43 protein-coding genes and 2 pseudogenes (1 of these 45 running past the window's edge) are annotated in these 44708 nt (G+C 69.3%); 29 read left to right on the top strand and 16 right to left on the bottom strand.

From position 1 onward, the window contains the following. Positions 1-97: 97 nt before the first annotated feature. The 16 genes and pseudogenes from PIR02_20300 to PIR02_20225 all read left to right on the top strand — a co-directional run bounded on the left by PIR02_20300 (position 98) and on the right by PIR02_20225 (position 14758). Positions 98-865 (top strand): annotated as a pseudogene (locus PIR02_20300) (L-threonylcarbamoyladenylate synthase). Next, entirely contained in the window at positions 862-2040 is a 1179-nt protein-coding gene (locus PIR02_20295; protein WZH37059.1) for an MraY family glycosyltransferase, read from the top strand. Before PIR02_20300 ends, PIR02_20295 begins: the two are co-directional and overlap by 4 nt. Continuing rightward, positions 2037-2523: pseudogene (locus tag PIR02_20290) on the top strand (hypothetical protein). The gene PIR02_20295 and the pseudogene PIR02_20290 overlap by 4 nt, the downstream one beginning before the upstream one ends. Positions 2524-2688: 165 nt before the next feature. Continuing rightward, on the top strand, positions 2689-3561 hold the full coding sequence (atpB, locus tag PIR02_20285) for a F0F1 ATP synthase subunit A (protein WZH37058.1): 873 nt from the start codon (positions 2689-2691) through the stop codon (positions 3559-3561). 44 nt (positions 3562-3605) lie between these two features. Continuing rightward, entirely contained in the window at positions 3606-3839 is a 234-nt protein-coding gene (gene atpE, locus PIR02_20280; protein WZH37057.1) for a F0F1 ATP synthase subunit C, read from the top strand. 34 nt (positions 3840-3873) lie between these two features. Beyond that, positions 3874-4434 (top strand): F0F1 ATP synthase subunit B, encoded by a 561-nt coding sequence (locus PIR02_20275; protein ID WZH37056.1) that lies wholly within the window; start codon positions 3874-3876, stop codon positions 4432-4434. Continuing rightward, on the top strand, positions 4434-5222 hold the full coding sequence (locus tag PIR02_20270) for a F0F1 ATP synthase subunit delta (protein ID WZH37055.1): 789 nt from the start codon (positions 4434-4436) through the stop codon (positions 5220-5222). Before PIR02_20275 ends, PIR02_20270 begins: the two co-directional genes overlap by 1 nt. Positions 5223-5283: 61 nt before the next feature. After that, positions 5284-6915: a F0F1 ATP synthase subunit alpha gene (gene atpA, locus PIR02_20265; protein WZH37054.1), complete on the top strand. Its 1632-nt coding sequence runs from the start codon at positions 5284-5286 to the stop codon at positions 6913-6915. Between the two features lie 25 nt (positions 6916-6940). Then, a complete protein-coding gene (locus PIR02_20260; protein ID WZH37053.1) occupies positions 6941-7840 on the top strand; it encodes a F0F1 ATP synthase subunit gamma in 900 nt (299 codons plus the stop codon). A 22-nt stretch (positions 7841-7862) separates the two neighbouring features. Further along, positions 7863-9311, top strand: coding sequence for a F0F1 ATP synthase subunit beta (gene atpD, locus PIR02_20255; protein ID WZH37052.1), 1449 nt, complete (start codon positions 7863-7865; stop codon positions 9309-9311). Position 9312: 1 nt separating this feature from the next. Further along, positions 9313-9573, top strand: coding sequence for a F0F1 ATP synthase subunit epsilon (locus PIR02_20250; protein ID WZH37051.1), 261 nt, complete (start codon positions 9313-9315; stop codon positions 9571-9573). A 73-nt stretch (positions 9574-9646) separates the two neighbouring features. Further along, on the top strand, positions 9647-10396 hold the full coding sequence (gene yaaA / locus PIR02_20245) for a peroxide stress protein YaaA (GenBank protein ID WZH37050.1): 750 nt from the start codon (positions 9647-9649) through the stop codon (positions 10394-10396). A gap of 111 nt (positions 10397-10507) precedes the next feature. Next, entirely contained in the window at positions 10508-11242 is a 735-nt protein-coding gene (locus PIR02_20240) for a DUF5684 domain-containing protein (GenBank protein ID WZH37049.1), read from the top strand. Positions 11243-11306: 64 nt separating this feature from the next. Next, positions 11307-12287 (top strand): aldo/keto reductase, encoded by a 981-nt coding sequence (locus PIR02_20235; GenBank protein ID WZH37048.1) that lies wholly within the window; start codon positions 11307-11309, stop codon positions 12285-12287. Between the two features lie 118 nt (positions 12288-12405). Further along, positions 12406-13179: a protein phosphatase 2C domain-containing protein gene (locus PIR02_20230; GenBank protein WZH37047.1), complete on the top strand. Its 774-nt coding sequence runs from the start codon at positions 12406-12408 to the stop codon at positions 13177-13179. 46 nt (positions 13180-13225) lie between these two features. Beyond that, positions 13226-14758, top strand: coding sequence for an APC family permease (locus PIR02_20225; protein ID WZH37046.1), 1533 nt, complete (start codon positions 13226-13228; stop codon positions 14756-14758). A gap of 40 nt (positions 14759-14798) precedes the next feature. Here the strand turns inward: PIR02_20225 and PIR02_20220 are convergent, their stop codons facing one another. Then, on the bottom strand, positions 14799-15782 hold the full coding sequence (locus PIR02_20220) for an asparaginase (protein WZH37045.1): 984 nt from the start codon (positions 15780-15782) through the stop codon (positions 14799-14801). A 103-nt stretch (positions 15783-15885) separates the two neighbouring features. Here PIR02_20220 and PIR02_20215 point away from each other — a divergent pair, with 103 nt between their 5' ends. Together PIR02_20215 and PIR02_20210 are read left to right on the top strand one after the other, a co-directional pair. Beyond that, positions 15886-16356 (top strand): OsmC family protein, encoded by a 471-nt coding sequence (locus PIR02_20215; GenBank protein ID WZH37044.1) that lies wholly within the window; start codon positions 15886-15888, stop codon positions 16354-16356. Positions 16357-16403: 47 nt separating this feature from the next. After that, on the top strand, positions 16404-16883 hold the full coding sequence (locus PIR02_20210) for a hypothetical protein (GenBank protein WZH37043.1): 480 nt from the start codon (positions 16404-16406) through the stop codon (positions 16881-16883). Positions 16884-17021: 138 nt separating this feature from the next. Here PIR02_20210 and glpK read toward each other — a convergent pair whose 3' ends face one another. The 3 genes from glpK to PIR02_20195 form a co-directional block, all read right to left on the bottom strand. Then, positions 17022-18533, bottom strand: coding sequence for a glycerol kinase GlpK (glpK, locus tag PIR02_20205; protein WZH37042.1), 1512 nt, complete (start codon positions 18531-18533; stop codon positions 17022-17024). 105 nt (positions 18534-18638) lie between these two features. Further along, a complete protein-coding gene (locus tag PIR02_20200) occupies positions 18639-19394 on the bottom strand; it encodes an aquaporin family protein (GenBank protein WZH37041.1) in 756 nt (251 codons plus the stop codon). 123 nt (positions 19395-19517) lie between these two features. Further along, the gene (locus PIR02_20195; protein ID WZH37040.1) at positions 19518-21236 is read right to left on the bottom strand and encodes a glycerol-3-phosphate dehydrogenase/oxidase; all 1719 of its coding nucleotides are present in this window, start codon (positions 21234-21236) and stop codon (positions 19518-19520) included. Between the two features lie 108 nt (positions 21237-21344). Here PIR02_20195 and PIR02_20190 point away from each other — a divergent pair, with 108 nt between their 5' ends. Next, positions 21345-22310 (top strand): sugar-binding domain-containing protein, encoded by a 966-nt coding sequence (locus PIR02_20190; GenBank protein ID WZH37039.1) that lies wholly within the window; start codon positions 21345-21347, stop codon positions 22308-22310. 6 nt (positions 22311-22316) lie between these two features. On the opposite strand, the gene dhaM is transcribed toward PIR02_20190, so the two are convergent. From dhaM to PIR02_20170, 4 genes are all read right to left on the bottom strand, one after another. Continuing rightward, positions 22317-23045: a dihydroxyacetone kinase phosphoryl donor subunit DhaM gene (gene dhaM / locus PIR02_20185; protein WZH37038.1), complete on the bottom strand. Its 729-nt coding sequence runs from the start codon at positions 23043-23045 to the stop codon at positions 22317-22319. Further along, complete coding sequence (gene dhaL / locus PIR02_20180) at positions 23042-23677, bottom strand: dihydroxyacetone kinase subunit DhaL (protein WZH37037.1); 636 nt, start codon at positions 23675-23677, stop codon at positions 23042-23044. The genes dhaM and dhaL overlap by 4 nt, the downstream gene beginning before the upstream one ends. After that, entirely contained in the window at positions 23674-24669 is a 996-nt protein-coding gene (gene dhaK / locus PIR02_20175) for a dihydroxyacetone kinase subunit DhaK (GenBank protein WZH37036.1), read from the bottom strand. Before dhaK ends, dhaL begins: the two co-directional genes overlap by 4 nt. An 87-nt stretch (positions 24670-24756) precedes the next feature. Next, entirely contained in the window at positions 24757-25458 is a 702-nt protein-coding gene (locus PIR02_20170) for a lysophospholipid acyltransferase family protein (protein WZH39055.1), read from the bottom strand. Between the two features lie 189 nt (positions 25459-25647). Here PIR02_20170 and PIR02_20165 point away from each other — a divergent pair, with 189 nt between their 5' ends. Genes PIR02_20165 through PIR02_20155 form a run of 3 tightly spaced genes read left to right on the top strand, consistent with a single transcriptional unit; the run spans position 25648 to position 28559 of the window. After that, the gene (locus tag PIR02_20165) at positions 25648-26643 is read left to right on the top strand and encodes an FKBP-type peptidyl-prolyl cis-trans isomerase (protein WZH37035.1); all 996 of its coding nucleotides are present in this window, start codon (positions 25648-25650) and stop codon (positions 26641-26643) included. A 9-nt stretch (positions 26644-26652) separates the two neighbouring features. Continuing rightward, positions 26653-27735: a 1-deoxy-D-xylulose-5-phosphate reductoisomerase gene (gene dxr / locus PIR02_20160; GenBank protein ID WZH37034.1), complete on the top strand. Its 1083-nt coding sequence runs from the start codon at positions 26653-26655 to the stop codon at positions 27733-27735. 41 nt (positions 27736-27776) lie between these two features. Then, entirely contained in the window at positions 27777-28559 is a 783-nt protein-coding gene (locus PIR02_20155) for a MerR family transcriptional regulator (protein ID WZH37033.1), read from the top strand. 24 nt (positions 28560-28583) lie between these two features. Here PIR02_20155 and PIR02_20150 read toward each other — a convergent pair whose 3' ends face one another. Continuing rightward, a complete protein-coding gene (locus PIR02_20150; protein WZH37032.1) occupies positions 28584-30242 on the bottom strand; it encodes a UDP-N-acetylmuramoyl-L-alanyl-D-glutamate--2,6-diaminopimelate ligase in 1659 nt (552 codons plus the stop codon). 87 nt (positions 30243-30329) lie between these two features. Here PIR02_20150 and PIR02_20145 point away from each other — a divergent pair, with 87 nt between their 5' ends. Beyond that, positions 30330-31646 (top strand): site-2 protease family protein, encoded by a 1317-nt coding sequence (locus PIR02_20145; protein ID WZH37031.1) that lies wholly within the window; start codon positions 30330-30332, stop codon positions 31644-31646. Between the two features lie 10 nt (positions 31647-31656). Here PIR02_20145 and PIR02_20140 read toward each other — a convergent pair whose 3' ends face one another. The 4 genes from PIR02_20140 to PIR02_20125 form a co-directional block, all read right to left on the bottom strand. Further along, positions 31657-32565: an alpha/beta hydrolase gene (locus PIR02_20140; GenBank protein WZH37030.1), complete on the bottom strand. Its 909-nt coding sequence runs from the start codon at positions 32563-32565 to the stop codon at positions 31657-31659. Then, positions 32555-33766, bottom strand: a complete 1212-nt coding sequence (locus tag PIR02_20135) for a glycosyltransferase (GenBank protein WZH37029.1) — start codon at positions 33764-33766, stop codon at positions 32555-32557. The genes PIR02_20140 and PIR02_20135 overlap by 11 nt, the downstream gene beginning before the upstream one ends. Further along, positions 33763-34650, bottom strand: a complete 888-nt coding sequence (locus PIR02_20130) for a DMT family transporter (protein WZH37028.1) — start codon at positions 34648-34650, stop codon at positions 33763-33765. The genes PIR02_20135 and PIR02_20130 overlap by 4 nt, the downstream gene beginning before the upstream one ends. Before the next feature lie 368 nt (positions 34651-35018). Continuing rightward, the gene (locus tag PIR02_20125; GenBank protein ID WZH37027.1) at positions 35019-37016 is read right to left on the bottom strand and encodes a chorismate-binding protein; all 1998 of its coding nucleotides are present in this window, start codon (positions 37014-37016) and stop codon (positions 35019-35021) included. Between the two features lie 206 nt (positions 37017-37222). Between PIR02_20125 and ispG the strand changes: the two genes are divergently transcribed. Both ispG and PIR02_20115 read left to right on the top strand, forming a co-directional pair. Beyond that, complete coding sequence (gene ispG, locus PIR02_20120; GenBank protein ID WZH37026.1) at positions 37223-38374, top strand: flavodoxin-dependent (E)-4-hydroxy-3-methylbut-2-enyl-diphosphate synthase; 1152 nt, start codon at positions 37223-37225, stop codon at positions 38372-38374. A gap of 71 nt (positions 38375-38445) precedes the next feature. Continuing rightward, complete coding sequence (locus tag PIR02_20115) at positions 38446-39630, top strand: benzoate/H(+) symporter BenE family transporter (protein WZH37025.1); 1185 nt, start codon at positions 38446-38448, stop codon at positions 39628-39630. A 10-nt stretch (positions 39631-39640) separates the two neighbouring features. Here the strand turns inward: PIR02_20115 and pcp are convergent, their stop codons facing one another. Together pcp and PIR02_20105 are read right to left on the bottom strand one after the other, a co-directional pair. Beyond that, positions 39641-40273, bottom strand: coding sequence for a pyroglutamyl-peptidase I (gene pcp / locus PIR02_20110; GenBank protein WZH37024.1), 633 nt, complete (start codon positions 40271-40273; stop codon positions 39641-39643). A 28-nt stretch (positions 40274-40301) separates the two neighbouring features. Further along, a complete protein-coding gene (locus PIR02_20105) occupies positions 40302-40898 on the bottom strand; it encodes an NAD(P)H-dependent oxidoreductase (protein WZH37023.1) in 597 nt (198 codons plus the stop codon). 186 nt (positions 40899-41084) lie between these two features. Between PIR02_20105 and PIR02_20100 the strand changes: the two genes are divergently transcribed. Continuing rightward, a complete protein-coding gene (locus tag PIR02_20100) occupies positions 41085-41675 on the top strand; it encodes a TetR/AcrR family transcriptional regulator (GenBank protein ID WZH37022.1) in 591 nt (196 codons plus the stop codon). A 13-nt stretch (positions 41676-41688) separates the two neighbouring features. On the opposite strand, the gene PIR02_20095 is transcribed toward PIR02_20100, so the two are convergent. After that, complete coding sequence (locus tag PIR02_20095; GenBank protein ID WZH37021.1) at positions 41689-41871, bottom strand: hypothetical protein; 183 nt, start codon at positions 41869-41871, stop codon at positions 41689-41691. A 144-nt stretch (positions 41872-42015) separates the two neighbouring features. Here PIR02_20095 and PIR02_20090 point away from each other — a divergent pair, with 144 nt between their 5' ends. The 3 genes in view from PIR02_20090 to PIR02_20080 are tightly spaced (at most 34 nt apart) and all read left to right on the top strand, a layout consistent with a single transcriptional unit that may run on beyond the window. Then, positions 42016-42546: a sigma-70 family RNA polymerase sigma factor gene (locus PIR02_20090; GenBank protein ID WZH37020.1), complete on the top strand. Its 531-nt coding sequence runs from the start codon at positions 42016-42018 to the stop codon at positions 42544-42546. Beyond that, entirely contained in the window at positions 42543-43733 is a 1191-nt protein-coding gene (locus tag PIR02_20085) for a hypothetical protein (protein ID WZH37019.1), read from the top strand. The genes PIR02_20090 and PIR02_20085 overlap by 4 nt, the downstream gene beginning before the upstream one ends. Positions 43734-43767: 34 nt before the next feature. Continuing rightward, positions 43768-44708 carry the 5' portion of a proline--tRNA ligase gene (locus PIR02_20080; GenBank protein WZH39054.1) on the top strand. Its footprint extends 856 nt past the window's final position, so 941 of the gene's 1797 nt are visible here — the first part of the coding sequence; its start codon is at positions 43768-43770; its stop codon lies off the right edge, out of view.

The raw sequence follows: 44708 nt of genomic DNA, 5'->3' as shown, positions 1-44708 counted from the left end.
CCGCCACGCACCGCGATCTCACCGGACGGGATCGCGCGACCACGGCCGTGCGTCCCTGACACGACGCCAGCGGCGCGCCAGTAGACTGGCGCGCGATATGTCACCCGTCTACGACTGCCGAGACGAGTCGCAGCTGCTGTCTGGAATGCGCCACGCGCGACAGGCCATCGGCCGCGGCGAACTCGTCGTGCTCCCCACCGACACGGTCTACGGAATCGCCGCGGACGCGTTCAACGCGCGCGCGGTCGCCGGTCTCCTCGAGGCGAAGGGACGAGGCCGCCAGCAGCCGCCTCCCGTCCTCGTGCCCGGCGTGGGAACGCTCCGCGCGCTCGTGGCCGAGATCCCTCCCGCGGTCGACGACCTCGTCCGCGAGTTCTGGCCGGGAGGGCTCACGATCGTTCTGCCCGCGCAGCCGTCGCTGTCGTGGGACCTGGGTGACACGCACGGCACCGTGGCCGTGCGCATGCCCGCTCACCATCTGACCCTCGAACTGCTCGAGGAGACCGGGCCTCTGGCGGTATCCAGCGCCAATCGCACCGGCATGGCCGCGGCTGTGGCGATAGGACGACGCCCGCGACATGCTCGGCGACAGCGTCGCCGCCTACCTCGACTCCGGCCCCAGCGAGACCGGGATCGCGTCGACCATCGTCGATGCCACCACCCTCGTCGGCGGCGCCGAGCCGCGCGTGCGCGTGCTCCGCGAGGGTGCCGTCTCGCGCGAGCGGCTCCGCGAGGTGCTCGCGACCTCCTCGAACCCGACCCCGAACTCGACACGCCCACGGCGGTGGGTGGCGCGGCTCCCGCGGTCGACGCCTCGACGGACGGCACGGCGAGCGGCACGGATGCCGAGGCGCCGGGTCCGTGACCCAGTACCTCCTCACCATCCTGTTCACGGCGGCGGTCACCCTCGCGCTGTCGTGGGTGGTGTGGAAGCTCGCCCTGCGCTTCAAGCTGTATCCCGGCATCCGGGACCGCGACGTCCACAAGACGCCGACACCGCGGTTGGGGGGCGTCGCGATGTTCCTCGGCGTCGTCGCCGCGTTCGCGCTGTCCAGTCGGAACCCGTACTTCTCGATCTTCTGGACCGACCCGGTGCCCGTGCTGTGGCTGCTCGGCGCGGTTCTCCTCATCGTGCTGGTGGGTGTCGCCGACGATCTGTGGGACCTCGACTGGATGATCAAGCTCGGTGCCCAGTTCATCGCCGCGGGCATCATCGCGTGGTTCGGGCAACTGCAGATCCTCTCGCTCCCGATCGGGGCGCTCACCGTCGGGTCGAGCTGGGTGAGCTTCCTGCTCACGGTCTTCGCGCTCGTGGTCGTGATGAACGCCGTGAACTTCATCGACGGACTGAACGGCCTGGTCGCGGGTGTCTGCCTCATCGCGAACGGCGTGTTCTTCGCCTACTCGTACCTCCTCGTGCGCGACACGGGGGCGAGCACCTACTTCAACCTCGCCTCGTTCATCGCCGCCGTCCTGGTGGGGGCGTGCCTCGGGTTCCTCCCCATGAACTGGACGCCGGCCAAGCTCTTCATGGGAGACGCGGGCGCGCTGATGCTCGGACTGCTCATGGCAAGCTCGGCGATCGCGATCACCGGCCAGCTCGATCCGGCGGTCCTCGACCCCGAGAAGATCGAGGCGGTCGCAGTTGCTGGGTGCGTTCATCCCGATCCTGCTGCGGTCGTGATCGTGTTGCTCCCCCTGCTCGACTTCGGCTTGGCCGTGATCCGACGTCAGTGGGCGGGGCGTTCCCCCTTCTCGCCCGATCGCAAGCACCTGCACCACCGCATGCTCGACATGGGGCACACCGACACCGGTGCCGTCCTGATCTTCTACAGCTGGACCGCCGTGGTGAGTCTGGCGTTCCTGCTGATGTACATCGGTACTCAGCAGAGTTGGCCGGGCGACTACCTCTTCGGCATCCTCTTCGGCATCGTCGGCGTGATCGCCTGCGCGGTGCTCACCTTCCTGCCCTCACCGCACCGCCTGCGACGGCTGTCGTCGCGACGCGCGCGTCCCACCCCACCGGAGTCCTCCTCATGACCAGCACCACACCCGCCCGCCGACGCCCGTCCAGCACGCCGGTCCTGCGCACCGCCCTGGTGTGGGGAGGGATCGTCACCGCGGTCTTGCTCGTCGTGGGGGCGGTCGTCGGCTTCGCGGTCGGAGGAGCGGGCGGCCTCGGGAGCGCCCTCGCGGGGGGTCGCTGTCAGCGCCGTCTTCCTCGCCGTCACCGCGACGAGCATCCTCGTGGCCAACCGGTGGTTCGGCGACCCCCTCTACGTCCCCATCTTCTTCGGCATCGTCCTCGGGGGATGGTTGCTCAAGCTCGTCCTCTTCATCGTGGCCATCGTCGTGCTGCGCGAGCAGGGGTGGGTGGACCCGAAGATCTTCTACGTCGCCCTCGTGGTGAGCGTGGTGGCCTCTCTCGTGGTGGATGTCGTGGTGCTGCTGCGCATGCGCATTCCCAGCGCGAGCGACGTCACCCTGCCCACCGACCCCGATGAGGGCGACCGTCGTTCCTGACCCGGGGGCGGTCCGGTCGTATCGTTCCGCCGCACGTCTTGCAAGCCGGATACCCCGGTGCCGAGAGGATCGGCCCGCACTCGCCGCATGGATCCGCTGGGAGTTTGATAGGGTGGGGTAAGTACCCGCCCGCACCAGGGTTATCCCTCCAGGTCTGCATTCTGGGTGCTCTCACCGACCATCGTCGCAACGGTTCACACCGATGCCCCGAAGCTGGAGCCAGCGCTGACTACTCAAGCTGCGACCCTGATCACGAACCTCGCGTCTGCGGGTCCGGAGTTCCACCCGCCGTCCATCGGCGAGTTCTTCCCCGACGCGGTGCTCTTCGAGGGCACGATCTTCGCGATCACCCGCATCAACCTGATCCAGATGCTGGCGACCGTCGTCCTCGTGACGCTGCTGGTTCTCGGGACCCGCCGTATGACCGTCGTCCCCGGCCGCTTCCAGAGCATCGTCGAGATGGGCCTGGACTTCGTCCGGGTGAACATCGCCGAAGACATCCTCGGCCGCAAGGACGGGCGTCGGTTCCTCCCCATCCTCACCACGATCTTCTTCATGGTGCTGTTCATGAACATCACGGGCGTCATCCCGTTCCTGAACATCGCCGGAACCAGCGTCATCGCGGTGCCGATGCTCCTGGCGATCGTCGCGTACGTGACGTTCATCTACGCCGGTATCAAGAAGAGCCCCGGCGGCTTCTTCAAGAACGCCCTGCTGCCGTCGGGTGTCCCGTGGCCGCTGTACATCATCATCGTTCCGCTCGAGTTCCTCTCGACCTTCATCATCCGCCCCGTCACGCTGACGCTGCGACTGCTGATGAACATGGTCGTCGGACACCTCATGCTCGTCCTCTTCTTCTCGGCGACCCAGTTCTTCGTGGTCGACCTCAGCGGATGGTGGACGGCACTCGGTGCGGGATCCCTCGCCTTCGGCTTCGCCTTCACCCTGTTCGAAATCTTCGTCGCCTTCCTCCAGGCGTACGTCTTCGCGATCCTCACCGCGGTCTACATCCAGCTCGCGGTCGCAGAAGAGCACTGAGCGGCCCGGCGCACGCTGAGCCACCCAACCGAAAGGAAAAATCCGTGGACGCAACTACGGTTCTCGCCCAGGTCACCGGTAACGTCGCCACGATCGGCTACGGCCTCGCGGCGATCGGCCCCGCCATCGGCGTGGGTATCGTCGTCGGCAAGACGATCGAGGGTGTCGCCCGTCAGCCCGAGCTCGCCGGCCGCCTGCAGGTGCTGATGTTCATCGGTATCGCCTTCACCGAGGCGCTCGCCTTCATCGGCATCGCGACCGGCTTCATCTTCACCTGATCCGGCCGCTCTCGACTCACTGTAAGGAGACAGGATGCTGAACGCTCTTGTCACTCTCGCCGCGGAACCCGCGGGCGAGGCGGCGCACAACCCGCTGATTCCGGCGTGGTACGACATCATCTGGTCGGCCGTGTGCTTCCTCGTCATCGTGTTCGTGGTGTGGCGCGTCGCTCTGCCGCGCATGGCGAAGCTGCTCGACGAGCGCAGTGCTGCCATCGAGGGCAACATCGCCAAGGCCGACGAGGCCCAGCGCCAGGCCGAGGCGGCGCTCGAGCAGTACACCGCGCAGCTCGCCGAGGCGCGCCGCGAAGCCGGTGAGATCCGCGAGACCGCGAACCAGGACGGGCGCAAGATCGTCGCCGAGGCCAAGGAGAACGCGTCGGCCGAGGCCGCGCGCATCACCGCCGCCGCGCACGCGCAGATCGAGGCCGAGCGTCAGACCGCTCTGGTGCAGCTGCGCTCCGAGGTCGGTACCCTCGCGGTCGACCTCGCCGGCAATGTGATCGGCGAGACCCTGACGGACGACGCGCGTGCGAACGCCGTGGTCGACCGCTTCCTTGCCGAGCTCGAGGCATCCGAGAAGGCGGCCAAGTAATGGGCAGCGCGACCACTCAGGCGCGGACCGCGACCGCGGAGGCCCTGGCCTCCACCTCGGGCGTCGATCTCGACGTCGCGCGCGAACTGTTCGCGGCCGTCGGTGCCGTGAGCGGATCGTCGCAGCTGAGCGGCGCGCTGTCCGACTCCTCGGCGCCGGCCGCCGCGCGTGCGGGGTTGGTCTCGGCCGTCTTCGGTTCCTCCTACCGCCCCGCCACGGTGGCGCTGCTCAACAGCGCGGCCCAGCAGCGGTGGTCGAACTCCTCGGAGTTCATCGAAGGTCTCGAGGAGCTCGCGGTGCGCGCCACCGCCGTCGCCGAGTCGGCCGACATCGAGCCCGAGTTGTTCTCGTTCTCGCGGACTGTCGCCGCCAACGGCGAGCTCGAGCTCGCCCTCGGCGGTCGCCTCGGAGACGCCTCCGCCAAGGGCGCCCTCGTCTCGAAGCTGCTCGATGGCCGCGTGAGCGCCGGAACGGCACTCATCGTGTCGTCGCTGGTGCAGAACGCCCGGGGCCGTCGGGTTCGCGCCCTTCTGCGTCGCGCCGAGAGCATCGTCGCCGACCAGCGGGCCCGGATCGTCGCGACCGTCTCCGCGGCCGCCCCCCTGAGCGCAGAGCAGCAGACGCGTCTGCAGAACGCGCTCAGCGCACGGTACGGATCAGCGGTCACGCTGAACACCGTCATCGACCCGACGGTGGTCGGCGGACTGCGCGTGCAGGTCGCGGACGACGTCATCGACGCGAGCGTGTCCGCACGTCTCGCTGACCTCCGCCAGCGGATCGCAGGCTAAGACTTTCCGCCCGAGCGGGCGTGGATCTGGGGGCCGTGAGCCCCACGAACGAAGGAAGACAATGGCAGATCTCTCTATCAGCCCCGACGTCATTCGTGACGCGCTGAAAGACTTCGTCACCGCCTACGAGCCCACCGGCGCTGCGGCGACCGAGGTCGGCGCCGTCGTCGACGCGGCCGACGGCATCGCACACGTCGAGGGCCTTCCCGGCGTCATGGCCAACGAGCTCATCCGCTTCGCGGACGGCACGCTGGGCCTCGCCCAGAACCTCGACGAGAACGAGGTCGGTGTCGTCGTCCTCGGTGACTTCGCCGGCATCGAAGAAGGCCAGAGCGTCACCCGTACGGGCGAGGTGCTCTCGGTCGGCGTGGGCGACGGTTACCTGGGTCGCGTGGTCGACCCGCTGGGCAACCCGATCGACGGTCTCGGCGAGATCGCGACCGAGGGTCGCCGTGCCCTCGAGCTCCAGGCCCCCGGCGTCATGCAGCGCAAGAGCGTGCACGAGCCGCTGCAGACCGGCATCAAGGCCATCGACGCCATGATCCCCGTCGGTCGCGGGCAGCGCCAGCTCATCATCGGTGACCGCCAGACCGGTAAGACGGCCATCGCGATCGACACGATCATCAACCAGAAGGCCAACTGGGAGTCGGGCGACGTCAACAAGCAGGTGCGCTGCATCTACGTCGCCATCGGCCAGAAGGGCTCGACCACCGCCTCGGTGAAGGGCGCGCTCGAGGACGCCGGTGCGATGGAGTACACCACCATCGTCGCCGCCCCCGCCTCCGACCCCGCGGGCTTCAAGTACCTGGCTCCCTACACCGGTTCGGCCATCGGTCAGCACTGGATGTACGGCGGCAAGCACGTCCTGATCATCTTCGACGACCTGTCGAAGCAGGCTGAGGCCTACCGCGCCGTGTCGCTCCTCCTGCGTCGCCCGCCGGGCCGCGAGGCCTACCCCGGCGACGTCTTCTACCTGCACTCGCGTCTGCTCGAGCGTTGCGCGAAGCTGTCCGACGAGCTCGGCGCAGGTTCGATGACGGGTCTGCCCATCATCGAGACCAAGGCCAACGACGTCTCGGCGTACATCCCGACCAACGTGATCTCGATCACCGACGGCCAGATCTTCCTGCAGTCCGACCTCTTCAACGCCAACCAGCGTCCGGCGGTCGACGTGGGTATCTCGGTGTCGCGCGTCGGTGGTGACGCCCAGGTCAAGTCGATTAAGAAGGTGTCCGGAACGCTCAAGCTCGAGCTTGCGCAGTACCGTTCGCTCGAGGCCTTCGCGATGTTCGCGAGCGACCTCGACGCCGCGTCGCGTCGTCAGCTCGCCCGCGGTGCGCGTCTGACCGAGCTGCTGAAGCAGCCGCAGTACTCGCCGTACCCGGTCGAGGAGCAGGTCGTCTCGATCTGGGCCGGCACGAACGGAAAGCTCGACACTGTCGAGGTCTCCGACGTGCTGCGCTTCGAGCGCGAGCTGCTCGACTACCTCCGTCGCAACTCGACGGTGCTCGACACGCTGCGCGAGACCAACGTCCTCGACGACGACACCCTCGCCGAGCTGGACAAGAAGGTCGATGCGTTCGCCCTCGAGTTCCAGCCCGGAAACGACCAGGGCGTCGTCGGTGCGGAGAAGGTCGATGCGGCCGAGGCCGAAGACGTCAACCAGGAGCGGATCGTCAAGGGCCGTCGCTAAGAGCGACGACACGAGAACGTAAATCATGGGCGCACAACTGCGGGTCTACAAGCAGAAGATCAGTTCTGCTCAGACGACCAAGAAGATCACCAAAGCGATGGAACTCATCGCGGCCTCGCGCATTCAGAAGGCGATGGCGCGTGTGCGCGCGGCATCGCCCTTCGCGCGGGCCGTGACGAACGCCGTCTCCGCGGTGGCCACGTACTCGTCCGTCGACCACCCGCTCACGACCGAGCGCGAGAACATCCGCCGCTCGGCCGTGGTCATCTTCACCTCCGACCGCGGTCTTGCCGGTGCCTTCAACTCGCAGATCCTCCGCGAGGGTCTCGAGCTGGCCGAGTTGCTCCGGTCGCAGGGGAAAGAGGTCGTCTTCTACCTCGTCGGGCGCAAGGCCGTCGGGTACTTCCAGTTCCGCCGTATGCCGAGCATCGAGCAGTGGGTCGGCGACACCGACACTCCGCAGTTCTCGACGGCGGAAGAGATCTCGGCCGCGGTGCTCAAGGCGTACCGCGCGGGGGGAGACAACGAGGGCGTCGACGAGATCCACCTCGTCTACAACCGTTTCGTCAGCATGATGACGCAGTCGCCGGAGTCCGTGCGCCTGCTTCCGCTCGAAGTGATCGAGGCCGACGAGGCCCCGGCCCAGTCCGAGATCTACCCGCTGTACGAGTTCGAGCCCGATGCAGAGACCGTGCTCGACGCGCTCCTGCCGGTCTACGTGCAGAGCCGAATCTTCAACGCTCTCCTGCAGTCGTCGGCGGCCAAGCACGCCGCGACGCAGAAGGCGATGAAGTCGGCCAGCGACAACGCCGACAAGCTCATCACCGACTACACCCGTCTGCGCAACAATGCGCGTCAGGCGGAGATCACGCAGCAGATCGCCGAGATCGTCGGCGGCGCCGATGCCCTGGCATCCGGCAAGTAAGTTCCCAAGGAGAGAAGAAGCCATGAGCCTCACCGCCGAGAAGACCGACGCGGGCGTCGTCGGACGCGTCGCGCGCGTCACCGGCCCGGTCGTCGACATCGAGTTCCCGCATGACGCGATCCCCGAGATCTACAACGCGCTGAAGACCACCATCACCATCGGTGACGAGTCGACCGAGATCACCCTCGAGGTCGCGCAGCACCTCGGTGACGACCTCGTCCGCGCCATCGCCCTGAAGCCGACTGACGGCATCGTCCGCGGCCAGGACGTGCGCGACACCGGCGGCCCCATCTCGGTGCCCGTCGGTGACGTCACCAAGGGCAAGGTCTTCGACGTCACCGGCGAGGTGCTCAACGCTGCTCCCGGCGAGCAGGTCGAGATCACCGAGCGCTGGGGTATCCACCGCAAGGCGCCCAGCTTCGACCAGCTCGAGTCCAAGACCGAGATGTTCGAGACCGGCATCAAGTCGATCGACCTCCTGACCCCCTACGTCCAGGGCGGAAAGATCGGCCTCTTCGGTGGTGCCGGCGTCGGCAAGACGGTCCTCATCCAGGAGATGATCCAGCGCGTCGCACAGGACCACGGTGGTGTGTCGGTGTTCGCCGGTGTCGGCGAGCGCACCCGTGAGGGCAACGACCTCATCGGCGAGATGGAAGAGGCGGGTGTCTTCGACAAGACCGCCCTCGTCTTCGGCCAGATGGACGAGCCGCCGGGGACGCGTCTGCGCGTCGCCCTCTCGGCCCTGACGATGGCGGAGTACTTCCGCGACGTGCAGAAGCAGGACGTGCTGTTGTTCATCGACAACATCTTCCGCTTCACCCAGGCCGGTTCCGAGGTCTCGACGCTGCTCGGTCGCATGCCCTCCGCCGTGGGCTACCAGCCGAACCTCGCCGACGAGATGGGTGTGCTCCAGGAGCGCATCACCTCGACGCGTGGTCACTCGATCACCTCGCTGCAGGCGATCTACGTGCCCGCCGACGACTACACCGACCCGGCTCCCGCGACCACGTTCGCGCACCTCGATGCCACCACCGAGCTCTCGCGTGAGATCGCATCGAAGGGTCTGTACCCGGCCATCGACCCGCTCACGTCGACGAGCCGCATCCTCGACCCGCGCTACATCGGCGCCGACCACTACCGCGTGGCCACCGCCGTGAAGCAGATCCTGCAGAAGAACAAGGAACTGCAGGAGATCATCGCGATCCTCGGTGTCGACGAGCTCTCCGAAGAGGACAAGATCGTCGTGTCGCGTGCACGCCGCATCCAGCAGTTCCTCTCGCAGAACACCTACATGGCCAAGAAGTTCACCGGTGTCGAGGGCTCCACGGTCCCGATCAAGGAGACCATCGAGTCGTTCGACGCGATCGTCAAGGGCGACTTCGACCACGTCGCGGAGCAGGCGTTCTTCAACGTCGGCGGTATCGGCGACGTCGAGGCCAAGTGGGCGCAGATCCAGAAGGAGAACGGCTGAGATGGCACTTCGCGTGAGCCTGGTCTCGGCGGACGCCGAGGTGTGGACGGGTGAGGCATCGCTCGTCGTCGCCAAGACGGTCGAGGGCGAGATCGGTTTCATGCAGGGCCACGAGCCGGTGCTGGCGATCCTCGCTCAGGGCGAGGTCCGCATCACTCGCGCCGACGGCACGAAAGTCCTCGCGAACGCGCAGGACGGCTTCCTGTCGATGGCGAACGACGAGCTCACGATCGTGGCCGGAAACGCCGCGCTCGTCTCCTGACGTCCGACCCTCACGACGCGCGTCACCCGGTTCGCCGGGTGACGCGCGTCGGTCATTTCCCGGAAGTTGTCCCATGTTGGTCCTCCTCCCACCCTCTGAAACGAAACGCCCCGGCGGCACCGGAACTCCCTTCGATCTCGCCGCACTGGGTTTCCCGTCTCTCTCGCCGCAGCGCCTTGCCGTCGTCGATGCCCTGGTCGCCCTGAGCGGAGATGAAGAGACTGCCGCGCGGGTGTTGAAGCTCAGTCCGAGGAGACGTCACGAGATCGACGACAACGCGGTCCTGCGCGGGGCTCCCACGCTCCCCGCGATCGACCGCTACACGGGTGTCCTCTTCGATGCGCTCGATTCCGCAAGCCTCGACGCTCAAGCGCGCGCGTGGCTCGGTGCTCACGTGGCCGTTCACTCGGCGCCGTTCGGGCCTGTCGGTGCGCTCGACGGCATCCCGGCCTATCGCCTGGCCGCCTCGACCTCGCTCCCGGGGCTTCCCGCGCTCCGCCGGGTGTGGAGCGCGGCCGTGACCAGCGCGCTGAGCGAGGCTGCGCCCGACTTCGTCCTCGATCTGCGGTCGGAGGCGTACGCGGCGCTGGGGCCGATCCCGGACGGAGTCGAGAGCGCGTACGTACGCGTCGTCACGGGCGGGGGAGATGCGCCCGTGCGAGCCCTGAATCACTTCAACAAGCGCACCAAGGGCGAGCTGGTCCGAGCCCTGGCCGTGACACGGCCGACGATCGTTTCACGGGAGGATCTCCTCGCGTGGGCGTCGGGGGCCGGCTGGCCGGTTCTCGAGACCGGATCCGGAGAGATCGCACTGTTCTCCTAGCACACGGGCGTGGGGTGTATCAGGGAACACTCAGGTTCGCTACCATGTCACCCGCGGGAAGTTCCCGCTGGCGCTGAGCATCCGCGCTATCACCCGTCCGAAAGGATCGACGTGAACATCCTTCACCTCGCGTATAGCGACCCGTATGGGGCGTCGGATGCCGCGGCAGCGGCATTCCTTGGCGTCTTCTACGCCATCTTCGCCGTCGTCGGCCTGATCGGCTACGTCATCGGCGCCTTCCTGCTGATGAAGGTCTTCGAAAAGGCCGGCGTCGAGGGCAAGTGGCGCGCCTGGGTGCCGTTCTACAACTACCTCGTGTACGCCAAGCTCGGCGACGTCTCGCCGTGGGTCATCCTCGGTGTGCTCGTGGCCTCGTTCATCCCGATCCTGAACATCTTCTCGGGCACCGCCTTCGCCGTGGTGATGATCATGGCGTCGGTGCGTGTGAACGCGAAGTTCGGCAAGGAATGGCCCATCCTCCTGCTCTTCATCCTGGGCCCGCTCGGTGTGCTGATCTACCTCGGTATCCTCGCCTTCGGCAGTGCCCGCTGGAACCCGACCGCGGCGTCGCCGTCGCCGTGGGGCTCGTCCTTCCTCGCCGACAAGACGGTGTGGAACGGCATCCCGGTGCAGCCCGCCCAGCAGGTGTCGGGTGTGAACGCCGGTGGATACGCCGCGCCGTCGCAGGGCTACTCGGCTCCGCAGTCGCCGAGCTACCCGCCCGCCGGTGCCACTCCGCCGCCGCCGGCTCCGCCGGCATCCGGTGCCACTCCGCCCCCGCCGGCTCCGCCGGCCACGGGCACGACTCCGCCGCCGCCGGCTCCTCCGGCCGGTCCGCAGGTCTGATCACACGACGGGCTCTCCACTCCGGTGGGGAGCCCGTCGTCGTTCACCGGGCTACCGTGGAGGGATGACGAGCTCCTCACTTCCTCAACGACGGGTCGGACGATCAGGGCTACGGGTGTCGGCTGTCGGTCTCGGATGCAACAACTTCGGCCGCGCGGGAACGCCCACCGAGACGCTGGAAGGCACGCGCGCGGTCCTGGATGCCGCTCTGGATGCGGGCGTGACCTTCCTCGACACGGCCGACGTCTACGGACGGGAGTTCGGCCTCTCCGAGACGCTGATGGGAGAGGCCCTGCAGGGGCGTCGCGACGAGGTCGTGCTCGCGACCAAGTTCGGCCACGCCGACCTCGCCCCCGGTGTCCTCGGGGGTGCGAAGGCATCCCGCACGTCGATCCGTCGCTCGGTCGAGGGGTCCCTCCGACGGCTCCGGACCGACTGGATCGACCTGTACCAGCTGCACACCCCCGACCCTTCGACACCGGTCGACGAGACGCTCGACGCTCTCGCCGACCTGGTGCGGGAGGGCAAGGTCCGTTACATCGGCCACTCCAACTTCGCGGGGTGGCAGATCGCCGAAGCCGACTACTCGGCGGGGGACGTCAGGTTCGTCTCGTCTCAGAACCAGTACAGCCTGCTGGCTCGCGCCGCCGAGAGAGAGGTCCTGCCGGCCGTCGATCGCTTCGGCCTGGGGTTCCTGCCGTTCTTCCCCCTCCACAATGGTCTCCTGACGGGGAAGTTCACGCGCGAGGGAGGTCCCGAGGGCAGTCGGATCATGCGCCAGCGTCCCCACCTGTGGCGAGATGCGCCCTGGGACGCGCTCGAGCGGTACCAGTCGTTCTGTGACGATCGCGGCATCACCATGCTCGAGGCGACCTTCGCCTGGTTCCTCGCGAACCCGCTCGTCTCGAGCGTCATCGCGGGAGCGACCAGTTCCGAGCAGGTGCGTGCGAACGCCGCAGCGGCGACGGCGTGGACGGCGAGCGCGGATGACCTCGCCGAGATCGACGGCATCCTGGGCATCCCGGCGGATCCGGCAGCGGGATGACACGGATGTGCGACCGGGCGAGGCGCGGCGCTGCCCCGGAGCGCGGGGAGGCGTCCACTAGGATGGCAGGGCCGTGCGCTCCCGCCGGCGTAGCTGTCGGCCAACCGGAGGATCTGTCGTGCCCGAGGTGACCACGCATACGCGTACCGTTTCGCTGTCGGGGACGACGCTCGATCTCTCGTGGGCCGCGAGCACCGACACGGGCAAGCGCCGCGAGGTCAACCAGGACGCCGTGCTCGCCGACTACCCGCTGTTCGTCGTCGCCGACGGCATGGGCGGACACCTTGGGGGAGAGATCGCGAGCGCGAGCACGGTCGACCGCCTCCGCGCCGTCGTGAGTGGTGGAACGGTGTCGCCGCGACACATCGAGAAGGCGCTCTCGCGCGCGGTGAAGGACATCGTCGCTCACCCCGAGACGACGGACGAGGGGACCGGCACCACGCTGACCGGCCTGTACCTCGAGACGGGGTCGGAGGAGCCGCACTGGGTCACGCTGAACATCGGCGACTCGCGCGTGTACCTCCTGCGCGACGACGAGATCGTGCAGGTCACGACCGACCACTCGGTCGTCCAAGAACTCATCGCTGCGGGACGGTTGAGCCCCGAAGAGGCCGAGAACCACCCGTACGGCAACGTGATCACCCGGGCCGTCGGGCCCAGCGACAGCGTCAAACCGGACTACCTGCGTCTCGATGTCCTCGACGGCGACCGCTTCGTCGTGTGCTCCGACGGGTTGACCAAAGAACTCACCGACTTCGGGATCAAACACTTCCTCGAGGCGAACAGCGACCCGGCCGAGGCGGTCGAGGCGATGATGGCTGCAGCGTTGGAGAACGGCGGACGCGACAACATCACGATCATCGTGCTGGACGTCCACCGCAGCGCTTCCTGAGAATTCGCTCTTGACCGCGGTGACCCGCGGATTCTACGTTCGGCATATGACCTCCGCTCCCGAACGGACGTCGGGCAAGGGACTGGCCACCGGGACCCTCGGGCTCTGGGGTTCGACCGTCATCGGCCTGGCATCCACCGCCCCCGTCTACTCCCTTGTCGCCACCCTCGGTTTCGTCGTCGTCGCCGTCGGTGCGCAGGCGCCGATCGCCTTCGTGGTGGCGTTCATCCCGATGCTGTTCATCGCCTTCGCGTATCGCGAACTCAACAACGAGGTGCCCGATTGCGGCACCACCTTCACCTGGGGGACGAAGGCGTTCGGCCCGTGGGTGGGCTGGATGGGGGGTTGGGGCGTCGCCGTCGCAGGCATGGTGGTCTTGGCGAACCTGTCGCAGATCGCCGGCATCTACCTGTGGTCGCTCATCGGCGACGGCTCCCTCGCCGAGAACGTCCCGCTCGTGACCGCCACGGGGGTGGCCTTCATCGCGGCCATGACCTACGTCAGCTACCGGGGCGTCGAGATCGGCGAACGCATCCAGAACGTCCTCCTGGCCGTCCAGTACGTGGTGCTCGCGTTGTTCGTGATCGTGGCGCTCTGGAAGTTCTTCGACGGCACCGCGCCCAACCCCACGCCGTTCGACCTCGCATGGTTCAACCCCCTCGGTTTCACCGACTGGAGCGGGTTCACGGAGGCCGTTCTCCTGGCGCTGTTCATCTACTGGGGCTGGGACACCTGCCTCGCGCTGAATGAGGAGACGAAGGACCCGAAGCGTATCCCGGGGCGGGCGGCGTTGCTCACCACGGTGATCCTTCTGGGCACCTACGTCAGCGTGACCGTGGCCGCGATGATGTACGCCGGCGTCGGCGAGGACGGCGCGGGATTGGCCAACCCCGAGAACGCCGACGACGTCTTCCTCGCGCTGAAGGACGGCCTGTTCGGTCCCTTCGCGTGGATCCTCATCGTGGCGGTGCTCATCTCTGCCGTGTCGTCGACGCAGACGACCATTCTGCCGACCGCTCGCGGCACGCTCGCGATGGCCGCGTACAAGGCTCTGCCCGAGCGATTCCAGTCGGTACACCCGCGCTTCAAGACGCCGTCGTTCTCCACTCTCGTCATGGGGATCGTGGCGAGCGTGTACTACATCGGGATGACCATCATCAGCGACAACATCCTGCAGGATTCCATCCTGTCGCTCGGTCTCGCGATCGCGTTCTACTACGCCATGACGGGCTACGCGTGCGTCTGGTATTACCGACGCGACCTGTTCTCCTCGGGTAAGAACCTCGTCTACCGCGGCATCCTGCCCCTGCTCGGTGCGCTCATGCTCACGTACGCCTTCATCCAGTCGGCGATCGACATGTGGGATCCCGAGTACGGCAACACGGTGCTGCTCGGAATCGGTGGCACGTTCGTCGTCGGCATCGGTGCCCTGGCCATCGGCGTCGTCCTCATGGTGATCTGGTACCTTGTGCCGGCATCGAAGCCGTTCTTCCGCGGCGAGAGCCTGAACCGCGACACCGAGGTGCTCGTCCCCGACGAGCCGATCGCCTACCCGCGCTCGGTCGACGGCGGAATCTGAGCGCGGCGCCGGACGGTCACTCGGACGGCGCTGCGACCGGTCAGACGGTGGCGCGGATGGCGCCGACGGTGCCCCCGCCGCCGGAGATGGTCAGCGGCAGCAGGGCGAGCGTGTCGGCGACCGCGTCAGGGGTGAGGGCTCCGGTGCGCTCGAGCAGGCGCAGAGCGACGGCGTGGCCCGCGCGGTTGGAGCCGTCGAGCACTTTCAGGGCCACCGTGGTGCCGTCCGGCGCCGTCATCACCTGGACGCCCTCGGCGCCCATTTTCGAGAACACACCGAGACGCTCGATGACGACAGTGTCGGGGCGACCCGGCCCGTCGATCGTCCACGGGTGTTCTTTCACCGCGCGCACGAGCGTGCCGGCGCTGCGATGCAGCGCGAAGGGGGAGCGCTCGGACGAGGTGGCGATGCGCTGGATGGCGCGCGCGAGGCCGACGAGGCTCATCGCGTACACGGGGGCACCGCAGCCGTCGATCGCGGTGGTCGTCATGCGCTCGCCGACAAGGCGCTCGAGAACCTCGCGGATGTGCACCTGAAGCGGGTGTTGCGGGTCGAGGTAGTCGGCCGTCGTCCAGCCGTTGGCGACACACGTCAGCAGCATGGCGGCGTGCTTTCCCGAGCAGTTCATGCGCAGCGGCGACGGCGACCCGTGGTCGCGGACGAGTTCGTCGCGTGCGGCGGTGTCGCTGGGCCAGGCGGCAGGGCAGCCGAGGTCGTCCTCGGTCAGGCCGGCCGATTGCAGGATGCCGCGAGCCACCTCGGCGTGGCGGTCGGTACCGCAGTGGCTCGCCATCGCGATCGCCAGCCGCTCGTCGGCGAGATCCGCCCCCGCGGAGAGGCACGCCAGGGCCTGCAGCGGTTTCATGCTCGAGCGGGGGAGGAAGGACGCGGAGGCTTCGCCGAGGGTGAGCTTCTCCGAGCCGTCCGGAGCGAGCACGACGGCGACGCCGACATGACGGGATTCGACGAAACCGCTGCGTTCGACGACGGCGAGTTCGACGGAGGCGGGGGGCGTGGCGGGCATCCCTCCATGCTATCGCCGCGACCGCGTCTTCCCGTGGGGCACGGGGTGCCCGCGGGGCGCCGGATTCCGCACCTCACGCGTCGGAGCGAGGCAGACTGGGAGCATGAACGGAGAGCACCACTACCGCCTGCACTCGACCTGGACCGGCGACCGGGGAAGCGGCACCAGCGGCTATCGCGACTACGACCGTGCCGTGACCGTGGAGGTCGACGGCAAGCCCGCGATCGCGGCATCCGCTGACAAGCCGTTCCGAGGCGACCCCGCGAAGTGGAATCCCGAAGAACTGCTGCTGGCGGCGCTCAGCGAGTGCCACCTCCTGTCGTACCTCCACGCGTGCGTCACCACCGGCGTCGTGGTCACCGCGTACGAGGACGATGCGTCGGGCACCCTGCAAGAGGACGGCAACAGCGGCGGGGCGTTCACCGAGGTCGTGCTCCGCCCGCGCGTGCGCGTGGCCGACGAGTCGATGGTCGAGGCCGCTCGCGTGGCCCATAAGCAGGCGCGGGAGTGGTGCTTCATCGCCAACTCGGTGAACTTCCCGGTGAGGCACGAGCCGGAGATCACCGTCGGCTGAGGACGCTCGCGCGGCGGGGGTGCAGCCGGGCGTCGTACAGTGAGCGCATGCAGCTCGAACCGGCCCTGCGTCGCCTCGACCGGATCGCGGGAGGTCGCCAGGCCGATCATCGCGTGGCCGTCTCCGACGATCCCAAGGTCCGTCGCGCCTTCCGCGCGATCACGCTCCTGCTCGCCCTCGGCTTCGTGCTCGGCATCGCCACGGTCGCCGTCGCGTCGGTGATGACGATCAACGGCGACGACGTCGGCTTCGCCGTGTGGATGCGGTGCCTCGTGGTTCTCGCGATCACGACGACGCTGTTCTACTTCCTGTGGCGTGCGCGGACCGGGTGGTTCTGGGCGTTCCGTCGGCTGCAGCTGTTCAGTCGCATCTTCCCCGTCGTGGCGCTCGTCCTCGCGGCCATTCCCGGTCTGTACCCCTTCTGGGTGGTGACGGAGCAGATCCTCTTCGCGATCCTCCTCATCGGCGTCTCCGACTACCTGCAGTCCGACGCCGTTCGCGCGGCGTACCCCAAGCCGCGGCGCTGACGGCGTGGCATCCGGGTTCCGGAGATCGGGCCGCCGACACCCGTGACCTGTCCTGTCGACGGGTGGGGTCGTGAGGGGAGGCCGCAACGACGGAACCCCGCCGGCACGAGGCCGACGGGGTTCCTGTGAAGCGAGCGCTCAGCGCACGTCGTCGTCGACCCAGTCCATCGATTTGGTGACGGCCTTCTTCCACAGGCGCAGCTCGCGGTCGCGCTCGGCGGAGTCCATGTCGGGCTCCCAGCGCTTGTCTTCCTGCCAGTTGGCGCGGAGGTCGTCGAGGTTGTCCCAGAAGCCCACCGCCAGGCCGGCGGCGTATGCCGCGCCGAGGGCGGTGGTCTCGGCGACCACGGGTCGCACCACGGGCACGCCGAGGATGTCCGCCTGGAACTGCATGAGAGCGTCGTTCGCCGTCATACCACCGTCGACCTTGAGCTCGGTCAGGTCGACACCGGAGTCGGCGTTGACCGCATCGAGCACCTCGCGCGTCTGGAAGGCGGTCGCCTCGAGAGCAGCGCGGGCGATGTGTCCCTTGTTGACGTACCGGGTCATGCCGACGATCGCGCCGCGGGCGTCGGGACGCCAGTAGGGCGCGAACAGGCCGGAGAACGCCGGCACGAAGTACACGCCACCGTTGTCGTCGACCGAGCTCGCCAGGGTCTCCACCTCGGGGGCCGAGGAGATGATGCCGAGCTGATCGCGCAGCCACTGGATGAGCGAGCCGGTCACGGCGATCGAGCCCTCGAGCGCATAGCGGGCGGGCTGGTCACCGAGCTTGTAGCCGAGGGTCGTGAGCAGACCGTTCTTCGAGTGGACGATCTCCTCGCCCGTCTGGAAGATGAGGAAGTTGCCCGTGCCGTAGGTGTTCTTGCTCTCGCCCGGGTCGAAGGCCGCCTGCCCGAAGGTCGCGGCCTGCTGGTCGCCCAGGATGCCGGCGACCGGGGTCTCGCGCAGCAGCGACGACGACTCGACGGTGCCGTAGACCTCGGAGGAGGAGCGGATCTCGGGCATCATCGACCGCGGCACACCGAAGTCCGCGAGGATGTCGTCGCGCCATTCGAGGGTCTCGAGGTCCATGAACAGGGTGCGGCTGGCGTTGGTGACGTCGGTGGCGTGGACGCCGCCGTCGATGCCGCCGGTGAGGTTCCACAGCACCCAGGTGTCGGTGGTGCCGAAGATGAGGTCGCCGGCCTCGGCCTTCTCGCGCGCCCCCTCGACGTTCTCCAGGATCCAGACGATCTTCGTTCCCGAGAAGTACGTCGCCAGGGGCAGGCCGACGACGCTCTTGTAGCGCTCGGTGTCGCCGTCGGCGAGGCGGTCGACGATCGACTGGGTACGCGTGTCCTGCCAGACGATGGCGTTGTACACGGGCTTCCCGGTGTTCTTGTCCCACACGACGGCGGTCTCGCGCTGGTTGGTGATACCGACCGCGGCGATGTCGTGGCGGGTGACGTCGGCGCGGCTGAGGGCGAGGCCGATCACCTCCTGGGTGTTGCGCCAGATCTCGAGAGGATCGTGTTCGACCCACCCGGCACGCGGGAAGATCTGCTCGTGCTCCTTCTGTCCGACGGCGACGACGCCTCCGGACTTGTCGAAGATCATCGCGCGGGTCGAGGTCGTGCCCTGGTCGATGGCGAGGACGTAGTCGGCCATGGAAGGACTCCTTTGTCTTGTTCGGTGTGTGGAAGAGGTGAAGCGGGAAGCGGGGACGCTGCGCCGTCGGGCGTGGCTGTCGGGCGTGACGCCCCCGCGGAGGTGTTACTTGCCGAGGCTCAGGAGCACGGGGGCCAGCAGGCCCGCGAGCAGACCGCCGACGAGGGGGCCGGCGACGGGCACCCAGGCGTAGCTCCAGTCGCTGGAGCCCTTGCCCTTGATGGGGAGGATCGCGTGGGCGATGCGCGGGCCGAGGTCACGCGCGGGGTTGATCGCATAGCCGGTCGGGCCACCCAGGGAGGCACCGATGCCGACCACGAGAAGGGCGACGGGGACGGCCGCGAGACCGCCGATCCCGCCGGGGACGCCGATGCTGGCCACGCCGTAGTCACGGAATCCGAAGATGACGAACACGAGGACGAAGGTCGCGATGACCTCGGTGACGAAGTTGAAGCCGTAGGAGCGGATCGCCGGTCCCGTCGAGAACACGCCGAGCTTGTTGGCGGGGTCGGGCTCGTCGTCGAAGTGCTGCTTGTAGGACGCCCACGTGAGGATGGCACCGATGATGGCACCGATCATCTGCGCCGCGATGGCGACGAAGAACTGGGCGATCGAGATGTCGCCATGCACCAGGAGGCCGATCGACACCGCCGGGTTCAGCTGGGCACCGGAGTACGCGGAGACGATCACACCGGCGAAGACCGCCAGACCCCAACCCCAGTTGACCATCAGGGTGCCACCGGCGTTGCCCTTGGTCTTGGCCAGGGCCACGTTGGCGACCACGCCGCAGCCCAGCAGGATGAGCATCGCGGTGCCGACCACCTCCGAGAGGAAGTACAGCCCCAGATTGACTTCTTGCATGTCGTCATCGACCTTTCTGTTGTCGCCCCGCCATCTTCGGCATGGACGTCTGTGTGCGGCTCAGTGATCCGAACCTATGACCGCCGTGCGGGCGCGCAACAGGTGACGCGCCCGCACGTTCTCTCAGATTCGCGCGACCCCGGCTTCGGCCAGATCGACGCGGTGAGCGGTCAGCAGGATCTCGCGGGTGCGCGCCACCTCGGCGTCCACCCGCTCGGAATCCCAGCCGAGGGGGCCGGCGATGGCCTCCGCCACATCGTGCAGCGTGCGCTCGGTCATCCCGCCGACGAAGGCGAGGTGCGTACGGCGCAGCAGCACGTCGATCAGGTGCACGACCTGCTCGTTGCGCGCGATCCACTCGAGTTCTTCGACGTAGTAGCCGGGAGCGGACTCGATCGGCGTGGGCTCGGCGGGGAGGGCATCGAGGATGACGTCGGCACGCGTGCCGTAGCGGTTGAGGAGGGCATTCACGAGCTCGCGGGAATGAGCATTCGTGCGTGCGGCCACCCAGCGGCGCCGCGCCTCCGGGGTGGTGGGGAAACCGGCCCCGCCGCCGATGGGCAGACCCTGCGTGCTGACGCGGTGCGGGCGGCGCAGCTTCTGCAGCGTCTTCATGCTCAGGTGCTCGGACAGGGCGCGGAACGTGGTCCACTTCCCGCCGACGAGGCTCATCGCGGGCACACCCGCGATCTCGTCGTCGACGATGCGGTAGTCGCGCGAGACGAAACCGGGGGCGGTGTCGTCGTGACGGGGGAGAGGACGGATGCCGGAGAACGTGTACACGATCTGCGACCGGTCGACACCGATGCTCGGGAAGACGTGGCCGATGAGGTCGAAGAAGTACTCGATCTCGTCGTCGGTGCACACGACGGGCTTGGCCGGGTCGGCGTCGATGTCGGTCGTGCCGACCAGGACGCGGTCCTTGAGCGGGTAGATCAGCACGATGCGGCCGTCGGAGTGCTCGAAGAAGATCTCGCGACCGCCGGTCGCGGCGAGCAGCTCGGGGTTGTCGAGCACGATGTGCGAGCCCTTGGTGCCGCCCATGAACTGGGTCGAAAGCCCCATCGCGGAGTTCGCGAGGTCGGTCCAGGGGCCGGCGGTGTTCAGGATGACCTTCGCCGTGACCGAGAACTCCTCGCCCGAGATCTCGTCGCGCACCCGCACGCCGTTCTCGTCGGCACCGACGGCCGAGACGTAGTTGACCGCCTGCGTGCGACCGGCGCCGGCGACGATGCCGTCGTGCAGCACATCGAGCGCGATGCGCTCGGGGTCGTGCATCGATGCGTCGAAGTAGGTGGCGGTGTAGGCCAGGTCGGGGTTGAGCTTGGGCAGCTCCGCCAGCGACTTCTTCTTGCCGAGGAACTTGTGGCGCGGGACCGAGCCGCCGTCGCGCGAGAAGGTGTCGTACATGATGAGGCCGACCTTGATCAGCAGAGCGCCGCGCTCGTTGGGCTTGCCGCGGCCATGGGTCACCAGTAGACGGAACGGAGCCGAGAGGATTCCGGAGAACGTCTTGTAGATCGGGATGGTCGTCTCGAGCGGCTTGACGAAGTGCGGAGCGGTCTTGAGGAGGTCGTTGCGCTCGGTCACCGCCTCCTTGACGAGGCGGAACTCGCCGTTCTCGAGGTAGCGGATGCCGCCGTGGACCATGTGGCTCGACGCCGAGGATGCGCCGGAGACGAAGTCTCCGCGTTCGACGAGGGCGACCTTCACCCCCTGCAGGGCGAGGTCGCGAAGGGTGGCGAGGCCGTTGATGCCCCCGCCGATGATGAGGACGTCGAGGTCTTCGGCGTCACGGAGCGCCTGCACATCGGCGCGGAGCGAAGTTGCGGGGGACGACATGTCGACTGCGACCTTTCGTAGTTGGTACGCCCACAGACTGCGCTCCTCTGCACGTTGTTGCAAGCCCCTTGAAAAAACGTGCAGAATGGTGAGCGGACGGGAGGGCCCATGGTGACCCAGGCAGAGGCGCGAGGGCGGGACGCCCTCCGTGCCGCGCAGCTGTACTACATGCAGGATCTGACGATGGATGCCATCGCACACGAGATGCGTGTGTCGCGCTCCTCCGTCTCCCGACTCCTCCAGCACGCGCGCGACGTGGGACTGGTGACCATCTCCATCAGTCCGCCCGACGACGCCCGTGGGCAGATGGCGCAACGGATCGCGGATCGCTTCGGGATCGCCGCGCACGTCGTGCCCACCCCCGCGCGAACGACCGAGGCGGAGCGCCTGGAGCGGACAGCGCTGACCGCGGCGCGCATCCTGACGGAACGGGTCGAGTCGTCGATGACCGTCGGCATCGCGTGGGGATCGACCCTCTCCGCCATCGCTCGTCACGTCCCCGCGAAGGACGTTCACGACACCCACATCGTGCAGATGAACGGTGCTGCCAACGTCCGCACCAGCGGCATCCCGTACGCGGGGGAGATCCTGTCGCGCTTCGGCACGGCGTGGTCGTCGTCGGTGCACCAATTCCCGGTGCCGGCGCTGTTCGACGACCCGCAGACCAAGCGCGCGATGTGGCGCGAGCGGTCGGTGCGCTCGGTCCTGGAGATCCAGGAGCGTGTGGGGCTGTTCGTGTTCGGTCTGGGCTCGCCCCAGGCCGACGTGCCGTCTCACGTGTACAGCAGCGACTACTTCGACGAACGCGACCGGGCGGTCATCGACCGCGAGGGCGTGGTGGGGGACTGCGCGACGGTCTTCTACCGCGTGGACGGCTCGAGCGACATCCCCGAGCTGAACGCCCGCTCCAGCGGGCCCGACCTCGACACGGTCCGCCGCATCCCGCGGCGGTTCTGCGTCGTGTCGAGTCTGTCGAAGCTCGACGCGCTGCGTGGCGCGCTCGCCGCGGGACTGGTGACCGAGCTCGTCGTCGAGGAGGCGCTGGCGCGCCGCCTGCTGAGCGTCACGCGCTGAGGGTCGTCAGCGCTCGCCGAAGCCGTCCTGGATCAGGGCGCGCAGCTCGGTCAGAGCCGCCTGCGCCTGGGGGCCCGTCGCGCTGATGCGCACGCGCGAACCCTGACGCACGCCCAGCGCCATGAGCGCCAGAAGGCTGCGTCCCGAGACGGCCTCGGACGCGGCCTCGAGGTCGGTGATGCGCACGTCGGCGTCGTAGCGGGATGCGGTCTTCACGAACGTGGCGGCGGGACGCGCGTGCAGACCCGACGGGTTGGTGATGACGGCCTCGAACGACGACGCATCGTCGGGCGTGCTCGTGGATGCCGCGACTCCCTCGGCGGCGGACACGGGTGCGTCACCCAGCTGCTGCCTCTTCGCCTCTCCGGCGGCGGCGCACTCGGTCGCGACGGTGTCGAGGTCGGCACCGCCCGCCGCCGTGACCACCGCCGCCACGAGCCCCTCCACGAAGGGCGCGGAGCTCAGGCGGACGCGGTCGGGGGCCGTGACGAACTCCTGCGCCGTCTCCGCGCTGAGGATCGCGGAGCCCACATCCATGAGGACGAGCACACCGTCCCCGCTGTCCGCCTCGTCGATGGCCGTCGCGATCGCGATGGCATCCGTTCCGAGATCCCCGTCCGGACCACCGGCGGCCACTCGGACGGTCGGCGGTCGATCGCCTCCCATCTGCAACGCGAGCTCGACGGCGGCGTCGGCCAGCGCCCGGCTGTGCGAGACCGCGACGAGGCCGATCACGCTCGCGCCAGCGTGTCGCGGAGAGCGTCGATGAGGAGAGCCGCCGAACTCGCGCCCGGGTCCACATGTCCGGCGCTGCGCTCGCCCAGGTAACTCGCGCGCCCCTTGCGCGCGACGAGGGGCTCGGTGGCGTCGCGCCCGCGGGCCGCAGCAGTGGCGGCAGCGCGGGCGGCTTCCGCCGGTCCCGCCCCGTCGGCGACCGCCGCGTCCCACGCGTCGACCGCGGGGAACAGGGCGTCGATCATCGTCTTGTCTCCGAGTTCGGCCTTGCCGCGGGCGACGACCCCCTCGACCCCGGCGCGCAGGGCGGCGCCGAGTGTGGCGGCATCCACGTCTGCGTCCGCCAGCGGCGGACCCATCCGCAGGAAGAGCGTGCCGTAGAGCGGACCGCTGGCACCGCCCACGGACGAGACGAGGGTCATGCCGACGGTCTTGAACACCTCGGGCGCAGTCGCCGGGGCGGGGTCCAGTTTCGCCACGACCGCGTCGAGCCCGCGCGCCATGTTGGACCCGTGGTCGGCGTCGCCGATCTCGGAGTCCAGGCGGGTCAGCTCGTCCTTGTGCTGCTGAACGGCTCGCTGGAACGCGCGGATCCAGGCCACGAGATCCTCGATCGAGACGACGTCGCTCATGCGCCCCACCGCAGGCCCGGAGTGACGACGGGCGCGTCCCACAGGCGCAGCATCTCGTCGTCGGCGTGGACGACCGTGAGCGATGCTCCGGCCATGTCGAGGCTGGTGATGTAGTCGCCGATGAGGACGCGTTGGACGTCGACGCCGGCATCGGACAGCAGGGGCGCGATCTCGCCGTACAAGAGGTACTGCTCGATCAGGGGGGTCGCGCCCAAGCCCGACAGCAGCACGATCGCGGGCCCGACCGGCTCGCCGAAGTCGTGGACGATCGGGTCGACCATGAGCTTCGCGATCTCGCGCGCGGATGCCAACTTCACGCGCGACCGCCCCGGTTCACCGTGGATGCCGACACCGACCTCCATCTCGTCGTCGGGCAGCTCGAAGGTGGGCCGCCCCGCGGCGGGCACCGTGCAGCTGGTGAGCGCGACGCCCATCGAGCGTCCCGAAGCCGCGACGCGGCGCGCGAGCGCGGCGACGGCGGCGAGATCGGCGCCCTCCTCGGCCAGGGCACCGACGATCTTCTCGAGGATCACGGTCGTGCCCGTGCCGCGACGGCCCGCGGTCCAGGTCGAGTCCTGCACCGCGACGTCGTCCGCGATGACGACCGCCTCGACCTGCACGCCCTCGGCGGCAGCGAGTTCGGCCGCCATCTCGAAGTTCAGGACGTCACCCGTGTAGTTCTTCACGATATGCAGCACACCGGCGCCCGAATCCACGGCCTGGGTGGCGGCGAGAACCTGATCGGGGGTCGGGGAGGTGAAGACCTCGCCCGCCGCGGCGGCGTCGAGCATGCCGCGCCCGACGAAACCGCCGTGCAGGGGTTCGTGTCCCGATCCGCCCCCGGAGACCAGCGCGACCTTTCCCGCGGGGGTCGGCTCCGCCCGCAGGATCACCCGATTCTCTGCGTCGACGCGAAGCTGCGGGAAGGCGGCCTGGATGCCCCTCAGGGCTTCGGCCAGCACGTCAGCCGGGTCGTTCACGAACTTCTTCACGGTGCCTCCTCGTCGTGGCGGTGACGGTTCGGGGCCGTCCCTCCCGACCCTGCTCGCCGTGCGCCGCCGCGTCAAGGAGGAAAAGGATCAGAGTCGTTCGTGCGGCAGGACCTGCTTGATCCGCTCGAGCGGGGTCTGGGCCGGCGCCTCGTTGTAGGCACCCGCCAGCTCCTGCTCGCTGAGGGCGTGGATCGCGGCCATGATCTCATCGGTGGCGCCGCGCCGCGCGCGTCCGGAACTCGCGGGGCCGTGCGGAGACAGATCGAGGGGCGTGCCGAAGCGCACGGTGATGCGTTCTTTCGTCGTGGGCACCTTGGCGCCCACGGGCATGACCTTGTCGGTGCCGACGAGACCGACGGGTACGACGGGGGCCCCGGTCTGCAGCGCGAGGAAGGCGACCCCGGTTCGCCCCTTGTAGAGGCGGCCGTCGAGCGACCGCGTGCCCTCGGGGTAGAGCGCGACCGCGCGGCCGTCCTCGAGGAGCTCGCGCTGTTGGTCGAGGGCGTCGAGGGCGGCCTTGCCTGCTCCGCGCTCGACCGCGATCGCGCCGATCGCGGTGAAGAACTGTCGCGAGGCCCATTTCTCGAAGTAGGTGGACTTCGCGAGGAAGTGCACCGGACGCGGGGATGCCACGGGGATCGCGATCGAGTCGATGAACGACAGGTGGTTGCTCGCGAAGATCACCGGGCCGGTGCGAGGGACGTTGTCCCGCCCCTCGATGTGCGGGCGATAGATCGCCCGGGCGAGAGGAGTGATGAGAAAACGCCCGAGGCCGTAGGCGGCGCCCATCTGCTTCGGCGGGGCGACGGCCACGGCGCCGGACTCGTCGGAACTCACCCGTCGAGATTACTCGTCACCGCATGCCCGGCCGCGCATGCCCGGTCGCGCGCCCGTCCTCGCGCGCACGGGGACTCCCAGCCCCGACAAAGCCGGATGCGGGAGGATGGAGGCTCCCTGTCTTTCTCCGAGAGGTCCTCCGTGCGCTTCCGCCCGATCGCTTCCCTGTCCGTCGCCACCGCCGCAGTACTGCTCTTGGCGGGATGCAGCGGATCGCCCGATGCCAGCGAGAGCCCGGATGCCAGCGCGAGCCCCGACGCGGGGCAGTGCCAGAGCGCTCTCCCCGATGCCGCCGTTCCCGACGGCCTGCAGGTGTCGGGGGACTTCCAGAGCGCGGTGAGCGTGACCCTCCCGCAGGGCTACGCCCCGACCGAGCTGTCGCGGACCACTCTCATCGAGGGATCGGGTCAGCAGGTGCGAGCCGGTGACGTCCTCAAGGCGAACTACACACTGCTCGACGCGGCAACGGGGGCCGTGCAGTTGCAGTCCCTGGACTCGGCGCCGAGCGGGATGGACACGTTGGTGGAGTCGCAGCAGATCTTCGGCGCCTCGCTCGAATGCGCCACCATCGGCTCGCGCACGGTGTCGAGCTTCCCGGCCGGTGCGCTCGGGGAGGGGTCACCCGCCTTCGTGCTCGTCGCCGACGCGATCGAGGAGCTCCCCACGCGTGCCGAGGGAGCCGAGGTCGCCCCGGCCGAGGGCATGCCGGCGTTCACTTTCGAAGACAACGGCGCGCCGACCACGACGACCGATGCCGACGGCAACCAGATCCTCCCGGTGCCGACGGGCCCGGCTCCGACCGAGACCCGCGTGGAGAACCTTCGTCAGGGGACGGGTGACGTCGTGAATCCCGGCGACCAGGTCATCGTGCAGTACACCGGCGCGCTCTACGACGGGGGCAAGGTGTTCGACTCGAGCTGGAAGAACGGCTCGCCCGCACAGTTCCCGACGACCGGTGTCGTCGACGGTTTCCGTCAGGCACTCGAGGGGCAGACGGTCGGCTCGCAGGTCGTCGTCGTCATGCCGGCTTCGGCGGGCTACGGCGACCAGGAGAAGCCCGGCATCCCCGCCGGCTCGCCGCTCGTCTTCGTGGTGGACATCCTCGGCGTCCAGCACGCGACACCCGCCGCTCAGTAGGCTGACGGGATGCGCCGCGTCCTCCTCCTCGGTTCCACCGGCTCGATCGGCACGCAGGCGCTCGACGTCATTCGTGCAAACCCGGATCGGTTCGAGGTCGTCGGCCTGGCCGCCGGCTCCGACCGTGCCGGCGTCCAGGCACAGGCCGAGGCGTTCGGGGTCGAGCACGTCGCCCTCGGCGCCGTCGAAGCCGAACAGCTCGTCCGAGACATCGAGGCCGACGTCGTCGTCAACGGCATCACCGGGTCGGTCGGTCTCGGCCCCACGATCGCGGCTCTCGAGAAGGGGCGCACGCTCGCCCTCGCGAACAAGGAGTCGCTCATCGTCGGGGGCGACCTCGTGACGGCGCTCGCCGCGCCGGGGCAGATCGTGCCGGTGGATTCCGAGCACTCGGCGATCGCGCAGGCCCTGCGTTCGGGCGAGGCGCACGAGGTACGTCGGCTGGTGCTCACGGCGTCCGGAGGCCCCTTCCGCGGACGTGACCGGCACGATCTCGTCGACGTCACACCGGCAGAGGCGCTCGCCCACCCGACATGGGACATGGGTCGCGTCGTGACGACCAACTCCGCGACCCTGGTGAACAAGGGCCTCGAGGTGATCGAGGCGCACCTGCTCTTCGACGTGCCGTACGACCGGATCGACGTCGTCGTCCACCCGCAGTCGATCGTGCACTCGATGGTCGAGTTCGTCGACGGCTCCACGATCGCCCAGGCCTCCCCGCCCGACATGCGCTTGCCCATCTCCCTCGGGCTCGATTGGCCACGGCGTATCGCCGGGGTGGGAGCACCGATCGATTGGACGCGGGCGTCGCAGTGGACGTTCGAGCCCCTCGACGAGGAGGCTTTCGGCGCCGTGGCCCTCGCCAAGCAGGTCGGTCGCGCCCGGGCGACCTATCCCGCTGTGTTCAACGCCGCGAACGAGCAGGCGGTGGACGCGTTCCACGAGGGCCGGTTGAGCTTCCTCGGCATCCTGGAGGTCATCGAGGCGGTCGTCGACCGGCACGAGCCACCCGCGACGCTCACGCGCGAATCGCTCGCCGATGCCGAGGCGTGGGCCCGCCGAACGGCGGACGCCGTGATCGCGAAGCGCTGACCGCTTGCTCCTCCCCTCGGGGGAGCATCGAGGCTGAACGCATGTTGCACATCGGAGAGTTCTCAGCCCTGACGGGCCTCACTGTCAAAGCCCTTCGTCATTACGACGAGCAAGGTCTGCTCGCTCCTGCGCGCGTCGACGACGCGAGCGGACGTCGCTGCTATGCGCCACGCCAGATCCGCGAGGCCCTGATCATCCTCTCGCTGCGCGAGGCCGATGTCCCGCTGCCCGTCATCGCGCGCGTTCTCGGTTCGCCGGGTGGCGTCGACGCCCTCGAGCAGCAGCGCGAGCGCGTCCTCCGAGAGCGCCGGCGACACGACGCGGCGTTCGACGCGGTGCTGCAGACCTTCGCCGAGTCACCCGCCGAGGTCGCCATCGCTCGACGGGACGTACCGGAACAGGCGTTCATGGGATACCCGATCCACGGGGAGCCGAGTGAGCGCGATGCGGCGGACGACGACGCGTCCGACCGCTTCGCCCGCGCGGGCGTCGACGTCACCGGACCGCACTGGGTGAGCACGAGGGTCCGTGACCAGGAGACGCACGACGTCACCCTGTGCTGGCCCGTGTCGGAGACCGCCGGTCGAGACCTCGTCGCGGGTTTCGTCACGGGGGTCCTCCCCGCCCGGACCGAGATCTTCGCGGCTCGCCGAACCGACGCCGTGGGACTTCACGACCTCGGGTGGTACGCCGAGGCCCTGACGTGCCTCGTCGAAGCCCTCGCCGCCGAACGCCGTCCGCACCGCGAGGGCTTCCTGATGCGCTACGAGGTTCGTCCGGGCGAACAGGGCTTCTGGGACATCGATCTGTCGGTCGTCGTCTGAGCCCGTGCGGCCCGCGCTCCGCGATCAGGCGGGGAAGTCGACCGGTCGCTCGGGGTCGGACGACGGGGTCTCGTCGGTCGGGTAGGGCACGGGCCACTGCGGGTCGGGAACGGGCCAGCCGGCCGCGCGTAGGGCGCGACGCGAGAGCTCGCGCGCCGAGTAGGGAGTGCGGACGCCGCGGATGTCGCGGTAGTCCTGGTGGCCCGGACCAGCCCACAGGATCGCGTCGCCCTCGCCCACGAGCGCCACGGCCTCGAGGATCGCTCGCTCCGGCGGCGTGAACTCGAGGATGCGGGCGTCGGGGCGAGCGCGGCGCGCACCTTCGACGAGCACGTCGCGGATGGCATCCGGGTTCTCGTGCCGGGGGTGGTGGTCGGTGACGACGAGGATGTCGCTGCCGAGCACCGCGGTCCGCCCCATATCGTGGCGCTTGGTCGCGTCACGGTCGCCGTCGGCGCCGAAGAGCATGACCACCGTGCCGGGTGTCACGCGCCGGACGGCCGCGAGCGTCTTCTCGAACGCGTCGGGGGAGTGGCCGAAGTCGACGTACACGGCGGGCCCCTGGGATCCGGACACCAGCTGGGTGCGCCCCGGGAGCGACGCGTCGATGCGGCCGCCGTCGAGGACGTCGACGACGCGCTCCCACGCGTACCCCGTCTCGAGCAGCATCACGATCGCCAGGCCCGCGTTCGCCGCCATGTGCCGACCGATCACCGGGACGACGGTGGTCAACGAGCGCCCGTCTCGCGAGCGCAGCGTGAACTCGGTGCCCTCCTGACGCTCATCGACGATCTCGACCGTCCAGTCGGCGTCGGCATCCGCGTTCTCCGCGATCGCGGGGGTGACGATCGTGACCACGGGGATCTCGGCCCGGGCCACGATCTCGGCACCGGCGGCGGAGTCGAGGCACACGACGCCTCGGCGCGCGCGATCGGGGCGGAAGAGCGGGAGCTTGGCCTCGAAGTACTCCCGCATGTCGGCGTAGTCGTCGAGGTGGTCGTGCGTGAGGTTGGTGAAGCCGGCGACGTCGAACACCAGACCGTCGACGCGATGACGGGTGAGGGCCTGCGCGCTCACCTCGACGGCGACGGCCTCGACGCCGCGCTCGCGCATGAGGGCGAGCAACGCATGGAACTCGGAGGCCTCGGGCGTCGTCAATCGCGAGACGATGACCTCGCCCGCGATGTGGCGTTCAGCGGTCGACGACAGTCCCGTCACGACCCCGAGCTGGCCGAGGATCCCCTCGAGCAGGTGCGACACGCTCGTCTTGCCGTTCGTCCCGGTGGTGGCCAGCAGCTGCGGGAGATCGTCGCCGGGTCCCGTCCCGTACACCCACGCCGACAGGTCGCCGAGCAGTGCCCGAGGGTCGTCGACGACGACGAGGGGAAGACCCGTGGATGCCGCGATCTCGGCGCCGTCGGCATCGGTGATGACCGCGACGGCACCGCGCTCGGCGGCGGTGACCGCGAACTCCGCTCCGTGACGATTCACACCCCGGATCGCGACGAACGCCTCCCCGGCGCGCAGATCGGCGGTGGCCAGAGTGATCCCGGTGAGGACCGTGCCTTCGACTTTCCCGACGCTGCGGCCGCCGAATCGGCGGGCGAGCTCGGCGAGGTCGCGCTGGGGCGGACGCTCGGGCCGGAGCACGGGCGGGAGGTTCGGGGCGGCGTCGGTCGGCATCCTGTCCATTGTCTCATCCGCTCTTGCACAGTCTCGGCATCGGAGCCGCACGGGTGCTTCAAAGGGCGGCGGCGGTATCGTCGGCGGGTGACTGCGATCGCGTTCCTCATCGGCGTGCTCGTGCTCGTGGTGGGACTGGCCGTCTCGATCGCGCTGCACGAGATGGGCCACCTGCTCCCCGCGAAGATCTTCGGCGTGCGTGTCGGCCAGTACATGATCGGCTTCGGGCCGACGCTGTGGTCGCGCCGCATCGGCGAGACCGAGTACGGCTTCAAGGCCCTGCCGCTCGGCGGCTTCATCTCGATGGCGGGGATGTACCCGCCGGCGCCCGAGGGGGAGCAGCCGTCGACGCGGCGCTCGCGCTTCTTCTCGACCATGGTCCAGGACGCTCGGGATGCCAACGCGGAGACGCTCATCGGAGGTGACGACCGGGCGTTCTACCGACTGCCGGTCTGGAAGCGCGTCGTCATCATGCTCGGCGGTCCGGCGATGAACCTCGTCCTCGCCGTCGTGCTGTTCACGATCGCCCTGAGTGCCATCGGCATCCAACAGGGGACCACCACCGTCTCGTCGGTGTCGGAGTGCGTGATCCCGGCGAGCCAGCAGCGTCAGGAGTGCGAGCCGTCGGATCCGGTCGCGCCCGCCGCGGCCGCCGGCATCCAGCCGGGCGACAAGATGATCTCGATCGACGGCACGCCCGTGTCGACGTTCGACGAGGCGGCAGCGATCATCCAGGCCTCACCGGGGAAGCCCCTGTCGCTCGTCATCGAGCGGGGAGGCGCGGAGCAGACGATCTCCTTCACCCCGCAACCGAGCGACCGCGCCGTCGTGGACGCCCAGGGGCGCCCCGTGACGGATGCCGCGGGAGCACCCGAGTACGAGACCATCGGGTTCGCCGGGCTGCGCCCCCAGACCTCGTTCGTTCAACAACCGATCTGGACGGGCGTCGATGCGACCGGACAGTACATCGGCCAGGTGATGCAGATCATGACGCAGCTGCCCGTGCGCATCTACGACGTCGCCGTCGACACCCTGACCGGGCAGCCGCGCGACGCGGACAGCCCGATGAGCGTGGTCGGTGCGGGCCGCATGGCGGGCGAGATCGCCGCGGTCGACGCGCCCATCGTCGATCGCGTCCAGCAGATGATCCTGCTGCTGGGCGGACTGAACATCGCCCTGTTCGTCTTCAACCTCATCCCACTCCTCCCGCTCGACGGCGGACACGTCGTCGTGGCGCTGTGGGACGGACTGAAAAGACTCATCGCTCGCGCTCGCGGCCGGATCGCCAGGCCCGTGGATGCCACCCGCCTCGTGCCCGTGACGTTCGTCGTCGTGATCCTGCTGGTGGGGATGGGCAGCGTTCTGTTCCTGGCCGACATCTTCAACCCGGTGAAGCTGCTCTGACCCGGGATCGTCACGCCGGGTCGTGCTCCGCCCGGCGCTGCTGCGCGGTGAGCCACGCGTCGATCGTCTCGGCCGCGACCCCCGGTGCCTCGTAGGGGATGAGGTGCCCGTGGTCCGGCAGGATGCGCACGGTCGCATCTGCCAGGGAATCCCCGAGCGCCCGCTGGGCGGCGACAGGACTCAGCTGGTCGCGTTCCGCTCCGATGATGAGTGTCGGACACATCAGGGCGGGCCCATGGTCGACGACCGTCGCGGCGATGGCCGCACGATAGAGCTGGAGGACGCTGTCCCGGTCGGCGAACGCGCCGGCCTGACGTCGGTGCTCGTCGCGGATCCACCGTCGCAGCGTGCGGTCCCGTGTCGTCGTCATCACGGCGGCGCTCACGACGGCGCCGAGGGGGTGAGCCAGCAGGGCTCGTCCCGCTCGCTCCGGGAGGCGGCCGGCCGCCGCGTAGAAGAGCCGTGCGAGAGACGCCCCGTGGCGCGAGACGCCGTCGAGGGGGAGGCTCGCGACGGGATTGATCAGAACGGCGGTGCCCTCCTCTCCACGGCGCGCCGCGGTCGCAGCGACGACCACGCTCCCGAAAGAGTGCCCGAGCAGAGTTCCGGGGTTCCCGCACGCACGGGCCAGCTCGCGGAACCATCCGGCGACGGCCTCGACATCATGGACACCGCGGAGTCTGTCGGATGCCCCGCACCCGGGCGCGTCGGGGGCGATGACGCGAAACCCCCGGGCGGCGAGCTCTCGCGAGAGAGGGGCGAGACCGGCGTGCGTCCCGCGGAATCCGTGGAGCGCGAGCACGACGGGTCCGCAGGGATCGCCGTAGCGGAACGTCGCCGTGCGGCATCCGGCCACCTCGATGTCGACGCGCTCGGGTTCCACCGCCCCGGTCGGGGCAGGAGCGGCGTCACGCCGCATACGATGTCGGACGAGATCGGGCGATGGTGGCGCGATAGATCGCCACGATGCGTTCGGTCAGGCGACTCTGGGCGAAGGCTTCGACGGCGTCGACAGGCGGGGTCGCCGCCGTCGGCCACGCTCTCACGAAGGAGGAGAGCGCGTCGGCGAGCGCGCCGACGGAGCTGTCGGCGACGTCGTGACGCGCGGAGGGAGGGAGGTCGAGCGCGATCTTGGGGTCGCGGACGATCACCGGTGTGCCCAGGCCCACACTTTCGTAGACCGTCAGCCCCTGTGTCTCGTAATCGAGCGAGGTCTGCACGACGGCGTCGGCGTGCCGCATGGCGCGGAGCACCGTGCCGTGCGCCACGGCCCCGAAGAAGCGCACCCGCGACGCGAGTCCCCGCCGTGCGACGAGCGCTGCGCACCTCCCGCGCTCCGGACCCGAACCGTACACGTGGATCTCGGCGTCGACGTCGGCCAGCGCGAAGGCCTCGATGAGCTCGTCCAGCCGCTTCTCCTGGCTGATCCGCCCCGGCCAGACAAGGAGGGGGCGCGTGCGCGGGAGCACGCTCTCAGCGCGGAGCAGCCGCGCGACCCGATCGTCGATGCCCGTCGGGACGACCGAGATGGGCTGCGAGATGCCGTACCCGCGCAGGCGTTCAACGAAGTGCGTGCTCGGTGCGATAAGGGCGTCGGCCGAGTCGGCGAAGGCGCGGGTGTAGCCGGCGATGTCGCGGATATGGTCGGTGCGCATGTGCCGCTGCTGCGCGGCGAAGAGCAGACGGAACACCGCTCGGGGGAACGGCATGATGGCGGGCAGTCCCACCTCGACGTTGGTGTGCATGGTGTGCACCACGGGCAGCGCGTGGCGACGCGCGAACCGGTAGCCGTTCCACGCGCCCCACACGTCCGCCTGGACGTGCACCAGATCCACCGGCGGGCGGCGGGCGAATCCGGCGTCCGTCGCCCGGTCGGCGATGGGTCCGGCGAGGTTGAAGGAATGGTCGCCGACGGGTGTCGACCGCAGGAGCACGTCGCTGTCGCGCATGTATCGGCGGGTGGGAGCGCGTCGGCTGGTCGGGGCGCACACGGTGACGGTGTGACCGGCGAGCTCGAGGAACTCCCGCTGCAGTCCGAGCGACACCTGCAGTCCCCCCAGAGTGGCGGGGTTCTGGTCGCTGAAGAAGGCGATGTGCATGGTCGACTCCGGATGGTTCATGCGCTCGGATGGGAAACGGTCAGTGCGGGATCGCGGCGCGTGAGGCGCCCCAGCCCGGCCACGCCGAGACACGCGATCGCCGCGGAGACGACGAGCAGACCCGTCGCCGTCGGGGTGAGCGCGCTCTCGCCGAGCACCGTGATGCCGATGACCGCGGCGGTCAGGGGATCGATGACCGTGATGCTCGCGACGACCGCGGGTGGGGGGAAGGATCTGTGTGCTCGCTGCAGGAGGACGTTGGCCACGATCCCGCCCACGGCGACGATCGACAGGCTGCCCCAGGCGGCGGGAGACGACAGAGCGGCGGCGACGCCGTCGCGCTGCGAGAGCTCGACCATCACTTTGAAGACCGTCGTGATGCTGCCGAAGACGGTCGCCCCGGCGACGAGGGCGAGCAGTTGCACGGGGCGGGAACGACGCGCCCCGCCCAGGAGCATCGCCACGATCCCGATGGCAAGGAGTGTGCCGAGGATGGCGGTGACGGCGGTGAGATGAAGATCGGCCGACCGGGGGCTCGCAGCCGCGGGGTGTGTTCCCAGCACCGCGATGAAGCCGATGTCTCCGACCACGCAGAGCAGGATCGAGGCGACGACCCGGCGCGAGACGACCACCCGTCGGGTCAGGGCGCCGAATGCGGTCGACACCGCGAGAGCGGCGATGCTGACCGATTGCACGGCGCTCACGGGCGTGAGGGAGAGCGCGACGAAGTTCGTCGAGATCGCCGTGGCGAGCAGGGCGAAGCCCGCCCACCACACGGGTGAGCGCAGGAACAGGCTCCACCGTCCCTCGACGCGGTGGACCGCGTGCGACTGCAGCTCGCTTCCCGCGGCGAGCAGAAGGGCGCCACCGAAGGCGACGAGAAGACCGACGACGAAGCCGGGCACGTCAGCGCACCGCCCGCCGGGCGCGCACCGGGCGCGACCGCTCGGGGCGTGACCGCGACGGGAGCGTGACCGGGGAGATCGCGGCGGGGGTCGGGGCGGTGTCCCGGTGGGGTGGCATTCGTCGTCAGGCTCCTCGGCTCTCGCGCCTTTGCGGCGTCGAGGTCCGGTGGATCATGACCACGCTCACACCCCGGGCTGGGGACGGATACTCGCCGCGCACGGCGCACGTGACGAGTTCGTCACCTCGCGAACGTAGGGACGATGCGCCGCGGGCCGATGCCGGAGGTCACGAAAGGACGGGGGAGGGGGTGGGGGTTTTCACCCCAGACGTCCCCCTCCCCGCGTCGCGGGTGAGCCGAGGCCCCCCGTCAGAGCGCGTGGGCGATGAGCCGTTCGAGAGTGCGCATCCCGTCACGCGACAGGATCGACTCCAGGTGCCCCTGCACGCTCGCGAAGCCCGGGCCGCGCAGAGCGTAGACGTCACCCGTCTCGGCGTCCGCTGCGACCTCGGCGAGGATGTCGAGGTCGCCCGTGGGGGTCGTGGGCGGGGCGTCGACGTCGGACGGCGCGTCGGCGGTGACCACACCCACGGTCACGCCGCGCTCGGTCGTCCCGGGCGCGACGCGCGCGGTGAACGTGTTGTAGAAGCCGATCGAGGCCGGCTCGCCGAAGACGTCGACGCTCTTCTGCAGTCCCTGGTGGGGCTGTGCGAGCGGAGCGAGGTCGATCCCGAGGTGGCCGGCGAGGATCTGGTGACTCAGGCACACCGCCAACAGGGGGGATCGGCCGAGGAGGCGACGCGACACGACGTGATGCATGGCCCTCATCCGCGGGCTGTCGTCGCGCGGGTCGCCGGGGCCGGGACCCGAGACCACGAGGTCCACCGCGTCGAGCTCGGCATCCGTGACGTCGGACCAGTGCACGATGCGGGTGTCGAGGCCGAGGTGGCGGAGCTGGTGAGCGAGCATCGTGGTGAAGCGGTCCTCGGCATCCACCACGAGGGCACTCCTCCCCGCGAAGGGGCCCGAACCGTCGGGGTCCTGCGGGTTCATCCAGAACGGGGCGAGACGGTCATTACGGGATGCCAGCAGCTCCGTGATCGCGGGATCCTCCGCCAGCGGGCGGCGCGGGGCCGTCGGCGCGTCGGGGTCGGAGGCCGGGTCCGCGGCGACCGGCGCGGCGGGGGCGTTGTCGCGGGGGATCGCGCCGATGGCACCGAGCACGCCGGCGGCCTTGCCGTGGGTCTCGCCCACCTCGCCGTAGGGGTCGGAGTGACGCACGAGCGTCGCCCCGACGGGGACACGCAGGCGTCCGTCCACCAGGTAGGCGGTGCGGATGAGGATCGGGGCGTCCAGATCGTGGGTCGGCCCCTCGGTGGCCCCGTTCGGGGTGAACAGCGCCGCGACTCCGGAGTAGTACCCGCGCGGGGTCGTCTCGTGGCGGGCGATGACCGTGCAGGCGTTCTGCATCGGCGAGCCGGTGACGGTGGGGGCGAACATCGTCTCGCGCAGGATGTCGCGCGGGTCGAGGTCACTGCGTCCCCGCAGCATGTACTCGGTATGGGTCAGGCGCGACATCTCTTTGAGGTGCGGACCCGTGATGCGTCCGCCGTCGCTGCAGACGGCGGACATCATCTTCAGCTCCTCGTCGACGACCATGAAGAGCTCCTCGGTCTCCTTGGTCGAACGCAGGAACTCCGCGAGCGTGTCGGCGGTCGCCCCTCCCGCCGGATGACGGAACGTGCCCGAGATGGGGTTCATCGTCACGATGCCGTTCTGGGCGCTCACGTGTGCCTCGGGGCTCGCACCGACGGCGATGTGGTCGGCGGTGACCACGGCGAAGGTCCAGTAGGCGCCCTTCTCGTGCTCGAGCAGGGCACGGAACCACGTCAGCGCCGCGAGGCGCGGATCGACGTCGACGCCTGCCACGAAGTCGCGGCGGATGACGAAGTTCGCCCCCTCGCCGCGACCGATCTCCTCCGCGATCACGCGGCGGACGATGTCGGCGTACTCCTCGTCGGCGATGTCGAAGCCGGCGTCCGCCAGCGGCACCGGGGACGAGGGGAGGGATGCCATGGCCTCGGCGCGGTCGAGCACCACGCGCTCCCCGACCACCAGGCAGCGAAGGGGGGCGCCGTCGTCGTGGCAGACGAAGCCGCGCTCGCGGACCTGCCGGTAGGGCACCAGGGCGAGGACTTCGCGCGCGGTGCCGGCGGCATCCACGAGCGGGATGTCGGCGAGCAGGTCGACGTCGACGACGTCACCGGTGAGCACTTCGACCGTCGCGCCGTCGCGCGCGATGAGAGCGAAGGGTGCAGAGCCGGCGAGGAGATCGTGGATCAGGGAGGAGGGGTCGGGCCCGGTCATCGAGGTACTTCCGTCTGTGATCGAGGGTCCGGAGCGGCCGCCGGAAACACGAAGACCGCCCGGATTCCCCAGGGGGAGGGCGGTCTGTTGCATGCGCGCTCACCGCCTAGACGGTGGGCCACCAAGATGTGTGTGCACGCATGGCGCCGAACCTACCACAGAGCGCCCTCAGCCCCCGTCCGGGTGCAGCGGCGTAGGCTGTGGGCGTGCCTGCAGTGAACATCGGGATGCCCCGCGTGCCGGAGGTCCTCGCGCCTCGTCGCAAGACCCGTCAGATCAAGGTCGGCAAGGTCCTCGTCGGCGGCGACGCCCCCGTCAGCGTCCAGTCCATGACGACGACGCCGACGACCAACATCAACGCCACCCTCCAGCAGATCGCCGAGCTCACGGCATCCGGGTGCGAGATCGTGCGCGTCGCCGTCCCCTCTCAGGACGACGCCGACGTGCTGCACATCATCGCGAAGAAGAGCCAGATCCCGGTCATCGCCGACATCCACTTCCAGCCGAAGTACGTCTTCCAGGCCATCGACGCCGGATGCGGAGCGGTGCGCGTGAACCCGGGCAACATCCGCAAGTTCGACGATCAGGTCGGCGCGATCGCCAAGGCCGCCAAGGACGCGGGGGTCTCCCTCCGCATCGGTGTGAATGCCGGTTCGCTCGACCGTCGCCTGCTCGAGAAGTACGGCAAGGCCACCCCCGAAGCGCTGGTCGAGAGCGCCGTGTGGGAGGCATCCCTGTTCGAGGAGCACGACTTCCACGACTTCAAGATCTCGGTCAAGCACAACGACCCGATCGTCATGGTGAAGGCCTACCGCCTGCTCGCCGAGCGGGGCGACTGGCCGCTTCACCTCGGCGTGACCGAGGCCGGCCCCGCGTTCCAGGGCACCATCAAGAGCGCGACGGCCTTCGGCATCCTGCTCTCCGAGGGCATCGGCGACACGATCCGCGTCTCGCTCTCGGCCCCTCCGGCCGAAGAGGTCAAGGTCGGCCACCAGATCCTGCAGTCGCTGAACCTGCGCGAGCGCAAGCTCGAGATCGTGTCGTGCCCCTCGTGCGGTCGCGCGCAGGTCGACGTCTACACGCTCGCCGACGACGTCACCGAGGGCCTCAAAGACATGACGGTTCCCCTGCGCGTGGCCGTGATGGGCTGCGTCGTCAACGGACCCGGCGAGGCGCGTGACGCCGATCTGGGCGTCGCGTCCGGCAACGGCAAGGGCCAGATCTTCGTCAAGGGCGAGGTCATCAAGACCGTTCCCGAGAGCGAGATCGTGCGCACCCTCATCGAAGAGGCCAACCGCCTCGCCGACGAGATGGGTCCGGATGCCGCGACCGGGACCGCGCAGGTCATCACGGCCTGAGCGGGGACGCGCAGGCCGGAGAGCGCAGCGCGCGGGCGGCGGCGTCGTCGTCCGCTAACGTCGGGAGTCTCATGCCCGAGACTTCTCCCGCCTCCCTCACGCGTCCGCTCATCGCGGGGGTCGTCACCGCTCTCGTCGGTTTCACGAGCACCTTCGCCGTCGTGCTCACGGGCCTGCGCTCGGTGGGGGCGACGCCCGAGCAGGCGGCGAGCGGCCTCCTCGCGATCACCGTCGTCGTCGGGATCGGGTGCATCCTGCTCGCCAGCCGCTATCGGATCCCCATCACGATCGCCTGGTCGACTCCCGGCGTCGCCCTGCTCGCCGCGACCGGTTCGGTCGAGGGGGGCTGGCCCGCCGTCGTGGGCGGCTTCCTCGTGTCCGGCGCGCTCATCCTCTGCACAGCGCCCTTCCCGCCGCTCGGCGCGCTCATCGCCCGGATTCCGCCGTCGATCGCGCAGGCGATGCTGGCGGGGGTGCTGTTCCCCCTGTGCGTCCAGCCGTTCGTCGGCCTGGTCGCCGATCCGTGGGGCGTCGCTCCGGTGCTGATCGTGTGGCTCGTGGCATCCCGTCTCCTGCCTCGCTGGGCCGTACCACTCGCGTTCGTCGCGGCCATCGTCGTGGTCGCCGTGTCGCTGTCGCAGACGGGCGTGGACGTGGATGCCGCAAGCCTCGTGCCGCAGTTCGCCTTCACGGCCCCCGCCCTCACGGTGGGGTCGGTGGTGGGCATCGCGCTTCCCTTGTTCGTGGTGACGATGGCTTCGCAGAACGTGCCCGGCGTCGCCGTCATGCGCAGCCTCGGCTACACGATCCCGTGGCGTCCGGCGATGCTCGTGACCGGCGCGGGTTCGATGCTCGCCGCCACCGCCGGCGGTCACGCGGTCAACCTCGGGGCCATCAGCGCGGCGATCGCCGCGGGTCCCGACTCGCACCCCGATCCGAAGCGACGGTGGGTCGCGGGCGTCTCCGCCGGGGGGACCTACCTCGTCTTGGGGGCGCTGTCTGCCGCTTTCGCGGCGATCGTCCTTCTCGCGCCCGAGGGCGTCATCCCCGCGGTCGCGGGCGTCGCGCTGTTCGCGGCATTCGGATCGGCCGTCCAGCAGGCGATCGATGACCCGGGGGAGCGGACGCCGGCTGTCGTGACGTTCCTCGTGGCGGCATCCGGCATCGCCATCGCGGAAGTCAGTGCGGCCTTCTGGGCATTGGCGACGGGCCTTCTCGTGCGAGCGGTCCTGCACCTCGGGCGGCGTGCGGGCTGACCCGATCGCGTCAGGAAAGCGTGCCGCCCGGTGCCGCGATGTCGTCGCGCACCTCGAGCGCGGTGCGGACCGTCAGCTCGACAGCTCGCGCGATGTCGTCGAACGGAAGGGATGCCGCTCCCTCGGGGGCGCTTTCGCGCGCGTACGGTACGTGCACGAATCCCGCGCGCACGCCGGGGTCGACGGCGTCCAGTGCGGTGAACATCACGTGGTTGCAGACGAAGGTGCCCGCGGAGTGCGACACGGCGGACGGGATTCCTTCGTCGTTCAGGGCCGCGGCGATGGCCTTGACGGGGAGCGTTGCGAAGAAGGCGGCGGGGCCGCCGGCGACGACCGGTCGGTCCACGGGCTGATCGCCGTCGTTGTCGGGGATCCGGGCGTCGGCGAGGTTGATCGCGATCCGCTCCGGCGTGACGCGCGTGCGCCCGCCCGCCAGACCGGTGGCGATGACGAGGTCGGGGCGGTGTTCGTCGAGCAGCCGTCGGAGTCGCGCCGCCGCCGTGACGAACGACACCGGCAGCACCTCGACGACGAGCCGCTCCTCGCCGGTCCACCGCTCGCCGACGAGACGGACCGCGTCGCCGGAGGGGTTCGTGGCATCGCCGGCGAACGGCTCGAAGCCGGTGAGCAAGACGGTGGTCATCGCTCCAGGCTATGTCGAGGTCGTCGGCTCAGGCGCGGACGCCGACCGTGACCCGGGCATGACGCACCCGCGCGTCACGACGAGCGACCTCCTCCACCCCCGCGAGCCACGCGGCACGGGTGCGATCGTCGGCCGTTCGGACGGAGGGGAAACGCGTCGTGCGGACCGTCGTGACTCCGCAGAACCGCAAGGTCTGGTTACGGACTTGCCGGACGGTCGGGTCGCCCGTCCAGGTCAGGAACCAGCGCGGGGAGTCGCTCGTGACGAGGAGGCGGCCGGTGCGGGCGGGGAGGAGCCCCTCGGGCAGTCCGTTGGGGCGGTAGCGATACGTCTGCTTCGGCAGGAGGACGCGGTCGAAGAAGCCTTTCAGAAGCGCCGGGGTCGACGCCCACCAGACAGGGGTTGCAACGACCACGTGCGTCGCGGTGAGGAGAGCATCGAGTGCGCGCTGAAGGTCGGGCTCGAGGGGCTGCGGTGCGCGGTAGCCTCCGCGAAGAACGGGGTCGAAGTCGAGGTCGCGCACGGACAGAAGGTCCGCGTCACCGTAGGCGGCGGCGTAGCGACGCGCGAGGGTCGCGGTGAGGGAATCGGACGTGGGGTGGCCGTCGATGATGAGGGCGGTCATGGGATGCTCCAATGTGGACACTGTCAAGAATGTGGGCAGGAGCAAGATAGCGTGTTTTGCGACGGAATGTGCAAAGTCGTCGCCGAGCGCATCTTGCTGTGACCTCGGGTGGCCCCGCCGTCTCTCCGACGACGGGGCCCGCGGGATGACCTCACGCCCCCCGCCGCGCCGTCTAGCATCGTGCGTGTGTCCCGATCGACGACGTACCACCACGGAGATCTGGCTCCGGCCCTGCTCGACGCGGCGGACGAGCTCCTCGTCGCGGGGGGAGTCGGTGCGCTCAGCCTGCGCGAGGTCGCTCGTCGCGCCGAGGTGAGTCACAACGCGCCGTACCACCACTTCGCCGACCGCAAAGCGCTGCTGAAGCGACTGTCGGAGCGGCACATGGGTCAGCTTCTCGACGCGCAGAGGCGGGCGCATGCTGAGGCTTCGCCGGGGATACCGGCTCTCCGGTCGATCGCGGAAGCCTACGTGGGCTACGCCGCCGCGCACCCGCAGGGTTTCGCCCTCGTCTTCGACCCCGAGATCTGCGTACCCGGGTCGCCGTCCGCGGAGATGGCTCCGCTGATCCGCGCGAACGAGGAGCTGCTGGCAGAGGTGCTGGCCACCGTCGACACCGCCCTGAGCGGGGCCGCGCTCGAGGCGGCGGTGGCCGCGGTGTGGTCGTTCGCCCACGGTATGGCCACGCTGGTGGTCGCCGGCCACCTGCCGCGCGACGGCATGGCATCCGGACTCGATGCCCTCGTCGCCCTCGCCCGGGCCGTGCCCCGGGAGTGAGTCCGCCGGGCGGTCAGCCCAGGTCGAACTCCGCCCGCAGACGTTCCCGCACGAGCACGGAGGGCGGGTACTCGGTGAAGAACCGAAGCTTGTCGGCCAGCACATCGTCGCCGGAGACATCGTCGCTCCCGTTCGTCGCGGCGGTCGCGCTCCGGAGGGGCGCGTCGAGGACGAGCGCGACACCGCCGGTGATCACCGCGGATCCATCGGGGCTGCACGCCCTCACCCGAGAACCCCCGCGGTGAGCGCGCGGGACGCGGGGCGCGAACTCGTTACCGGTTCGTGATCGAGATCGCGCCGGAGTCGGGAACTTCTGGTGTGGTCGCGGACACTACGGGGTGTGGATGTTGATGACGCCGGGCTGTGGGCTCGGGTACTCAGGGGCGATGAGCAGGCTTTGGCGGTGTTGTTCGATCGGTATGAGGCGCGGTTGTTCCGGCATGCGTCGCGGTTGTTGACGCATCGGGAGGATGCGAAGGATGCCGTGACGGTGGCGTTCTTCGAGTTGTGGCGGAGGCGGGCGTCGGTGCGGGTGGTGGAGGGGTCGCCGTTGCCGTGGTTGTTGAACACGGTGGCGCATTGTGCGCGGAATCTGGAGCGGTCGGGGCGGCGGTATCGGGCGTTGTTGGATCGGGTGCCGGTTGCGGGGGCGTCGGTGTTCGAGGTGCATGACGACAGTGAGGTGTTGGTCGCGTTGCGGCGGTTGCCGGAGCGGGAGCAGGCGGTGGTGGTGTTGTCGGTGTTGGAGGGGTACTCGGAGCGGGAAGTGGCTCAGGCTCTGGGTGTTCCGGTGGGAACGGTGAAGTCGCGTTTGGCCCGCGCGAAGGCGAAGTTGCGTGGCGAGCTCGCGCAGGAAGGAGCGCGGGCATGAACGATGAGTTGACGCCTGATGAGCGTGCGGCGATGCGGGCGCGGATCGTGGGGGGAGCCCGCGACATCAGCCCCGCCGGTGCGCACCGGAACGCGTGGATCGCGGGATCGGTGGCGGCTGTTCTGGTGGTCGCGATCGCCGGTGGGGTCGTGGCGACCTCGACGCTGAGCGCGCCGCCGATCGCCAACACCCCCACCCCGACAGTGACGCTCCCGCCCATCCCCGAGCCGACTCCCACACCGACGCCGACCGTCGGCGAACAGCGGACAGTGACGCAGCCCGTCTCCCGCTTCGCCTTCGGATGCGACGACGTGGCCCCGCGAGTTGCGGAGTTCTTCGACGGGGAGGTGCCCGACGTGGCATCCACGATCCCGCGTTCGCGCGGCAATGCGTGGACGCAGGGGCCGCTGCAGTACTCGTTCGCCCAGGCGGGAGCGCTGTACTGCGAGTTCGGTGACATCGGCGGCACGTGGGTCACCGTCGCCATGATCCCCGACGCGCAGGGGGCGATCGAGGATCGCGAGTCGGTCGTCGGGCCCGACTGCGGGGCGAGTCTCCCGTGCGAGTCGATCGATGGGACGTACCTCTTGGTGGACGCCGGAACGGCACCCACGGACAACGGCTCCAGCGGCGATCCGGTGAAGATCGAGGCGGCCTATCAGGCTCTTCGCGGGGACATTCTCGCGTCGCCGCCCTCCGCCGCGCAGTGGGAGCCTCCGACCGGCACCACACTCCTCACCGGTGAATGCAGCGGGATTCTGTCCGCGGAGCGTTTCGGGGAGGCGGTCGGGATCGCCGACATGTCCATCCGACACGAAGGCGGCGGGTGGAGCATCGAGTCCTGGATGCTCTCCGGCTACTGGGATGCCCCGTTCTGCTCATACGTCGGTCCCGGCGACGACCCCTGGACGGACGGCACGGGTGCCCTGATGATGTGGCTCCCGGGCGGTGAGTGGGCGTACGACCAGGCGGACCTGGGCGATGCGGTGCCCGCGACGGGCGGTCGGGCGACGGACATGGTTCGCCTGACGACCGTGGATGTGGGCGAGCTGACGTCATTCGACGCCGACGTCCTCGTCGACGGGAACTGGATGCGCGTCCGTCTTCCAGAGAGTGTCGCCGAAGCCGATCGCCCCGCTGCTGCCGCCCGTGTGGCGGAAGCGCTGTTCGAGCGGGCCTACGGGTGAAGCCATGGCATCCACCGCTCTAGACTCGATGATCGTGGTCACCCGTCTGTCGAACTTCTTCCTCCGCACGCTTCGCGAAGACCCCTCGGATGCCGAGGTCACGAGCCACCGCCTGCTCGTGCGCGCCGGATACATCCGTCGCAATGCGCCGGGCATCTTCGCGTGGCTGCCGCTGGGGCTGAAGGTCAAGGCCAAGATCGAGACGGTCGTGCGCGAGGAGATGGCGAACGCCGGGGCGTTCGAGGTGCACTTCCCGGCGCTGCTTCCGCGCGAGCCCTATGAGGTCACCGGACGCTGGGAAGAATACGGCGACGCGCTGTTCCGCCTGCAGGACCGCAAGGGTGCCGACTACCTGCTCGCGCCCACGCACGAGGAGATGTTCACGCTCCTCGTCAAAGACCTGTATTCGTCCTACAAAGACCTGCCGCTGACGATCTACCAGATCCAGGACAAGTACCGCGATGAGGCGCGTCCCCGCGCGGGCCTGCTGCGCGGCCGCGAGTTCACGATGAAGGACGCGTACTCGTTCGACGCAACGGATGCCGGACTCGACAGGTCGTATCAGGCTCAGCGCGACGCCTACGAGCGCATCTTCACGCGCCTGGGTCTCGAATACGTCATCGTCGCGGCCGACGCCGGTGCGATGGGCGGCTCGAAGTCGGAGGAGTTCCTGCATCCGACGCCCATCGGTGAGGACACGTTCGTTCGTTCCGCCGGCGGCTACGCGGCCAACGTGGAGGCGTTCACCACCGTCGCACCCGAGGCCCTCCCCATCGAGGGACGGCCCGAGCCCGTGATCTTCGACTCCCCGAACACCCCGACGATCGCGACGCTCGTCGATCACGCGAACGCCCACCTCGACGCACCTGCGCCCGGCATCGCGGGCCCCGCGACGGCCGAGGCCGCCGCCTGGACCGCCGCGCACACGCTCAAGAACGTGGTGCTCGCTCTCACGCACCTCGACGGCACGCGCGA

The sequence above is a fragment of the Microbacterium enclense genome (assembly GCA_038182865.1).
GTDB classification, from domain to species: Bacteria; Actinomycetota; Actinomycetes; order Actinomycetales; family Microbacteriaceae; genus Microbacterium; species Microbacterium enclense_B.
This window is presented reverse-complemented; position numbering and strand designations above follow the sequence as displayed.

What these genes read in the sequence shown, in the direction of transcription:
- PIR02_20275 (WZH37056.1), top strand. Translation starts at nt 3,874, where the DNA reads ATGCTGAACGCTCTTGTCACTCTCGCCGCGGAACCCGCGGGCGAGGCG.
- PIR02_20270 (WZH37055.1), top strand. Translation starts at nt 4,434, where the DNA reads ATGGGCAGCGCGACCACTCAGGCGCGGACCGCGACCGCGGAGGCCCTG.
- atpA (WZH37054.1), top strand. Translation starts at nt 5,284, where the DNA reads ATGGCAGATCTCTCTATCAGCCCCGACGTCATTCGTGACGCGCTGAAA.
- PIR02_20260 (WZH37053.1), top strand. Translation starts at nt 6,941, where the DNA reads ATGGGCGCACAACTGCGGGTCTACAAGCAGAAGATCAGTTCTGCTCAG.
- atpD (WZH37052.1), top strand. Translation starts at nt 7,863, where the DNA reads ATGAGCCTCACCGCCGAGAAGACCGACGCGGGCGTCGTCGGACGCGTC.
- PIR02_20250 (WZH37051.1), top strand. Translation starts at nt 9,313, where the DNA reads ATGGCACTTCGCGTGAGCCTGGTCTCGGCGGACGCCGAGGTGTGGACG.
- yaaA (WZH37050.1), top strand. Translation starts at nt 9,647, where the DNA reads ATGTTGGTCCTCCTCCCACCCTCTGAAACGAAACGCCCCGGCGGCACC.
- PIR02_20235 (WZH37048.1), top strand. Translation starts at nt 11,307, where the DNA reads ATGACGAGCTCCTCACTTCCTCAACGACGGGTCGGACGATCAGGGCTA.
- PIR02_20225 (WZH37046.1), top strand. Translation starts at nt 13,226, where the DNA reads ATGACCTCCGCTCCCGAACGGACGTCGGGCAAGGGACTGGCCACCGGG.
- PIR02_20220 (WZH37045.1), bottom strand. Translation starts at nt 15,782, where the DNA reads ATGCCCGCCACGCCCCCCGCCTCCGTCGAACTCGCCGTCGTCGAACGC.
- PIR02_20215 (WZH37044.1), top strand. Translation starts at nt 15,886, where the DNA reads ATGAACGGAGAGCACCACTACCGCCTGCACTCGACCTGGACCGGCGAC.
- PIR02_20210 (WZH37043.1), top strand. Translation starts at nt 16,404, where the DNA reads ATGCAGCTCGAACCGGCCCTGCGTCGCCTCGACCGGATCGCGGGAGGT.
- glpK (WZH37042.1), bottom strand. Translation starts at nt 18,533, where the DNA reads ATGGCCGACTACGTCCTCGCCATCGACCAGGGCACGACCTCGACCCGC.
- PIR02_20200 (WZH37041.1), bottom strand. Translation starts at nt 19,394, where the DNA reads ATGCAAGAAGTCAATCTGGGGCTGTACTTCCTCTCGGAGGTGGTCGGC.
- PIR02_20195 (WZH37040.1), bottom strand. Translation starts at nt 21,236, where the DNA reads ATGTCGTCCCCCGCAACTTCGCTCCGCGCCGATGTGCAGGCGCTCCGT.
- PIR02_20190 (WZH37039.1), top strand. Translation starts at nt 21,345, where the DNA reads ATGGTGACCCAGGCAGAGGCGCGAGGGCGGGACGCCCTCCGTGCCGCG.
- dhaL (WZH37037.1), bottom strand. Translation starts at nt 23,677, where the DNA reads ATGAGCGACGTCGTCTCGATCGAGGATCTCGTGGCCTGGATCCGCGCG.
- PIR02_20170 (WZH39055.1), bottom strand. Translation starts at nt 25,458, where the DNA reads ATGGGCGCCGCCTACGGCCTCGGGCGTTTTCTCATCACTCCTCTCGCC.
- dxr (WZH37034.1), top strand. Translation starts at nt 26,653, where the DNA reads ATGCGCCGCGTCCTCCTCCTCGGTTCCACCGGCTCGATCGGCACGCAG.
- PIR02_20155 (WZH37033.1), top strand. Translation starts at nt 27,777, where the DNA reads ATGTTGCACATCGGAGAGTTCTCAGCCCTGACGGGCCTCACTGTCAAA.
- PIR02_20150 (WZH37032.1), bottom strand. Translation starts at nt 30,242, where the DNA reads ATGCCGACCGACGCCGCCCCGAACCTCCCGCCCGTGCTCCGGCCCGAG.
- PIR02_20140 (WZH37030.1), bottom strand. Translation starts at nt 32,565, where the DNA reads ATGCGGCGTGACGCCGCTCCTGCCCCGACCGGGGCGGTGGAACCCGAG.
- PIR02_20135 (WZH37029.1), bottom strand. Translation starts at nt 33,766, where the DNA reads ATGAACCATCCGGAGTCGACCATGCACATCGCCTTCTTCAGCGACCAG.
- PIR02_20125 (WZH37027.1), bottom strand. Translation starts at nt 37,016, where the DNA reads ATGACCGGGCCCGACCCCTCCTCCCTGATCCACGATCTCCTCGCCGGC.
- PIR02_20115 (WZH37025.1), top strand. Translation starts at nt 38,446, where the DNA reads ATGCCCGAGACTTCTCCCGCCTCCCTCACGCGTCCGCTCATCGCGGGG.
- pcp (WZH37024.1), bottom strand. Translation starts at nt 40,273, where the DNA reads ATGACCACCGTCTTGCTCACCGGCTTCGAGCCGTTCGCCGGCGATGCC.
- PIR02_20105 (WZH37023.1), bottom strand. Translation starts at nt 40,898, where the DNA reads ATGACCGCCCTCATCATCGACGGCCACCCCACGTCCGATTCCCTCACC.
- PIR02_20085 (WZH37019.1), top strand. Translation starts at nt 42,543, where the DNA reads ATGAACGATGAGTTGACGCCTGATGAGCGTGCGGCGATGCGGGCGCGG.